Origin of the sequence: Anaeromusa sp. (assembly GCF_028691475.1) — a bacterium.
Lineage (GTDB): Bacteria > Bacillota > Negativicutes > Anaeromusales > Anaeromusaceae > Anaeromusa.
Genome location: NZ_JAQUZF010000007.1, coordinates 1 through 45709 on the forward strand (window position 1 = coordinate 1; position 45709 = coordinate 45709).

Consider the following 45709-nt stretch of genomic DNA (forward strand, 5'->3'; position numbering starts at 1 on the left):
CGGTCGCCCATTTAAGATGGCTAAGCCTTTAACGCTCTCTCCTCGGCGCAATTGTTCCTGTAGATCCGGAGAGGCCGCTAACCGCGTCTCCCAGTCTTCTTCAAAGCGCAGCCTCTCTTTTTCTTCCCAATCTCCCAGCAGCGAGCGGCTGTAGCGAATCTTATACGCCGGGTCTAAAAGCAGCATCCACTCTACGCGCAGATTGCTCATAGCGTCCTCGCTCAGGTTATCCCGCTCAAATTTCCGTTCCGACGGCTGCCGGGCGAACTCATACAACTCGTCCCACGGCGCCCAGTCCGCCACCGTAAGGGCCAGACGCTTTTCTTCCGCCGCCCATAAATGCTGGGTCCATTTCTCCTTATCCGCCGTCTGCCGCTCCTCCCAGCGTTCATATTCCGGCGCCCATACCCAATAAGCCGCCATATACATGGCAGCAACAATTAACGCCCCCATAGCCAATTGAGAAAAGGCAATTTTTGTGCCAATGCGCATACTCTCACCTACCTGCCTCAGTATCTTTTCGCCACTCGGCTAAGATCCCGTACCAGCCGGCGTTCTTTACGGTTTGCCGCTATCTTAAGCGCTTAGTAGAATTAAACGTTTTATGAAAATTAGAAAATTATGTTCCTCTTATGAGAATACGATTTTTTTGGGATTTTCCTCCTGTTTTGCGTGTATTCACTGGAAATAAAAGTTATAAATCAAGAAAAAGAAAAACACAGAGCAACCGGACCGCAAAGAGCAACAACGCTGGCTTTAAGCCCCTGCTGCCCTTTGGTCCCTCAGTTACTCTGTGTCAATTTTGCATTCTATTTTCAGCTCTTGCCGAACTGCTTCGGCAGTAGTTCTTTAGTATTCCAAATGGTCATCCACTTTGACCCGCTTCCGGAACACCCAATACGTCCAAGCCTGATAAACCAGCACGATAGGCACCAAGGTCAGCGCCACAACGGTCATGATTTTCAGCGTATACGGCGTCGAAGCCGCCTTGGTAATGGTAATGCTCCACTCCGGGTTCAAGCTGGATACCATCAAGCGCGGGAAGAGCCCTCCAAAAAAGCCAGCTGTCGTAAAAACGATAGCCAAAGAGCTCATTACGAAGGCCCAGCCAAAGCGGCTGCGCAGCGTCAGAACATAGGAAGTCACAAAGGTAAGCACCGCCAAAATCAGCCCGCCCGCTCCAATGGAGCTGCGGAACAAATCGGTGTTGGCGTAGGTCATGCCGACGCAAGCCAAATATACCACCGCCGCCAACAAGCCGCTCTTCAGCGCTGCGCCGCGGGCGCGCGCAATCATCTCGCCATCGGTTTTCAGCGTCAAAAACAGCGCGCCATGGTAAAGGAAAACCAGCAGGAATGCCGCGCCGCCTACCAGTGTATAGGGGCTGAGAAGATCAAAGAAAGTGCCTACATACTGCATTTTCGCATTTAACGGCACGCCTTGGATCAAATTGGTCACCGCTACGCCCCAGAGCAATGCCGGAATGGCGCTGCCGCAGAAAATAGCCCAATCCCAAGTCGCACGCCAAGCAGGCCGCTCGTCCTTGCTGCGAAATTCAAACGCCACGCCGCGGGCGATGAGCGCCATGAGCATCAGAAAAAGAGCCATATAAAAGCCGCTGAACAAGGTAGCGTACATATGGGGAAACGCCGCAAACATCGCGCCGCCGGCGGTAATCATCCAGACCTCATTGCCATCCCAAACAGGACCAATGGTGTTGATAATCACGCGGCGTTCTGCGTCATTTTTACCCAAGAAGGGCAACAGCATGCCCACGCCGTAATCAAATCCTTCCAGAAAGAAGAAGCCAGTGAAAAGCACCGCCACCAGAATGAACCAAAGAGTTGTCAGTTCCATACCGTCGCCTCCTCTGTCCGCCCTTCTTCATCGGGGCCTTTTTTGATGAATTTAAAGACCAGATAGACTGCCGCAGCCGCTAAGAGGCCGTAAATCACCGTAAAGCCAAACAAGGACAACCAGATTTCCGTAGAGGTCACATTCGTAGACACGCCGTCAGCCACTTTCTGCAAACCGATAACAAGCCACGGCTGCCGGCCCGCTTCCGCTACAAACCAGCCGCAGGAATTCGCTACATACGGCAACAGCATGCCTAGCATCGCTAGTTTCAAATACAGCCGCGACGATTCCAGCGCCTCTTTGCGATACAGCCATAAGCCCAGCGCGCCCAGCGCCATCATAGCTACGCCGGCGCCGGCCATAAAACGAAAGGCAAAGAAGAGCGGCGTAACCTGAGGAATGTAGTTGCCAGGTCCATATTTTTGCTCGGCTTCGCGCTGTAAATCTTTAATGCCTTTGACTTCCCCTTGGAACGAGTCGTACGCCAGCAGCGTCAACATGCCGGGCACGCCGATTTCCATGGTATTGCGTTGATTTTTCTCATCCGGAATCACCGCAATCGCGAACGGCGCCGGATCCGCGGACTCCCAAAGAGCTTCCACCGCCGCCAGCTTCATGGGCTGTACTTGCCCCATATACTGCGTCTGCACATGCCCGGTGCCCATAACCGCCAGAGAGCCTGCTAAAAGCACCGCCGTCCCCAGCTTGAAAGAGGGCCGGAAAATTTCCAGGTGCCGGTTGCGCAGCAAATACCAGGCGCTCACCGCTACCAAGAATGCGCCGCCCGTAGTCAAACCGGACAGCACCGTATGGGGAAACTGTTTCCATACATAGGGATTCATCAACAACGCCCCGAAATCGACCATTTCCGCCCGGCCATTCTGCAGGGCATAGCCGACAGGATGCTGCATAAACGAGTTAGCAACCAGAATCCAGAAGGCCGACAGATTGCTCGCAAAAGCCACTAAGGTAATACAAATCGCATGCACCTTCGGCGATAGGCGGTCCCAGCCAAAAATCCACAAGCCTAAAAACGTGGATTCCACAAAGAAGGCGGATAAGGCCTCCATCGCCAAGGGCGCGCCAAAAATATCACCCATAAAACGCGAGTATTCCGCCCAGTTCATCCCGAAGTGGAACTCCTGCACAATACCCGTCACCACGCCAACGGAAAAATTGACCAAAAATAGCTTACCCCAAAACTTCGTCATCCGCTTGTACTCGCTGCGTCCTGTGCGCACCCACTGCCATTCCATCCAGGCCAGCAGCACCGACAAGCCCAAGGTTAGCGGTACAAATAAAAAATGATACGTAGAAGTAATGCCGAACTGCCATCTTGCTAATAAAACCTCAATCATGACTCATCCTCCTGCCTTTCTTTTTTTTGAAATTCCCTCCGTCGCGCCGCCAATGAAGCGAACTCAATTGCATGCAAGGAATCCAGCAACGTTGCCTGCACCCCTTGGAGCGCTTCATGCACCGGACATACGCGACTACAGCCGATTTTACAGCCCTCCGCACTTACAAGGCAGCGAGAAAGCTCCACTGGCCCCTCCATAGCTTCTATTACCTGCAGAAGTGAAACCTCTTCCGGCTGTCGGTTCAAAACAAAACCGCCTTCCACGCCTCGATGAGAACGAACAATCCCAGCGCGATTCAAGAAGCGCATGACTTTGCGCAGAAACTGCACCGGCACTTGTTCCTGCTTGGCGATTTCCTGGCCGCTGACAATGGTTCCCGGCGGTTTTGCCGCCAAATGAAGCACAATGCGAAAGGCATAGTCCGTCGCCTGCGTAAAATGCATGCTTTTTCCTCCTTTGCAGTGTATGTATTCTTTATTCAATACCGTACCGGTACGGTACTATTTACTTGTATAGTATTCTCATTTTTTCTATTTGTCAATCATCATTATTAAATAGCAGGGCCTGTTTTCTATTAGTCAGTCGCCAGCTTAAAAAAGCTTCTTATATTAGATTTGTATTCTTTATAAAATTTTAATTTCTTGCAAGATTTATAGAATAAACATCGAATTATACTAACATCACTCTAAAAAAAGAGGTGTTGACTATGCAGGAAGATTTTCGCCTTCTTTTGCTTGCCGATACTACCCTGGATCGCAAACAGTTAGAACGTCTCCTGTCCAAATATGCGCCTCATATTTGTCTTTATGAACAGTCCTTCTTCGAAAAAAACTCGGATGTTTCTTTCCATGGCGCTCTTGTCGATTATACTTTCAGCACTGCCAGCGGCCTGCCCTTGTGGCAGCATTTTCAAGAACGCCATCCGTACATCCCTTTGATTTTGCTTACGGATGAGACCCTCTGGCCGCAGCAAGCCATCGACGCCGGCATTATCGATTTTGTTCCTAAAAGCGCCGTCTGCAACCCCCATGTACTGCTGCCGCTGCTTCTGAGGCTTCAACACATACACAACACCTGCTGGCGCAAATGCGCCACAGCGAAGCGCAGCGGCATTTGCTGATGGATCAGACCATCGGCGGCATTCTCCTCAGCGATCCTCAAGGCTATTACGTAGAAGCCAATTCTCGCATGTGCGCCATGCTGGGCTACGAAAAAGAGCAGCTCCTCGGTCTGCGGCTGGAAGATTTGACGCCGCCGGAATTGACGGCGCGCTTAGGAGAACTGCGCAGTCCTCTGCCGGCGGGTACGTCCTTGCTCATTGATTGGACGCTTCTGCGCAAGGACGGCACCCACATTCCGGTGGAAATGAAAATTTCCCGCAGCGGCAACCGCTATCTCAGCATCATCCGCGACATCACCCGCCGCCAACGCAAAGATGCCGTATCGGCCTTGCTGCACCGAGTCAATCAAGCCATCTTAAAGGATCAGCCGGTCAAACGCATTTTAAGTATGGTCTGCGAAGAGCTTTTATCAATTTACTCCCTAACGCTCAGCTTTGTCGGCGCCAAGAACGCAGACGGCAACGTCGAACTATGCCAAGCCGCCTGTACTAACCCCGAAGAAATACCCAAGTTGAACATTCGCTGGGATGACACGCCTCAAGGCCATGGCCCCAGCGGCGAAGCGCTGCGCACCGGCAAAACGCAGATGATCAGCTGCGACGACCCGCGTTTTTCGCCTTGGGCGGAACAAGTAAAGCGCTACAGCCTGGAAGGAGCCATTTCCGTCCCTATGTCTTTAGGCAATAACACGGATGGCGTTCTTTGCATTTACGGAAAAAAGGTTATATCTGGAACGAAGAACTAAAAACGGAATTGGAACGAGTCGCCCAAAAAATCACGAACGTCCTGCAGTTTACCCACCACCGCCAGGAAGCGAATCTTCTGCGCTCCGCCTTGCGAGCTACCGCCAACAGCGTCGTCATCACCGATGCCGAAGGAAAAATCTGTTGGCTCAACTCGGCTTTCAGCGCGCTTACGGGGTATTCGGAAGCGGAAGCCTTGGGAGAAAATCCGCGATTTTTACGCTCCTTATTGCAGGACGACTCTTTTTACCAGCATCTTTGGAGCACGATTACCTCCGGTCAGCCCTGGCATGGCGAGCTTATCAATAAGCGCAAGGACGGCAGCTTATATCACGAAGAAATGACCATTACGCCCATCTGGGACGCCGACGCCGCAATTACGCATTTCGTAGCGGTCAAGCAAGACATTACCGCCCGTAAAGAGGCGGAGCTGGCGCTGGAAACATACCGTATGTTTTTCCATAACGCCCGAGATAAAATGTTTCTACTGGATACGAACGGCATCATTATCGCCGCCAATCAGGCCGTTGCTCTTACCTATGGCTATACGGCCGAAGAATTGCAGGGTCTCAGCATCCGCGAGCTGCGCGCGCCGGAAACTCTTGGCGACTGGCCGGAGCAAATAGAGACCGCCCGAACTGCCGATATTCTTTTTGAGACCATGCACAAGAATAAAGACGGCACTACGTTTCCCGTGGAAGTTCGCTCTTGCCAAGCGGTTCTGGATGGCAAGAAGTACCTTTTAAGCATTGTTCGCGATATTAGCGTTCGCAGAAAAGCGGAACAAGAAGCCTGCGAAGCCCAGCAGCGCGCGGCGCAAGCGGAACGTATGGCCCTCATCGGCACTATGGCCGCCGCCATTTTCATAGGCAGCCCGCGGCATGCCAAAGACCACCGACGAAGCCTCGTTCTGCGCCAGCGTCCGTCCCCCGGCTCGCCGCATCTCCGCCATGCCGTCCGCTCCATCGGAGCCCATGCCGGTTAAGATAACGCCAAGGGCATTGCGTCCCACCTGCTGCGACACCGACTTAAAGAGCACATCCACGGACGGACAGTGACCGCTGACATTGGGCCCCTCATAGCACTCCACCAGGTACATGCCGCCGCTGCGGCGCACGCGCATGTGCTTGCCTCCTGGAGCCAAGAGCAACCGCCCGGGCATAACGCGCTCCCCGCCCTGAGCCTCCATAACCTCCATCAGCGCTACATCATTAAGACTAGACGCAAAGCTTTTAGTAAAGCCAGCCGGCATGTGCTGCACAATGACCACGCCCGGCATCGTCGGCGGCAGCATCTTCACAATACGCCGGATGGCTTCCGTACCGCCTGTAGAAGCGCCGATGGCGATGACCTTGTCTGTCGAGTTAGCCAGCGCCCGCTCTTCTTGTCCGGAAACAGGCCGCTGCGCAGGAAGTTGTTTTTTTTGCTGCGCCAGCCGTTTCCAGGCGTCCAGATTGGCCGCCGCCGCCATTTTTACCTTGGCGCGCAGCTCCTTCATCATGGCCCCCAGACCTCTGGCGATATCGGATTTCGGCTTATTCACGAAATCAATCGCCCCCGCCTCCAAGGCCTCCATGGTAATTTGCCCGCCCCGTTCCGTCAGGGCGCTGACCATGATCACCGGCAGCGGATACTGCGCCATAAGACGCCGCAAAAAAACCACGCCGTCCATACGGGGCATGGGAAGCCTGTTTAAGAATGCTGCCGGAACGCAGCATCCGGAAGGAAGGGTTGTTAAAAACCATGGCCTCGGCAATAACCAGCTCGCCCACATAGTCCAGGAGGTGATTCAATTTTTCCACATCCACCCGAATGGCCTGCATCAGCTGGCTGCTTGTTGGATGCTCGCCGCCATTTTTGGGCCCTTCCGCTGCAGCGAGAACCGGTTTGCTTTCCGCTTTGACGCTGCCTTCGCCGCTTGTTTCCGCCGCCTCCTTACCTTGCAAGCCTTGGAGCATCTTTATCAGCGCTCCTTTGGCAGGCAAGTACTCTTTTTCTCCGGAAGCCAGCTTCTCGACGCCTTCGCGCAAGGAATCCACTGTTTTCAACAGAAGAGAGCACTCCGCCGTCTGCGCCGTACGCCCCTGACGCAGCGCTTCCAGCACTGATTCCAATTCATGCCCCACCTCTTCGAGCGGCGCCAAGCCCATAAATCCGGCATTTCCTTTAAAAGTATGCATCACTCGGAACGCCTCGTCCAAGAAAGTCCGCTTGGCGGGCTGCTTCTCCCATTCAAGCAAAGCGGCCGCCGCTTCGCGCAAGTGCTCCAGCGCTTCCGTAGCAAAACGTTCCTGCATTCCCTCTGTCAAGCTTTCTTCATCGGCAATTGCTGCTTCTTCAGCCGCTTCTTGCGCTTCTTGCGGACGCTGCATCCACAAGGCGGTACACTTCACTTCCGCCATGCCGTCGGCATGCTCCACAAGCCCCTGCAGCTCTGTCTGCTCCAAATTGGTCCGATAGACAATCGCCATATCCTCGCTATCTACCTGCTCACAGTGATGCTCCAGCAGATACGGGTCGGGATGGCAATACAGGCTCGCTCCATGTTCTTGCAGCTTGCTTAACAGCATAAACTGCCGCACCTGAGGCATGCATTCCGACGGGTCCGCCTTGGCCCAAACCAAAAACACATGACCGTCGGCATAGGCTTCTGTAACCGCCGGCGGAGCAATGCTTTCGACTTCGACAAAGCAATTAGGCCCATCGGCCATACTCTTATTCCGCTTGAAATCCAGCGCTTCTTGATTATGCTCCTTGGCCATTTTCACCAAAGCCAGCAGATCAAATTGATGCTGCGCCAGTTCATCCATATTGTCATGAGCTACATAGGCCGCGATTTCTTGTTCCATCAAGTCAATGGCTTCTAGAATCAGACTGATGGCATGGCCATCGACGATATGCTCTCCTTTGCGGATCATATCCAGCAAGTCTTCCATCTTATGCGCCAGTTCCGCCAACAGCTCCAGCCCAATCGTCTGGGAGCCTCCCTTGATGGTATGGAAAGCGCGGAACACTTCCGGCACCGCCTCTACGGCGCATCCTTCTTTTTCGTTGCTGATTAGAGAGTCCGCGGCATTAGCCAACAGCTCACACGCCTCGGAAAAGAAAATCCCGTCCAATTCGCCAAATTCCCGATCTACTACCGGCGCTCTCGGCCGTACCGGTCCTTGGGGCACATGACCCTGTTCCAGTTTTTCCTGAATGGCGTCCAATAATTCATAGAGCTTGAACGCATTAAGCGGCTTATACAAGAACGCATAGGCGCCTCCCTTGCGAGAGGCCGCTGCCAGTTCTTCATTGCCGTAACCAGTAATAATAATGACTACCGCGTCTTCCCGCCGCTTCCGGATGGCCTCCAGCACCTCCAGCCCATTGAGCTGAGGCATGCTAAAATCCGTAAGCACCACGTCATGCACCGCCGGATCATAGGCGGCCAGGGCCTTAACCGGATCCTGAAAGGCATCGCATTCGCTGCCCCTCGTTTCAATGCAGTCTCTAAGCGACTCCAGACTGCCCTGATCGTCATCGATGATCATGACTCGCATCTTCATCCCCCCTTTGCACCGCTGAAACCAAACTGGTTCCTGCCTTAAAACAAAGCAAGGAGCATGCCAAAAGGCATACCCCTTGCTTTTCCTTGTTTAAATGAAATTGACCGCTTCGCTAAACAGCTTTCTGCGTCAATTTGACGCACTTGCCTGCCGCAAATTGACGCAGTGGCGCATTTTGGGGAAGATACGAAGAGAACAAGGATCAAAATTGAACAGGAGTAGAGGGAGTAAAGTGAGGGCTCGAAAAAGAGGGTACGTTTCACACAGAATAGAGAAAGAGTTTAGAGATTAGATCAAAACCTAAATCTAATCCCCGAAGAGATTGCCGCGCTGCGCTCGCAATGACATCCAAACCAGCCTATCCCGTCGTTGCGAGGAGCGTAGCGACGCGGCAATCTCCCTGCCAATATTCTCTATCATACCCTCCCTTTACTCACTCTACTCTTGTTAAAAACCGTATCCCGCAACCCTCCTGCGGCCCCTCTATGGATGTCGGTTGCCATGCCATCCATAGCGCAACCGACCCTAGGCGCATCCAGCGCCGTCGCCGATTCTCTTGTTCAATCTCCGTGCCTGTCCTTTGTTTCAGCTTCTCTTGAGCATGCGTGTTACCGTCGAGCGGCTAACCCCCAAAAGGCGCGCCGCCTCCTGCTGATTGCCCTTGGTGTCGCGCAGCATGCGCTCTAAAATCAGCTGCGCATATTGCTCTAGCTGCAGCCCCGCCGCTGGCGGCGGCAACGTCAGCCAGGCGGCTTCCGAAGGTCCTGCTGTGACTTCTTGCTGCGGCCGTTGGCTGGCCCTTAGCTGTTCCGGCGTCACGACCTCGCCGTCGAACATGAACACCACCCACTCAATTACATTGCGCAGCTCCCGGACATTACCCGGCCACTCCCTGCCCGCCAGCCAGGCGGCAGCCTCGGCGCTGAAGCCGCGAAAATGCTTGCCCCGCTGCCGCACGCTTTCCTGCAAAAACGTCAGGCTCAGCGGCAAAATATCTTCCCTCCGTTGACGCAGGGGAGGAATGTACAAATGCCCCAGCTGCAAACGATAATAAAAATCTTGCCGAAACTGACCGCTTTCCACCTGTTCCTTAATGCGGGCGTTCGTAGCACAAATCACGCGAGCGTCGCTGGTCAGCCGCTTGAGCCCTCCCACACGGTAGTATTCCCGTTCCTGCAGCAACCGCAGCAGCTTCGCCTGATGCTCCGGCGGAAGTTCCGCCACTTCATCTAAAAACAGCGTCCCCCCTGCAGCTGCATCTACCTTTCCTTTGCTCCCTTTAACACTGCTGCCGGTAAACGCGCCCGCCTCATACCCGAACAGTTCGCTTTCAAACAACGCTGGCGTCAGAGCCGCGCAGTTTACCGCCACAAAAGGCCCGCCGCCGTCTCCTTGCGAACCGTAATGAATCAGTCGCGCCAAAACTTCCTTACCGGTTCCGGTTTCTCCTTCAATGAGCACGGGCAACGAAGGGTCGGCATGATACTTTTCCGCCAAATCCGCCAAAAAGGCCATCGCCGGCGACACAAAGCAAGGACGATTGCCTTCGACCTGAGCCAGTTTTTTCTTCAATCGCTGCAGTTCCTGCCGAGTTTCGCCCGTCGCCTCCTGAACCGCCGCATCAAAGCGACTCGACAAATGGCGATTTTCCCGTCGCAACGCCTGATGCTCGCCTACCCGCTCGGCGATCGCCGCCAAATCCGCCGCCGCCAGCGGCTTAAGCAAGTAATCATACGCGCCGGCGCGCAAAGCCTCCAGAATCAATTCCGGCTGCCTGTCTCCAGTCATCAAGACCACATCGCTGCGCCACCCGTCCGCCAGCGCCTTCAAACGCCGCGTCATTTCCACGCCGCTCAGCCCCGGCATATGAATATCCGCCAATACCAAGGGGAAATCCGCTTGCTCCCATTTCCCCAATGCTTCTTGCGCTTCTGCGCATTGGACTACTTCATGCCCCAAATCTTGAAGAAACTGCGCCGCTGTATGGCGGCTGTCCTGATCGTCATCAAGCAGCAATATCCGCATGATTCGTCCTCCTGCCTTAGAACGACTTTTGTTGTTTAATTCTCCTTTTCCCGTCAAATCCCTTTATCTGCCAATCGCTTCTTGGCATCCTCTCTTCTTAATTCCTGGTGTCTTTACGTATTTGCGCAAAACTGCTATACTTTTCTTGTTAACCATTATTTATTTTTGGTTTACGAAGGAGTTGTCAGCTTATGCCGATTCGTTTTTTAACGGAAACCGCTCTTTTAGGAGCGCTGATTACCATCACTGGCGCTATCAAACTGCCCGGTCTGCTTCCTGGCACGGAGTTTCAGCTTTCCGCCCCGCTGGCGGTAGCCATCTGCGCCGCGTTCGGTTTTAAAAAATACATAATCGCCGGCGTCCTTTCCAGCGCCGTCGGTCTGCTCCTGGGTACCCAAACCTTGTTCAACGTCTACGTTGCTATGATCTTCCGACTGGTTGTCGGCGGCGTGCTCGCCTGCGGCGGCACGTCCTGGTTCGCGGTGCTTCTGGCAGGTCCCCTTGGCTCAGCAGCAGCTCGTCTTTCTTTGGCGCTTTTCCTGGGGCAGGCCGCCTGGCCGCTTTTGGCCGCCGCTCTGCCTGGCATGGTTTATACCGCCATCGCCGCTTGGCCGCTGACGCAGCTTTTACGCCGGGTCCGCAGCCAATGCGAAAGGAGCGTGCGCCATGCATTTCAGCGTTAGAATGCGCGCCGCCCAAGGAGGCGCCCATGAAAACGGCGGCCGCCATATTTCCGGCGCCGAACGGCTCATTCCGCGAGAACTCCTCCTCGAAACTACGCAGGCCATGGTGCAACGCGCCTTAGAACACAGCCGAGGCAACGCCGACTTCATCCGCCTCACCGTCGAAGCCGTCGCCCCCAACGCTTGCCTAGCCATCCCTCTTCTGCCTTGGCAAACCAATGAAAGCACCAGCGTGGCAAACAGCCGCCGCTTAGCACTGCAAGCCTTAAGCCAAGCCGGCGTCAGTGAAAAAGCGGCTGTCAAAGGTCTTTTCGCGTTAAGCGAACTGCCTGACAGCCTGCGGGGCGCCATGATTTTGTCAGCCGCCACCGGCGAACGCTTGGATACTACAGAAACCAGAGGCGTCCGTGTTTCCCGGATGGACCTAGACGCTCAATCTGACGCGCTGTCTTGGCTGCGCCAACAAGGCCTGGACGGCGAACACCCCCGAGAAGCTATGGTGTTGGCGGCCAAGGTAGCCGCCGCCCCTGGCATGGTGGCGGAACTTTGCTGGTCCGATGACCCGGAATATACCACAGGCTATGTAGCCTCGCCCCGCCACGGCTATATACGAATTCCCTGCTTAAAAGAAAAAAACAGCCCCAACGGCGGCCGGGCGTTCTTTGTCTCCCCCGACGCCGATCTTGCGGCCTTGCAGCATTTCTTAGAAGAACAACCTGTTTTAGTGCAAAATCGGCCACAGAAAGGACAAGCCTCATGAACCATCTTACCCAAGCTTTAGACGAACTGCGCGACGCGCATTTGCTGCGCCGACGCTCCACTTGCGAGGCCATTGACGCTACTCATGTCCTCTATAACAACCAACCATGCTTGCTGCTGGCCGGCAACAGCTACCTGGGTCTAACGCACCATCCGGCCGTCCAAAACGCGGCGGCGGCTGCTGCCCTGCAATACGGCACTGGTTCCGGCGGCTCTCGCCTGACCACTGGCAGCCACGCTCTCTACAGAGTTTTGGAAGCACAATTAGCCGCCTTTAAGCACAGCGAAGACGCACTCGTTTTTTCCAGCGGCTACGCCGCCAACGTAGGCGTCCTCTCCGCTTTAGGCCGCACGAAAGATGTCTTCTTCAGCGACGCCCTCAACCACGCCAGCCTCATTGATGGCTGCCGCCTGTCCAAAGCCGCTACTGTCATCTACCGTCACAACGATATGGCCCATCTTGAAGAACTCCTGGCCCAAACGCCCTGCGTCGGTCAGCGCTATCTGATCAGCGACGGCGTTTTCAGCATGGACGGCGACATAGCGCCCCTGCCGGAGCTGGTTGCCCTCGGAAAGCGCTACTCTGCGGAAATCATTCTTGATGACGCCCACGCTACTGGCGTTTTAGGCCCGGGAGGCGCCGGCACCGCCGCGCATTTCGGCCTAGAAGGAAGCGTCGCCATACAGCTTGGCACCTTGAGCAAAGCCTTAGCCAGCGAAGGAGGCTTTGTCTGCGGTAGTAAAACACTCATTTCTTACCTGCTCAACCAAGCCCGCTCGTTCATCTTTTCCACCGCCCTGGCGCCAGCCACCGTGGCCGCTACCACAGCTGCTTTGCAACAATTGCAGCAGCAGCCGGAGCTGGTAACACGCCTGCAAAGTCATGCGCATCTGCTGCGCCAGGAACTGCTGCAAAACGGTCTAGAAGTACTCCCCGGTGAGACGCCAATCATCCCCATTCTCACTTACGATGCTGCAGCCACGATGGCCTTGGCGGAAGCCTGCCTGCAAGCAGGCCTTTTGGTTTCCGGCATCCGTCCGCCCACAGTGCCTCATGGCGAAAGCCGCCTGCGCCTCACCGTCTGCGCCGCCCACAAGCCGGAGGAACTGCGCCAGGCCGCGCAAAAAATCGCCTTAGCTGCAAAAAAGGCAGGAACGAAACACCAAAAAATACGGAATTAGTAAACAAGAGTAGAGGGAGTAAAGGGAGGGCTACGAGGAACGGCATTATATTGGAGGAGATTGCCGCGCTAGCGCTCGCAATGACACTAAGCGTCAGCCCTGATACTTATACGCTCCGGCTTTTCTCTGTTACTTTTCCATGTCCCTTTTTCTCTCTTACATACCCTCCATCTACTCCCTTTACTCCTGTTCAAATGCCGTACTCCGTAACCCTCTGTCGCATCCTCCCTTGACTCCCGCGACTCTTGTTCAAAGCCCGTCTTTATCTCAAAATCTGCATCCAGGAGGTTTTACATATGAAAGGATTTTTTATTACCGCTACAGGCACCGATGTCGGCAAAACCGTAGTCACCGCAGCGCTGACTTGCGCGCTGCGTCAGCAAGGTTTTTCTGTAGGCGTAGCCAAGCCGGCCGCATCCGGCGCTGTCCGCCAAGACGATGGTTCGCTGCGCTCGGAAGACGCCAGCCTTTTAATGGCTGCCGCTGGCTTAGACGAAAGCTGGCGTGACACCGTCAACCCCTATTGTTTGGAAGCCGCCCTGGCGCCAGCCACCGCAGCAGAACTAGAAAATGTCACCATCGAGCCGTCGTTGCTGCTGGAACGAATTGGACAGATAGCTGACGCCCATGACCTGGTTTTGGTGGAAGGCGCTGGCGGTCTGACGACACCTCTTTGCGAAGAATATTTGATCTGCGATCTGGCAAAGGCCTTGCAGTTGCCCTTGCTGATCGTAGCGCAAGCCACTTTAGGCAGTGTAAATACAGCTCTCCTTACCGCCGCTTACGCTAAAAGCCAAGGCCTGCATACGGCGGCTCTGCTGCTAAACCGTTGGCCGGCTCAGCCAAGCGTCTTAGAAGAAAGCACCGTCGCCTACATGAAGCGCTTAACGGGCCTGCCTGTCTGGTCCTTCCTGCCGGACATTCCGAGCCTGAATATGACCGACGCCTCCTTAGGCGAGCTTCCCCGCCTAGCCCCAGCTGCCTTTGACATGGACGCCTTGCTTGCTTATTTGGAGTAGTTTGAACAAGAGAATCGGAGAACCTGAGGGTATGCAAGAGGACTATAAATTTATTTTTAAAATTTCCGTACCCTCTGACGTTCCCTCAGATTACTCTGGTCACTCTTGTTACGTTCCCAATTTATTATGGAAAATAAATTAATCCGCAGCAGGATTTGTTGTAACCTATAGAGAATTTTTGCTCAGTGAGAAAAAGAAGCTCAGGAGTGAATCCATGGAAAGCATGCTGTTTATGGTCCATCATACCGACGATCTGCCTCTTATCCGGCAGCAGTTGCAAAAATTACTGCAAAATTTACTAGGATTGCAAAGCGCGTTATTCGAAGTAGCAGTCAATGAAGCTTTGAAAAATGCTCTGCGCAGCAGCACCCAGACTTATGGCGAACCCCTGGTGCGCATTCGCGTATCCCTCTTAGGGCAAGCTTATATCTCCGTGCGAATTCTCGATTACGGCGATGGGTTTCCAGGAAACACCATTTTACGCAGTCTGCCCCCGAAAACTCCCTTTGAGAGCATTCCTGCGGATCTCCCCGAAGACAACATGAGCCTTCATTTAATGCGCGCCGCTACCGACCATTTAACCTTTAACCACCTAGGAAATGAAATATTAATGATCAAGCACTTGCCAAATTAGGCCATTTAACCGCTTTCTTTTCATAAGAGAAAGCGGTTTTTTTCGCAAAAAGCCATTTCGCGTATCCGTCTCGTCGTGATCTTGAATAAGGAGGCTTTCCAATGCGTCTATACTTGATTTTATCGCTTTTTCTTTGCTATCTTTTCGTTCTTCCCGCCACCGCCGCCGCGGAACAACGCATTTTGGTATTGCAATCCTATCATCCCGGCTTTGTCTGGTCGGATCGCATCAACCAGGGCATTTTAGATACAATCCCACACAATATCATTGTGCAAATCGAATACATGGACACCAAACGTCTCAATACGCCGGCTCATTTTGCCAATCTGAAACAATTCTGGAAGCAAAAATTCCAAGGGTTTCAGTATGACGCCGTGATTACAGTCGATGACGAAGCTCTTCTTTTCGCCAAAACCTATCGGCAATCGCTTTTCCCGGATGCGCCCATCGTCTTTTGCGGCGTCAACAACATTCTGCCGGAAAGTCATCTGCCTGCCGATAATGTCACTGGCATTATGGAAAGCGTGGATATTGCAGGTACGGTTGCCGTCGCTCAAAAATTGCAGCCTCAAGCCAAAGAATTGCTTGTCGTCAGCGACCAAAGCCTCTTCGGACAACAAGCGCGGCAGATGCTAGAACAATCTTCAGATATACGAAACAGCCGCTTAACCATTACGTACCTGCACGACCTGCCCTTGGCGGATATTTTAACACGCATTGCCGCCGCCTCTACTGACAGCATGGTTCTAAATCTTCCCTTCCATCGCGACGCGGCAGGAAAACAATACCAGTCTGATGAAGTCACCGCTCGCATCAGCGCCGCCAGCAATGCGCCTGTTTATACTCTTTGGGAACATGATATGGGACAAGGCGTTGTCGGCGGCCATGTGCTCAGCGCTTACGTCCAAGGACAAACAGCCGCGAATTTGGCTCTGAAAATTCTTCAAGGCGCCCGTGCGTCCGACTTACCCATCATTACCGATCCTCCACGCACCTATTTGTTTGATTACCGCCAGTTGCAACGCTTCCGCTTTGCCGAGTCTGCTTTGCCGCCGGAAAGCGAGTTTCTCTATAAGCCCTTGTCTTTCTATGAACAATATCAGTCACTGGTTTTGAGCACCTTGTCGGTTTTCGCCCTGCTGATTCTGGCAGTGCTCACGCTCTGGCACCTCAATGTCAGCCGTCGCCGTGAATTGGAAGCCGTACATAAGCTGGCTCTTGTCGTCGAAAGCAGCGACGATGCTATCATCAGCCGCAACCTTCAGGGCATGATTACCAGTTGGAACAGCGGCGCTACGCGCCTTTTCGGCTATACCGCCGAAGAAGCCATCGGCCAGTCCATGCGCATCATTATCCCCGATGAACTTTTGGAAGAATGGAAAAGCAGCGCTTCCCAACTAGATCAAGGCTTGAAGGAAGATCACAACAAAGGTCTGCGCCGCCATAAAGACGGCCATCTGCTAACCGTACTTAAGACCGCCTCTCCCTTGTATTCTCCAGAAGGCTATCCTATGGGCGCTTCTATTATCTACAAGGACATTTCGCAGCTAGAAACGGCCTACGAGGAAATCCGCACCTTAAATAGCGAGCTAGAAGATCGCGTTGCTAAACGCACCGCGGCGTTGGAAGCAGCCAATCAAGAATTAGAAGCCTTCAGCTACTCTGTCTCGCACGATCTGCGCTCTCCCTTGCGCAGCATCGACGGCTTCAGCCTGGCTCTTTTGGAGGACTACAGCGAACACCTGGACGATACGGGCCGCGATTATTTGCAGCGTCTGCGCGGCGCCAGCCAGCGCATGGGACAGCTGATTGACGACATGCTTCACCTGGCGCGCATCAGCCGCACCCAAATGAATCTGGAAAAAGTGAACTTAAGCGAATTAGCGTTTCAAGTATTGACGGAACTCCAGCAGCAGGAGCCGCAGCGGCAGGTGGAAATCCGCATTGAGCCGTCTTTGATGGTTTTGGGAGATATGCCGCTTTTGCGCATCGTCCTGGACAATCTTTTAGGAAACGCCTGGAAATTCACAGGTAAAACAACACAGCCAAGCATCGAATTCGGCTGCCGCCAGGATCAGGAGACCGGGGAGCTCGCTTTCTTTGTCCGTGATAACGGCGCTGGCTTTGATATGGCTTACGCCCATAAGCTTTTTGGCGTCTTCCAGCGTCTTCACCACGCCAAAGAGTTCAGCGGCACCGGCATCGGCCTGGCTACGGTCAACCGCATCATCCACCGCCATGGCGGACGTATCTGGGCGGACAGCCAAGTCAATCAAGGAGCCACATTCTTCTTCACCATAGACACGGAAAGCAAGTGACCACTCCTGACATACATGATATAATGAATACGATTACGAAAGAAAAGAGGGATATCTCCATGAAAAAAGCAACTATCGAAATGGATCGCGGCACCATTACTATTGAATTATTTGAAAAAGAGGCTCCCGGCACGGTAGCCAATTTCACCAAACTCATCAGCGAAGGCTTTTACGACGGCCTGAGCTTCCACCGGGTCATCCCCGGCTTTGTCGCCCAAGGCGGTTGCCCCAACGGCAACGGCACTGGCGGCCCTGGCTACACCATTCCCTGCGAAACCGCGGGCAATCCTAAAAAGCACGTACGCGGCGCATTATCCATGGCTCATCGCGGCCCCAACACCGGCGGCAGCCAATTCTTCATCGTTTACGAACCCCAGCCGCATCTGGACGGCTTGCATACCGTCTTCGGCCAAGTCATTGACGGCATGGACCTGGTAGATGACATCGTCCCCGGCGACCGTATGAATAAAGTCACCGTTATCGAAGAGTAAAACCCTACTTTACGACTATATATGTTCTTTCTGTTTTAAAAAAAGAAACCTATGCTTTCAGGAACACTTTAGCAAGGCATACTATTTTTTGTCAGTCTAGGAAGAAAGCCGCAGGCATAGCAGCGCTATGCCGAGGTTTTCAGAAGGCGTCTGACCAAAAAAGATACGCGTTGCCGTGAGTTGTGCCTAAAGCAGAGGTTTCTTTAATTAAGGAGGCGCTTTTATGGACTTCCCCAGCGGCGATCTCATCGCCTTGCTGGTTGTGGCCGGCTTCTTCTCTGCTTTCGTCGACTCCGTCGTCGGCGGCGGCGGCCTTATTTCCTTGCCGGCGCTGCTTTTAACCGGCCTTCCTCCGACTATGGCGCTGGGTACCAATAAGATGGCCAGTTGCATGGGCAGTTTGACCAGCAGCCTTTCTTTTTTGCGTTCCGGCAAAATCGATATGAAGTTGGTCAAGTATCTCTTCTGGCTTTCCCTTGTCGGCGCCGCCTGCGGCGTGGTCACGGTCCAGCAAATTCCCTCTCAGTTTCTGCGTCCGTTAGTGGTGGTGCTTCTGATCGGCGTCTCCATTTATACGATCTTTCGCAAAAATTGGGGCAGTGAAAACACCTACCGCGGCTTAACGCGACGCATGTTTATCCTGAGCTGCATCGTCGCTTTTAGCATCGGCTTTTATGACGGCTTTTTCGGACCTGGCGCTGGTTCGTTTTTCATGTTCGCCTTTTTGATGATCGGCTTTGATTTCGTCACCGCCGCCGGCAATGCCCGGGCGCTCAACTTTGCCAGCAACATCGCTTCGGTCATTATGTTTGCGCTGTACGGCTCTATTGCTTATGCGTATGCACTGCCAATGGGTATCGCGATGATCCTCGGCGCTCTGGCCGGTACGCGTTTGGCCATCCGCAAGGGCGCAGCCTATGTACGCCCGCTCTTTCTCAGTGTTGCTGCCGTCATGATCGGCAAACAGGTCTGGGACCTGCTGCATTGAGTACAGGGGACGAATATTGAACAGGAGTAAAGTGAGTAGAGTGAGGGTACGAAGGAGGACTTCGGAGCCGAATTTTGAACAAGAGAATCGGCGACGGCGCCGGATGCGCCTAGGGTCGGTTGCGCTATGGACGGCGTAGCAACCGACGTCCGCTAAAGGGTACGCAAGAGAAAGAATGCTGAAGCTATTGTCCCCCTTGCCAAAGGGGGACGGCCCGCAGGGCCAGAGGGATTTTTGCGAGGCGCGCGGAAATCTTGTCTCAAATACAGTTATGCCGCCGTTTACACTTTTGAAAGCCCCTTTCGCGTGTTTCGCGGTTCGTTCCCATCGTATCTCTGATTTATTATCCAACCGCGAAAATCGCGAAAAGCACGAAAAAAAAATAACCCCGGCAAGCCTCTTACCAGAGGTCTGCCGGGGTATTTTTATAGGTTCTTATTTAGCTGCGTGCGGGGTCATTTTATAGCGGTAAACTTCGGAGATTTCCCGGTCATAACCAGGGTAGAGGCCTTTGCCCATGCCCAGGACGATCCGAGCGCCGCGGTTGAAGTGCACCAGCAATTCGCCGGTTTTGGGGTCCATGGTCAGGCCTTCAATCTCGCCCTGTTTTTTCACTTCAGTGAAGGTTTTTTCCTGAACTACGCTGGCGTAGGACTTGTCGGTAATATTCACCCGGTAGAGATGATCCGGCTCTTCCAAGTCGGCAGTGCCATCATCGGCGGTCAGGTACAGATTTCCTTTCCAGTAGAAAACGCCCTGCACCCATTGGGGAACCGGCTGGAGATGCACCTTACGCAGGAATTTTCCGCTGTCCAGGCTGTACTCGTAGAGATAACGTCCGCTTTCTTCGCCCACCCAGGAGCACATCCAAACGCTGCGTTTATCCGGGTCTACGGTAATGCCGGATACTTCTTCCTGGCCGCTGGAAGGCTCAAAGCGGAAGGTCCGCTTCAACTTCAGCGTTTTGGCGTCATGAATGGCAATCTGAATGTCTTTGCCTACGCCGTCCATGAAGTTTTCAGCACTAACAAAGATTTCTCCGTCCAAAACATCGATATCGCCGATGTGATTAGACGGAATGGAATACCCTTCAAAGGGAGTTTCATTAGTCTGCAGCAAATTCCCCTTCTTGTCGTACTTGTAGAGAGCCTTGCTGCCGCTGACATAATAGAACTCGCCGTCCGTGCAAACGCCTTGGCGTCCTTTGACTTCAAAAGAACCAACCAGAGTATAGTCATACTTGGGCAAAAACTCAGCATCCTTCACAGGAGCTTCCTTGGCCATACCCACGTTGGCCAGCAGCGAGACGCCCAAAGCAAGCGCCGCAATCCATGCTTTCTTCATGCTTTTGCTCCTCCTTAGTGAGACGCGTCAGCGCCTCCTTTAGCTTTTTTCACTTCCACTTTGTTAATGGCCGTGCCAGTGGAATATTTCATGCCCTTAGGCGCCGGCGTCGGCTCCGGAACGGCAATGCCTTTTTTAATCAGCACATCCCGCAGCACCCAGGGCTGGTCGCTGATGATACCGTCAACGCCCATAGCCAGGAGCATTTCCATGTCCTTGGGCGAATTCACCGTCCAGGGAACCACTTTCATACCCAACGCATGCGCTTCATCAATCAAGTCCGGCGACAATTCTTTAAAGTATGGCGAAACTACGTCGGCGCCAATTTCTTTAGCCGCTTTTACATAGTCTCCTTTAAAGTCATTGATATTTAGCCCGCCTAAATGAGGCGAAGGCGCCTTTTCACCAATGCGCAGGTACATGCCTCCCTTGCCCCAGCTTGGCTGCTCGGAAGACAGCGCCACCAGCGTCAACTCCGGCGCAATCGCTTTCATAGCCTTCAGCGTACGCCAGTCAAAGGACTGAATGGTTACGCGGTTTTGCATATTATATTTTTTGACTACTTCATATACTTTTTCCACAAATACATCTGGATCCGGGCTGTTTGCATAGTACGGATCTTCCGGATCGGCGTAGGATTTAGTTTCAATGTTGAAAATCACTTTTTTATTGCCGTAGGCGTTTGCCAGCTCAAAAACCTGCTCTAACGTAGGCATTTGAGCGCCAGGCGTAGCAATCTGCGTCTTGCCGTGCAAGTCGTAATAACCGCCCGCAGCGGGATTCATGACGCCCAAATCGTACTGCTGCACTTCCACCAAGGTCATTGTACGAATATCAGGCGCGCCTTGCTTGGGCGCATACTGTCCGTCCGGACCTTTAGCCAGCATCCAATTCATCACCGGATTGTGGCTGATGACCAGGCGGCCGTCTTTGGTCAGCTGCATATCCATTTCTAAGGTTGTAACACCCAATTCCATGGCATACGCAAAAGCATAGAGAGTATTTTCCGCCCGTGCGTCCCGTCCGCCGCGGTGAGCCTGCAGATCAAAGCCGTTGACGACCGCTTTGGCCGCTACATCGGTTGCCGGCAACCCCGCCACCATAAATGCCGCCAGTGCTCCAGTCAGTAAAAAACGTTTCCAACCTTTTCCCATCATTTCTTTTGTCACACTCCTTAGGTTATTTTAGTATGTACAGAAAAGAGTTGTTTTAATTATCTCACTGTTGCGACGATGCCACCAGAAGAAGACTTCTGGCAGTTTTATCAGAATAATTCCTACTTTCTTGCGATAACATAAAAGCGACTGCTTTCAGTATAACAAAAGCAGTCGCTTACTTTGTAAAAACAATGTTACGTTTTCGTTAGAATTCTTTTGCCGCTTGACGATATTCATCCTTCAAAGTCCTCGGTCAGCTCTTGGCGCAGCTTGCGCCGCGCATCCCTCCGCCTAGCCAGATGCTGCTCCAGCCGCTCCCACGAAGTATTAAGCACTTGCTCTTCCGGCACGCCGCAGCTATGCAGCAACTCTAAGGCGCCTGCAAATTCTCCCACCGACGCGGCAAAATGGCTGTCCGTCCCTACTACTAAAGGCACCCCTCGCTCTTTGGCTAAGGAAACCAATCTCTTGCAAAATGGTTTGCTTCCTTGGCGAATGTAGCTCAAAGAAGCGTTGTTTACTTCCAAGGCGCAGCCGTAGCGTACCGCTCCCTCTATGACCGCCTCGGGGTTGATGAGAAATTCGTCATTTCCCGGATGCACAATAATATCCACCCAGGGATTCGCCATCGCCGCCAGCATGGCCCTAGTATTGTCCGCCGTTGTCCCAGCGCGAATACAGCCGCCATGCAAGCCTGCCAAAACAATATCCAAGCGGTCCAAAATATCTGCAGGCACGTCCAGCCCGCCCCGACTATCAATAATATTGGCCTCCACGCCGCGCAACACCCGTACGCCAGCGATCTGCTGCGGCAGCGCCGTTAGGTTCCAAAAATGATAGAGGTGAGCGCCGCCGGGCATTGCCGGCCCGTGGTCGGTCATGGCGATCCCTTCTAATCCTTTTTCCGCCGCTGCTTTAGCGTTCTCCATGATCGTACTATATGCATGGCCGCTGGCCACCGTATGCGTATGCAAATCCATCAAAATGCGCATAACCATCCTCCTTTTCATTGCTTCTTACTTCATTTCCACAGCCGCCAGCAAGCCTCCTGCTATAGTATGTTAAGATTCGGCGAAGAGAAACGTATAGTATAAACAGGAGTAAAGGGAGTACTCGGAGGGTACGAAGCAGAAGTTCAATAAATAATGATAGGAAAGACTCTTACCTTTCAGCTAGAATCTCTCCTATCACAAGAATTATACATTATTAAATCAAACGACTTTCGCCGCAAACCTCCTGCGTCCCCTCCGGTTCTCGCAGCAACTCCTGTTCAATCCAACCCCGTCGAACCCTCCCTCTACTCCCTCTACTCTTGTTCAAAATTCGTATTCTCTTTAGCGAATCTCAATTTGCTTGTTCGTCGGCGTCGGCGACAGTTTGGGCAAGGTAACCTTCAAAACGCCTTCTTCAAAGGCCGCTTCAATCTTCGTGGCATCCACATCGCGGATAAAGAAGCTTCGCTGCACTTGCCCCGCATGGCGTTCGCGGCGGACGTAATTTTCTTCTTTTGTTTCCTTTTCCTCGCCGCGGCGAGCGCTGATGGTCAAATAGTGCTCATCATAAGTGAGGCTGATTTCATCTTTTTTGACGCCCGGCAAATCCGCCTCTAACAAATAGGCGGCATCGGTTTCCTTCACATCCACCCGGAACCCGGAACGTATGCCTTGCAACGGCCCCCAAGGCTCATCGAAAAACTGATCCACCATCCGATCCAGACTATCGAGACGTTTGCCAACTTCTCCTCCAGCGCGTCGAAACGGTACCAATCCAAACATACTTCCTTCCCCCTTCGTGTAACATGTAGTAAAGACGCCAAATGTCTTTCTAACTATTATTATACTCTTTAAGGTCAAAAGGTCAATATGGAAATCAGCAGAATATTCCTTTTGAAAAAGCGTCTTTTATTTAGGTCTTTGTTTTATCTAGATCCGCTATGGTTACGCCAAAAGCAGCAGGATATCTTCTAAAAGACAGAGAAATTCTGCCTGTAATAACGTTGCGCTATGCAAAAAGGATGGATGTACATGAAACAAATCTCCCAACGCCTTCTGCCTTGGCTGGCTCTTTGCCTCTTGACTCTGCTGCTGCTCACCGGCTGCGTCTCGGCCGCACCGGATAAAGCACCGCCGCTCCTTGTCAGCATCGAAAGCGACGCCAATATTACACCGGAAGAAACCGCCGACTTTCAGCAGGCGGCGCTCGCGACAACAGTATATTATCAAGAACAAGGCTTGCAGTTAAAAAAACCAGTCACCCTCGTTCTAACCCGCAACCGCCAGGCATTTTTAACTGAATCTGTTTCTCGTTTCAAGGTTAGCGAACTAGAAGTCCATAAGGCGGCCAAAGCCGTCGATGCCTTAGCCGGAGACCATTTGATTGTTTTTAATGTAAATGGTACGCCCACCACAAGACAGCGCGTCTTCATTCTAGCTCATGAATTGACTCATCAGTATCAGCGCGAACTGGCTGGCGCTAACGCTGGCGCCGTCAAGTGGATGCTAGAGGGCATGGCGGAAGCCGTCGGCGCGCAACTAGTCGCCAGAGCCGGTTTTTTCTCCGTTCCTCAGTACAAAGCTAATTGGCAAACAGGCATTACCTTAGCACCGCAGAAACCGGCCCTAAGCGAGCTGCGAACCAGCAGCGGCTGGTCCAATTCTCTTTCCACCTACGGCGGCCCGCTCACCTATAAGACAGCAGGACTCGCCAACCTTGTTCTCTTGGAACGACACGGCACTCCTAAAATTCTCGCATATTTCCGGGAACTAAGCCGGGGCGCTACGCCGGAAAGCGCGTTCCGCCAGGCTTTCGGTCAGGAAATGGACCAGTTTGAAAACGAAATCGCAGTCCTGTGCCGTAAGGCTTCTTAGATACGCACTCTCGAGAAGGGAACGAACACAGAGTAACTGAGTAACAGAGGGTACGCAGAGGAATATGCTGTATTGTATTTCGCGTTTATCAAAAAAGCCGCCGAGCGCTTGCTCGACGGCTTTTCGTTAAATATTTCCGTTCCAAAGGAAACTGCTGATTTAGTGAACGCTCCGCCAAAAGGAGAGATTTTTTTGCCAAGCGCGAAAGAAAACGCAGGCATAGCGGCGCTCTGCCGAGGCTTTCTGACAAAGCTTGACGAAAAAAGATCCCTTTTAGCGTGAGATGTGAACAAATTTGCAGTTTCCTTAGTAAGTTTTCGCCTGCTCCTTGCCGGTCAAGACGCGGTAGGCGCCCTCGGCCAGCGCTTGCAGCTCGTCTTCGCCAGGCAGTACTTCCACCGGTGCAATGAACTGCACTTTTTCAATGAGACGCGCTGTGAGATATTTGGAGTAAGCAATGCCGCCGGTAAGCAGAATGTAGTCTATTTTGCCGTTGACCGCTACGGAGTTAGCGGCGATATAGCGAGCAATCTGATAAATCAACGCGTCATAGACCAGTTCCGCCTGTTTGTCGCCTTCGTGAATACGGCGCTCCACTTCGCGGGCGTCGTTAGTGCCCAAATGCGCCACAAGACCGCCCTTGCCAGCCAGCAGTTTTTTGATGTCGTCCAGACTGCGCTCTTTAACCATTTTAGCAAACTGCATCGCTTGCACCGTGCCAGCCCGTTCCGGCGAAAAAGGCCCGTCGCCGTTCAGCGCGTTGTTTACTTCCACAACCTGGCCTTTCGCATGGCAGCCTACGGAAATGCCGCCGCCCAAGTGCGCTACAATCAGGTTCAGCTCTTCATACGCCTTGCCCTTCTCGGCGGCAAAACGCTTGGCTACCGCTTTTTGGTTAAGGGCATGGAAAATACACTGCCGCGGCATCTCCGGCAAACCAGTAAGGCGCGCCACCGGCGTCAGCTCGTCAACAACCACTGGGTCTACAATGAAAGCCGGACAGCAGGCTTCCTTCGCCAAAAGATTGGCCAGCACGCCGCCCAAATTGGAAGCGTGAATGCCGTACTCGCCGCTCTTCAAATCCGTGAGCATCGCTTCATTCACGGCATAAGTACCGCTGACAACTGGTTTCAAAAGACCGCCCCGACCAACGATAGCGGCAAAATCTGCAGCCTTCAAGCCTTCTTCTTTTAAGACCGCCTGAATAGCTTCCAACCGATAAGAAAGCTGATCATTGATCTGGGGAAAACGAGCAATTTCTTCCGCACTATGGCTGAGATTGATGGTGCGAACTTCTTTTGTTCCTTCAAAAATACCAATTTTCGTAGACGTTGAACCAGGGTTGATGGCAAGAATCCGTTCGGACATAAAGCACTCCTCCTGAAATTAACGTTGAATTCAGCTATTTATAGTATACACTAACACCTATAAAAGCAAAACCGTACTTTTTGTATTCTTTTGAAGATACGATTCACGCAGAGTAACAGAGAAAAGCCAGAGGAAAGCAGAGATATGTTTTAAATTCATAAAACCTTTTCGCGTGTTTCGTGTATTTCGCGGTTCATTACCAACTTCCTTCTAAATTTATTACCCACCGCGAAACGATATGTTTTCTCTGCTATCTGTTTGGCCTGTAGTCCTACTAGAGCAACTTCACAAAATATGGTATAATGAGTTGTTAAGATCACACCTGCGCTTCGGCGCAGCGGTTCGAGGTGAGAGAGTGGATTTCGGATTAGGTAAAGTTCTCCCTATTCGCATCGATGAGGAAATGAAGAATTCCTATATCGATTACGCGATGAGTGTCATCGTCATGCGCGCTCTCCCGGATGTCCGGGATGGTCTCAAACCGGTGCACCGGCGCATTTTATACGCCATGCATGAAGCCGGCATGACCCCGACCAAGCCCTATAAAAAATCGGCGCGTATCGTCGGTGAAGTGCTTGGTAAGTATCACCCTCATGGTGACAGTTCTGTATATGACGCAGCAGTCCGTCTGGCTCAAGATTTTTCCACCCGTTATCTCTTGGTGGACGGCCACGGCAACTTCGGCTCCGTCGACGGCGACTCCGCAGCCGCCATGCGTTACACAGAAGTACGCATGTCTCGTCTAGCGGAAGAAATGCTGGCGGACATTGAAAAAGACACCGTAGATTTTACGCCCAACTATGACGAATCTTTAAAAGAACCTACCGTATTGCCAGCTAAAGTGCCCAATCTTTTAATCAACGGCTCCTCTGGCATTGCCGTTGGCATGGCTACCAACATTCCGCCGCATAATCTCGGCGAGGTTGTCGACGCCTTAATCATGATGATTGACAATCCCGAAGTAACCCTGCCGGATTTGATGACAGCCATCAAAGGGCCTGACTTTCCTACAGGCGGTTTGATCCTTGGCCGGGAAGGCATCTACAACGCCTATTCCACTGGCCGCGGCGTCGTACGTATGCGGGCCCAGGCTCATATCGAAAAAATGTCCAACGGCAAGCATCGCATTGTCGTCACCGAGCTTCCCTACCAGGTCAACAAGGCGCGCCTCATTGAGCGCATCGCCGATCTAGTGCGGGACAAGGCGATTGACGGCATCACCGATCTACGAGACGAAAGTGACCGCAAAGGCATGTCCGTGGTGATCGAGCTGCGGCGCGACGCCACGCCGGACGTAGTCCTGAATCAGTTGTACAAGCACACCCAGCTTCAGGAAACTTTTGGCGTCATCATGCTGGCGCTTGTTAACCGCAAGCCGCAGGTATTGACTCTGCCGCAAGTGCTCTTCCACTATTTGGAGCATCAAAAAGAAGTTATTACCCGGCGCACTCGCTTCGAGCTGGCCAAAGCCAAAGCGCGCGCGCATATCTTGGAAGGTCTCAAAATCGCGCTGGATCATTTGGACGAAGTCATCAAAACCATTCGCGCCTCCCGTACGGCGGATATCGCCAGGGAAGCCTTGATGACCAAATTCGCCCTCTCGGAAAAACAATCCCAAGCTATTTTGGACCTGCGTTTGCAGCGCCTTACCGGCTTGGAACGCGATAAGATCGAACAAGAATACAAGGATGTGCTGGAAACCATCTCTTACTTAGAAAGTGTCCTAGCCAACGAACATTTGGTTATGGGCATCATCAAAGAAGAATTGCTGGATGCAAGAAAGCGCTTCGCCGATCCGCGACGCACGGTGATTACCAGCGATACCTCCAATCTGGAGATCGAAGATCTCATTGCTGAAGAGGAAATCGTCATCACCATGACCCACAACGGCTACATCAAGCGCCTTCCTCTTGACACCTACCGCAAACAAAATCGCGGTGGCAAGGGCGTTACCGCCATGGGCACCAAAGAAGATGACTTCGTGGAGCACATGTTTGTCACCACGACCCATAATAACATCCTCTTCTTTACCAACCGCGGCCGCATGTACCGCCTCAAGGGCTACGAAATTCCCGAATCCGGCCGCACCGCTAAAGGCGTCAACAACATCAACCTGCTGGCTCTCGAAGCCCAGGAGAAGATTACTGCCGTCATTCCAGTGCGTGAGTTCAACGAGGACTACTACCTCTTCATGTCAACCCAATTGGGTACGGTCAAGAAGAGCGAGTTGATGGACTTTGACACCAACCGCAAAGGCGGCCTCATCGCCATCACCCTCAGCGACAACGAAGACCTGATCGATGTGAAGCTGACCAACGGCCAGCAGGACATCATCATGGGCACTCGTCGCGGCCAAGCCATTGTCTTCTCGGAAAAAGACGTCCGCGTCATGGGCCGTAACGCTCACGGCGTTCGCGGCATCAATTTGGAAGAAGGCGACGTCGTTGTCGGCATGGATACCTTGCGCAGCAATGGCGACGTGTTGACCGTTACCGAAGAAGGCTTCGGCAAGCGCACCACCGCCGATGATTACCGCCACCAAACTCGCGGCGGCAAAGGCGTCATCAACATGCGGGTTACGGAAAAAACCGGCGAAGTCGTGGGCATCAAAGTGGTCCGCCCCGATCTCGATCTCATGCTGATCACCGCCGGCGGCACCATCATCCGCACCAACGTCTCGCAAATTTCCTTGATCAGCCGCAATACCCAAGGCGTTAAGATCATGGACATGACCAATGACGACAAAGTTACGGCCATGGCTACAGCTAATCGTCAGGAACAAGAAGAAGAAGCATAGCAAACAAAAGAATTACTAACACCCTATAGCGCAGACTCTAAAAAGTATGCACTATAGGGTGTTTTCTTTCACAACGAGCTATTCTTTTGGGTAAATTTTTTTCATAAATATCGTATCGTATATCTCCCCACTATCCAGGCATACGCGATACCATCCGACTGTTGCTGAATGACCACTGCCATCCCCATATTCAATCATGTCATACACATGAAAATCAACCGCATTGCCTTCCTCTACCCATTTTCCAGCAATAATAAAAGTTACCAAAACTTCCTTGCCCGACTTTAAGCGAACCGAATGCTTTCCTTGCGCTTCTCGCTCTCGCCATGACGGTTCAAACTCAAATAATACTTCCCTGGCTTCCTGCAGCTTATCTTGCGGCATTTCCGCCGCAGAAACGCTCCCCTCTGCCAGCATCATACTTCCAACCAGAAGTATCCCCATGAGTATCCGGCAAATTACTTTTTGGACAAACACATTTCCATCCCCTTTCAGGATACATTCTGCCAATCTAAGAGCATGCCCTCTTTGATCCAGTCCCGACATTCATCTTCAAACTGCGTATGCAGCAAAGAAAGATATAGCAAATTCTCATTGCCAAAGATGCCCAAAAGAGCCTGGTAAATGGATTTCTGCTGCAAAGAAATTACTTTCTTCACAACATGGCTTTTCATAAACTCACTACATTCATCCTCAACATAACAAACATACCCCTCGCGCAGAACACCTTCGCCCGTTTCGCCTAGCTCATCGCCATAGATTTCCTTTTCAAAGTAATCTTGGGTCAGCGGCTCATTTAATGCCGCCTCTAGCCGATTCACCTCAAATCCCAATTCATCAAACCAGCCGTCATAATGAATGAGAATTCTGCGGCCAAACGCAAGATCCATAAACCTACAAAACAGAGCTGCAATTGTTCCCAGCTGCCCTTGAACCAGCATTTTCTCGCTTTCGTTCTCATAGAGGGTCATGCCTCGTTTCGTTAGGCCGCTCCACACCTGCTCGATCCACTGCAGCTCTTGTTTTGTTTCCCACACAAAATAATACTGATTATCTTGTTCATAAGAAAGCGAATTGGCAATGTCACGGATTTCAACCCAGGTACATTCTCTGCCCAAATACATAGCGCCGCACCTCCATATTTAAATGGAAATAGGTTTTCCTCGTAAAGGCAGAACCGTCTTTACGTCATACTGACAAAATTCCGCTTCGCAATCCGTATGCACCGGAATCACCATTCCCGGATTGCAATGCTTTATTACTTTTAGCAGGGTGTCGATATCTGCATGGCCCGAAGTATGCTTATCAACAACTGGAACACGCTTTTTTTCGCAAAAACCGAGAAGCTTCGCCATCTCCGGCTGCTCCTTATACCCCCGCCACATTGAATAAACCAGACAACTAGAGTCGTCCAATTCAAGTTCTTCCAGTTCTTGAAGCATAGATGATCGTACCAAAAGCACGTACTTATGAGGATTTTGCTTCAGGTCCGCTTTAGCCAACTTGTAATTCTTATAGCGATAAAGAATCTTTTTATGGCCAGAGTCAGCCAACGCCTTGCTGGTACGATACGAATATAGCACCTTGACCCGCCCCTGCTTCATGGCTTCCTTCGTTTCCGAACCGGCAATATCCAACATATGCGCTTGATAAGGATCAATGACCAGGGTTCGTCCGGTGTTTAGCGCGGCATGGAAAAACGATAGAATCCGGTCAAAATGCTGCGTAGAAACAAGCCCCATTACCAATCCCTTTGTTTTCTCGCACTGATTGCAGACCGCAGCTTCGATTTGTTCTTCTTCTACACTCACAACCGTCCGACCCAAATTAGTCCCTTCCATGATTACTGCGTCAACAGAAGACGGCAGCTTTGTCAGCATCACCTCCGTCCATTGCGCATTCCGTCCATGTCCCCGAAAATCTCCTGTATATAAAATGTTCTTGCCTTCCCCTTGAATCAGAAATGCATGCGCATCTAACGCCGAATGGTCCACGCGATACGGTGTTATTTTTATCCCACCGATTTCCACAGGCTTCGCATCGGAAAAGCACTGCACATTAAGAGCGGACTCCTTACTTTTCCTCAACTCCTCCAGTCTCCCTACAAGCAAATCCCGCGAAAGACGGCTCATCCGTATGGGAATATCCGGATGCACCCAGGAAGCCAAGCCAACATGATCCACATGGGTATGGGAAATGAAAACAGCTTTAAATTCCGGCTCTTCCCATGCATATAGACCTTGGAGCTCAGGCAGCAAGCCTTCCTCGAACCAACTTTGCCATTGTTCCTTAGCAGGCTTCTCTTCAAACTTTGGCAAGTCTCTTCCCAGGGGAGCCCCTATGTCAAAAAGCAAGCGGGCTTTTTCGCCCGCTATCTCAATGCAATTGCCTCCAATTTGGTTGTTCCCTCCGTGCACAATGATGTTCATATTGATGAACCGAACTTCGTTAAAAAGTCAGGCAATATATAAACGCAAGGCATATATAATCCATATCCCATGAAATTACTTGTGGCTACCTTGATTGTAAAATTTGGGGGTGCGTTTGCACTGCACCAAGCAAGCGCCTTGCTAAATTCGACCTTAAGCTTAGAAGACTCTGGATCATGATTTGCAAAAACAAAAACAAACTCGGGCTCCTCATTATTGAAACCTTTAATTTTGTTTTTGTTGTCAATTAATCCCAAATCAATCTTTTGGTTAAATACAGTAATGATTTCCTGCTTTAAACACTGTAATCTTTGATGATCTGACAAATACCCATGAAGACTAGTTATGTGGTCCATAATTCCAGATGGACCTGCCAAAGCTCCATCTCCATACTTCATTTCTATAAATGTTAAACCGACATTATCGTCTTTTTTACGTTCCGCACTTATTGACGGCCATCGAATGGCAATCATGTCAAATCTTCCTTCATTATTAGCATATTCAATGTCGACAATAAAATAATCTGTTCCTTTTGCAATTCCTTTAAAGTTATTTTCCCTAACCATTAGCTGTTGAAACTCTCGTTCATTATGAGGGTGCCTTCCAAAATAAGAATCCATTGCGTGTTTTAGATAAGGAGCAATTTCCAGCCAATCACTGATATCAAGCGCATTTATACTTGGTTTGGCGACAATTTCACTTGCTAGCGTGCGGACAGCAACGCCCCTGCGCAATTTACTATACTGAGGAGAATTAAAATACTTGCTGTCAAAATAAATCGAATAGCTGCCGTTGGTTTCAGTCAGTTTCATGATATTCCCGCCGCGATAGTAAATATTGATATAGTTTTCCCGGATTTCAAGACAGAGTGAGGAATCTTCTTTTACCCAGTTCAAAACACCACTTAAATCTAACCCGCCCTGCCCCGTAACTCCCTGAAGATTTCCCATAAAAAGTTCTGATAAGCCTCTCATACTTTCATTCCCCTTTCACGTCTTCAAATTTTCCCAGCACTACTTCTATTTCCTGCGGACAATCAAAAAAATACGTTGCGCTCTTTAAATTATTGTCTGCAACCCGAACAGAAACACTTTTTTGGTTTTTGTACCCAAAAACAAATTTAAAAACAAAGCCCCAAAACGCGCCTATGGATTTCTTTTCTTCATCAGCAAGCTGGCCGCCTATAGTTGCGTTTGCCAGCAAAAACACCTTTACTGGCGGTATCTGCAGCACATCATTGCAAAAAACAAGATTGTTCATCAGCTTCGCATCCTGCGCAGCGGCAAGACATTCGTCCCATACCTTGCCGCTCTGGGGAAAATTGGAGAATGCCTTATATTTCTGAGCAAATCCCTCTTCAATACGTTGTGTAATTTCTGCTGTTGAAAAAACTTGCTTGTTCCCAGTCTGCTTCATAGTTTCTTCCTCCATGCCTTCGTCAAATATCGTCATAGCTTTCCATCTTATTTTGATATGCTTCTTCCGTTAACTGTTTCATCGTCGGATATTGGCTGGCCTTTTGACTATACTCCGCAGGCCATGCGAAGTCTTGTTTTGTTCGCGACCACCTTTTCATATACCGCTGAAACAAAGCTTCATCAACTGCATCATCTAGCCTCCCGTTTTTCACAAAGGAAAATTCCGACGGCAGATTTGAAATATCATAGTAATCTTCCTCACCCCGATAGGATGTCGTAACCAACTTTTCGCCGTTAGCATCAATGCTTTCTTTAGTCCCGACTAACACTCTACGATTAGCAAACACACACATCGTTTTGCCGTCTTCCTCAATATGCCAGCGATCAAAAAGATCAATTGTTAAGCATAGAAAATCAATCCCCTCCAGCATAGCCGCCGCTGCGCGGTGATGCCCGTCTAACAGAAAACTTAAGTGATTGATGTATTTATACGCAATCCCGCCGACTTGCTCACCTTTTTGTATTCTCCTGCGATATTCCTCCACCCTTGCCGGGTTAAACGCGGTAACCGATTGCGTTGGCGCTAAAAACCGCGCCGGGCCACGATATATATGATTGTACGACGCACAGTCATATACTCGCTGCCGATTTAAGGGCATCCAGAAAAATTCACCCTCTCCATCGGTAGGATAATACCTTTCCAATTTAAAGTGATACATCCCTTTAGCAAGAATGTTAATTAAAGGCAAGGCTTTTTGAATTACTCCCAGTTCGCCACCTTCAACATTGTCAGTTGCGTGCCGCAAACTCTCTAAAGCTTCCATGGAAGGCAGATGTGCAGGCCCTGCTTTTACAAAGTAGCGATAACAAGTAAAACAAGCTCCCTCCTTAACACCCGTCAAAAGGGCTGGCTCATCGCCAATCATTAGCATGCGGGGTTCCCAACAGCCAACCTTAACCTCACTAACCGACTCCAATCGAATCAAGTCCTGTTCAGAAGCAACAAGCGCCATAAATCCCCCATACCTTGAAGCCCACCAGTTATCCGGCAAAAAGTAAAGCAACTGACGATTATTATAATTCATTAGGCTCCCTCCCTTTCTACCAAGCGATATATTTCACCTTACCGCATTGGTTACCCGTCTTCGGTGAATACAAGGTTCCAGCTTTCACAGCCTTGGTACTCGGACAAAATTCAGGGATGTAAAACATATTGCGATACACCATGATTTGATGAGCCTGATGACACATCGGCTCATCTTTCTCCCCTTTTCCCAAGATGGCACCACACTCATAGACTTTCCCTCCATTAGTCAGGATGCGTGTAGCATGCAAACAAGAAAAACAATTTACTGCGTCAGTAGAAAGCATCTTTTTCGCCATGATTACCCCTCCTATACTTTGGAAGCAGTTTACTTAGTCATCTAGTTCTTTAGACTGTATTTATAACCCTTATATATTTAAGATAATACTTTTAAGTCTATAAATCAAGCGCATTTTTAATAAAATTTGAAAATATTAGTGATTGTCCTCCGTACACCATCAACAGGATAAGAAAAACCGCTACGCGGCCCTTAAAGAGAACGTCACATAGAACAGTAAAAATATTGAACAAGAGAACCGGAGTCGCGACGCTGCGCTAGATGCGCCTAGTGCCGGATGCAGCATGGATGGCGTAGCATACGGTTTCCACTAGAAAAAGAGGTTTACTGAATTTAAGAGTAAAGCGAAGGCAGGACTAAAACTGCGGCGGCCGTGACTGTATTTGAGACTTTTTTGGAGCAAGACGGTCCGCAGGACGCAAAAACAGGAGGCGACGGAGAAAAGTTCCGTATGTCTGAGCGCCAGCGAGTTCGCGGAACTGCCGTCGACTCCTATTTTTGCGAGTCGCGCGCAAATCTTGTCTCAAATACAGTTATGCCGCCGTTTATACAGAAGCTCCGAACCCTTAATAACTCTAGGTTTTTAAGCCGTAAAAACTTATAAATTGTAGTATACGTACTAAAAGGCCCTTCAAAACGGTTTCACACCGTCTTGAAGGGCCTCTTTTCGTAACCACTATTATTGATAGTTCCAGGAAGCTGCTGCTTTCATGAGTGCTCCGACAAAACTAGGAATTTTTTCGTCAGACGCGAAAGAAAACGCAGGCAGAGCGGCGCTCTGTCGAGGCTTTCTGACAAAGTCTGGCGTAAAAAGAACTGTTTTGACGCGTGGTGCGAATAAAGCAGCAGTTTCCCTACACAATCCCCTGCCGCAAAAGGTCGGTAACATGCACCAATCCCACGGAGCGGCCTTCTTTGTCCACTACAGGCAGGACGGTAATCGGCTTGGGCCGATGCTGCTCCATCATGCGCAGCGCTTCAGCAGCCAGCTTCTCTGCCGTAATGGTCTGCGGCTGCTTGGTCATCAGCTCGCCCACGTTATGAGTCAGGAAATCCAGGCCCTTTTCCAGACCGCGGCGGATGTCGCCGTCCGTAATCAGCCCTACCAGCTTACCCTCTGCATCCACTACCGAAGTAGCCCCAAGACCCTTGTCGGTAATGACAAACAACGCTTCTTTGACGCTTTGAGCCAAGGTTACCGTCGGATTTTCTTCTTCACCGTGCATGACGTTGGCCACCTTCATCAGCAGCTTGCGTCCCAACGCGCCGCCAGGGTGAAAAACGGCAAAATCATTCGCCGTAAACTTGCGCGCCGACATGAGTACTACCGCTAAAGCATCGCCCATAGCCAACTCCGCCGTCGTGCTTGTGGTCGGCGCCAGTCCCAAAGGACAAGCTTCCTGCTCCACCGAGGCGTCCAGCACCACATCCGCGTTTTGCGCCAGCGTTGACTGAGCATTACCGCAAATGGCAATAATCTTAGCGCCAATACGACGAATCGAGGGCAGAATATTAATAACCTCCGACGTTTCCCCGCTATTGGAGATCGCTAAAACGATATCATCTTCCGTCACCATGCCCAAGTCGCCATGAATGCCTTCCGCCGGATGCAGAAAAAACGAGGGCGTACCTGTACTCAGCATGGTTGCCGTGATCTTCTGCCCTACATGGCCCGGCTTGCCCATGCCGGTAACAATGAGCCGGCCCTTAGTTTCCAAAATCAGCTGCGCCGCCAACACAAACTGTTCGTCAATACGCGGAATAAGCGCTTCAATCGCAGCCGCCTCCATACGCAGTACCTGTCTTGCCTGTTCAATCATGCCCTATATCCTCCGTTACAAAGTTTCTTCTTCTATATTATAAAAAGAAGCCGCAAAACACAAGTCAACAAGAAACACCTGCCGACATCAGCAGGTGTTTCTTGAACAATATCGGCCATTTTCTCTAAATCTCTCAGGCCGGCCTTCTTATGAAATTCAGCCGACAACGGCCGCCAAAATCAACGTGCCTGCAAGGCCGACAACAGCGGCAATGGTGGTCGATCCGGTATAAATGGTAAACATTTTGTTCATCGGAATTCCCAGCGACTCCTTTACAAACCAGAAGCCGGGGTCAGTTACATGAGACGCCCCGATAGCGCCGGCGCCAATGGCGATCGCCACCAAAGCCGGATCCAACGAAGGATAGGCCGCCAAAACCGGCGTAATAAAACCGGCGGAGGTCATCATCGCCACAGTAGCGCTGCCGATGGCAAAACGCATGACAATGGCAATAACCCAAGCCATGATCAACGGGCTGATCTGAATGGTTGTCAGCACGGTTTTGAGGACTTCGCCGATGCCGCTGTCCAGGATGACGCGGTTGAACGCGCCGGCAGCGCCGATAACCAAAATAATCGTAGCCATCGGGCCCATGGCGGATTCGGTTTTCTTAGCCAAATCGCCCAAAGAGAAACCGCGTTTCAGACCCATGACATAGTAGGAAAGAATCGCCGCCAAAAAGAGAGCCGTAATCGGGCTGCCCAGGAAATTAACGATAGGCATGTAAGCGGCATTCTTATCGCCTACGAGTTCAATGATGGTTTTACCAATCATCATCAAGAGCGGCAGCAAAATGGTAAAGAGAGTAATACCGAAAGCCGGCAGTTTTTCATCCGGGGTCGGCTCCACGCAACGATACTGCTCCGGCACTTCCAGATCATTGGTTTTCGACAGGAAGTGACCGTAAATGGGGCCTGCCAAAGCGGTAGCCGGCAAACCAACCAAAAGACCATAGAAAATCACTTTACCCACATCAGCTTTAAGAGCCAAAGCAATGGCCATGGCTGCCGGATGGGGCGGTACGATGCAGTGAACAACCGTCAAAGCGGTAGTCATCGCCAGCGCGATTTTTACCAGAGGCTGCTTCGATTCTTTAACAACGCAGAAGAGAATCGGAGTCAGAAGTACGATACCTACCTGCAGGAAAACCGGAATACCGCAGATATAGGCAACAATCATCATCGCCCAAGCGGCGCGGCTTTTGCCAATAATATTGATCAGCGTCCGAGACAGCTTTTCAGCGCCCCCGGAAATTTCCATCATCTTGCCGATGATAGCGCCCAGCGCCAGGATCGGCGCCAAGAAACCCAAGGTACCGCCCATCCCGACTTCAATGGACTTGCCAATTTTATCGAGAGGCATGCCCGTAGCAAAGGCAATGAGAAAACAAGCGGCCAACAGAGAGATAAAGGCATGAATGCGGAATTTGATGCTTAAAACAATAATCATTAAAATAGCAATACCAAGAACGGAAAGCATGCTTACTGTCGGATCCATCATTAACCCTTCTTTCTTAATCGTACTAATAGAATATCCGATTTATAAAAAGGCTTTCGCGGCGAATGCTTCATACCCCAAAACATTGCGCCGCAAACAGCCAACAAGCGCTTATTGCTTGTTGAAATTGGGTGCGTATTGCGCCGCCAGCTTAATGGCTTCTACCATGCTGACTTCGCTGACCTTCCCAGTGCCGGCAATGTCCAGCGCTGTGCCGTGGTCAACGGAGGTACGCAGGAAGGGCATATTGTTGGTAATGGAAATGGTGCGTTCAAAGTCTACCATCTTGGTCGCAATATGGCCTTGGTCATGATACAGGGAGAGAACGGCGTCATATCTGCCTTTCAAGGCAAAATGGAACACCGAGTCCGCCGCTACCGGGCCTACGACATTCAAACCGTCTGCTTGGGCTTTGGCAATAGCCGGTTCGATTTCACGCACTTCCTCGTCACCGAAGAGGCCATGCTCGCCGCTGTGCGGGTTAAGACCGGCCACAGCCAAGCGAGGATTTTTCACGCCTAGCACCTCAAGAGCCTTGGCGCAGCGGTGAATGAACTCATACATGCTTTCCGTCGTTACCAGCTCGCAAGCGCGGCGCAGCGACACATGGCGAGTCAGGAAGAACACGCGCAGGTCAAATACCTGGAACATCGTCAAGGGGTTCTTGGTGTTGGAGAGGTCTTCCAAAATTTCCGTATGGCCGATATAGTTAACGTGAGCGGCTTTCAGTGATTCCTTGTTGATCGGCGTTGTCGCCAGGGCGTCCACTTCCTTAGCCATGGCCAAATCAATGGATTTTTTGATGTATTCAAAGGCGGCGCGGCCAGACAGCGCCTGCACTTTACCGATTTGCAGCTCTTTGACATCTACATTGTTCAAGTCGATAACGTCGATAGAGCCAAATTCATACTTGCCATCTTGCGGATTTTCCACACGATGAATGCCCAGCTTGATACCGCAGAAGGTCATAGCCTGCTCCAACACGGACACATCGCCAATCACCAGCGGGCGGCAGGTTTCGTAGATTTCGGGAAGGTTCAAGGATTTCACGATAATTTCAGGACCCACGCCGGCGGGATCGCCCATAGGCATGGCAATAATCGGTTTTTGCATAGTAAACAGCTCCTTAAAATAAAGTAGTTAAAAGACGACTAACAAGAGAACCAGAGTAACCGGAGGGCACGAAAGAGGGTTGCGAAAGATTTTTCAACAGGAGTAGAGGGAGTAAATGGAGGGTACGCAAAGAGTTACGGATTTTTTCAAAAGAATAGCAAGTAGAACACGCTAGCGAAGAGATTGCCGCAAACGTCATTGCGAGCGAAGCGAAGCAATCTCTCTTAGCTCGTAATCCTCCTGCGGTCCCTCCCGCGACTCCGGTCACTCCTGTTCAAAGCCTGGTGCTTTACTAGTTCTTTTTGGCGTAGCTTTCGTTAGAAAGTTTAATCAGCAGATAGTCCACGCATTTGCTGATGGCCGTATCGTCGCCAATCAGGCCGCCCTTGGTCACGATGGGATGCTTGTCAAAAATGCCTTTGTGCAAACGGCCATACACCGCCAGCGGCAAGATTTCATCTTTGACTTCAATGCAGATGGCCTGCAGCGCATCGCACACCGCCACCGTCACGTCGCCGCCGCTGGTGAAGAGGCCGCCAATGCAGTCGCCCAGTTCTTCAATAACCCGCACGGTAATGCGCGCCAACCCTTTAGAAATGCGCTGAGAAATCTCATCCTGCGTTGTGCCCTGCTCTGCGGCCACTTTGCCCAGATCGATAACATCGCATTCCCAGCAGGTGGTGGTGACGCCCAGCACTTCATACGCGTCCGGGTTTACGCAGATCTCTTGAACTACCCGCTCGATTTCCGCTTCCCGCTTGGCGTCGTCTATCAAGTCCAATACCGATACATTCACAAGATGATGCGCATACTTAAGGCGAATGTCTTCCATCTGACGCCGCGTGTTATCGCTAACGCTGCCGACAGTCAAGAATACCTTCTGTCCCCGGGCTTCTTCCATCTCCACCACTTCCGCCGTCATAGCGCTGGTGAACGGACCGGGGTCCACCGCCACAATAGGCAGACCTGTCGCCTTGGCGGCTTTGGCTATATCCGCCACCGTTTCATTGGTCGTAGCGTCAATAACTACGACGCGCACGCCTTCGTCATTGTACTGCAGAATGGCTTTTTTCACCGCCTCCGAACCCTGCAGCACCGTACTGAGCTCGATGAAACCAACCGGCTCATCCAGCTGTTGAGCGACTAACGGCACCACTTTCGACGTAGTAATCGGGTTTTTGGGGTCCTTAGCCACGATCGTCTGTTCCAAGGGAACCTGGTTAACCATCAGATAGCCGCCGATACAGACGCGTCCCGAAGTAGGAAATACCGGCACCATCAGCGCCATGGTTCCTTTGGGTACATTGTCGAGAATGGCTTTAAGCTCCGGGCCGATATTGCCGCGCAGCGTGCTGTCCATGCGCTTATTTACCAATTGCACACTGCTGTCATAGAGCTTTTTCATGGCTTTATCTACCCGGTCATAAGCTTCCTGCGCTGCAATGCTGCGGCTGTCTGTGCTGACAACCACCACGTCCAAATTCTTGCCTTCTTCCGGCGTGTACAGGTCCAGGTCAAAAAAGGTCGCGCACCGCAAACCCTGGCGGGACAGCAGCACTGCGCTGGAATTGACTCCAGTCATGTCGTCTCCCACAATTAACACCTTTGGCATCTGTCTCTCTCCTTACGCTAAGCTCAAGCTAACTTTCTATCTATACCAGCTGCAAGGCCACGCCTTTTTCTTGCAAACGCTGCACCGTTTCTGCGGCTACGCCTTTGTCGCTGATAATCAACGAAAAATCCTGCAGACTGCAGATTTTATTGATGCTGCGCCGGTTGAACTTGCTGCTGTCGGCCACCAGAATCACTTTTTCCGCGGAAAGAATGATCTCTTTTTTCAGCTCCGCTTTTTCAAAAGTCGGCCCGCTCATGCCCAGCTCCACGTCTAACGAACTGGCGCCTACAAAGGCGATGTCCGCGTAAATTTCCTTTAAAAAGGCAATCGCCCGGGACCCCATGCAGGAACCAGTTACATTCTGTACCCGGTCGCCTGTGCAATAGATGGCGAAAGAACTGTTTTGCACTAAAAAGGCCGCAATCAGCACGTCCGTCGTCACAATGGTCAAGTTTTTCTTCTTAAGCAACTCTTTAGCAATCGCCATCGCCGTCGTTCCGGAATCCAGCAATACGGTCTGCTCCTCTTCCACCAACGCCGCTGCCGCCTGCCCGATACGCTCTTTTTCCGCCTGGTGCTGCATCTCTTTTTCCTGTCGCGGCAGCTCTAAGGTCAGCTTGGATTTCAGCACCGCGCCGCCAAAGGTCCGGCTCACAATCTGCACGCTCTCCAGGTATTTCAAATCTCTACGGATGGTCATGGCGGTGACGCCGAGCTGTTTCGCCAGCTCCTCGACGGTCACCCGCGGACGCTCTTCCAAGATTTGTACAATTTTTTCCTGACGCTCTACTTGGAACAAGGCCTTATCACCTCTTTCGTTTGTGTTTATTTTCAATGTTCGAATATGTTCGTTTCGGTTTGATTATATTCTTTCGTTTGTCAAAAAGCAAGCTCCTTTTTAAAGAAACACAAAAGAAAAAGGCCGCCTAAGCGACCTTCGGAAGGCACCGAACACAGGGCAGGGAACGAAACGCAGAGTAACAGAGAAAAGCCAGAGGAAACAGAGAAAATTTGTGAAGAGAAAAAAGAATTTTTTACCAAGAATTTTTTACGTCAGGCAAGAAAGAAAATGCAGGCATAGTGGAGCTCTGCCGAGGCTTTCTGACAAAGCCTGATGCAAAAAGGGCGGCTTTAGCGTGAGATGCACATACAGCAAAGGCTCCCTCCCTAGACATTAAGCATATCCTCACGCAAGCGCGAACGCTTCATTATATATAGGTACACTGCGGTAGCACAGGCTGCGCCGAAAACCAACGACGCCAAAAGCAAGAAGAAGTGAAAGCGGCTCAGCACTTCCCAAAAGCCGCCAATATAGCCCGCCAACAGATTGCCGGCAAACTGCGACAGATACCAGATGCCCATGCACATCGACACCGCTCGCGCCGGCGCCAGCTTGGTCACCATGGACATACCGATGGGCGAAAGATACAGCTCCCCTAACGTCATCACCAGCGTACTGGCCACCAGCCACCACATGCTCACCGGCGTTCCATTCACATCGTACCAAATTCCGGCAGGAACCAGAACCAAAAAAGACGCGCCCAGCAGCAGACAGCCCCGGACCATCTTGGCTATCGCTCCAGGCTGTGCGCCCCGCCCGGCCTGCCAAGCCCAAAAAGCGGTAATCACGGGAGTCAATGTAAAAATGAACATAGGATTAAGCGACTGAAACCAGGTCTGCGGCACTTCCCACTCGCCGATCTGCCGATCCGTATCGCTGTCAAACCAAAGCGCCAACGTATTTCCCTGCTGCTCAAAGGCCGCCCAAAAGGGTATGGTCAGCAAGCACAGCAGCACTAAGGCGGCGATTTTTTGTTTTTCCCGCAGCGTCAGCGGCGCTTCCGCCTCTGCGGAGGCTTCCTTGCGCGCCGTCAAACGGTCTGGTTTCAAATAACGCTGACCATACAGATAAATTAAAAGCCCTACCATCATGCCCACGCCAGCCAAGCCGAAGCCATAATGCCAGCCGACCACAACTCCCAGCGTACCGCAGGTCAACGGCGCTAAAAATGCGCCTAGGTTAACGCCCACATAAAAAATGCTGAAGGCGCTGTCTCGTCGCTTATCGCCTGCCGGATACAAACTGCCTACCTGAGTCGATATATTGGGCTTGAAGAGACCATTACCAGCAATCAAAAAGCCCAGCGCTGGAAAAAACAGCGATTCAAAGGCCATTAAAAAATGCCCTACCGCCATGAGAGACCCGCCAATATATACCGCCCGCCGCTGCCCTAAAAAACGATCCGCCAAAAGGCCGCCAAAAAGGGGCGTCATATACACCAGACCCGTATAGAGACCGTAAACATGGGAAGCATCTTCCTGGGAAAAGAGCAACTGCTTCGTCATGTAAAACACAAGCAAAGCTCTCATACCATAGTAGGAAAAGCGCTCCCACATCTCTACCAGAAATAGCACAAACAAGCCTCTAGGATGGCCCAGCCAGGTTTTTTCCATGTCTTGCTGCATTGTTTAACCTCCTCCTATCTTCAGCTTTCCTTATCAGCCGCTGTTTCGCTTGCAAATTCTACAGGTCCAACTGAATCTAGAGTAAGTTTCTTCCTATGGAAAAAGGATTCCCTTAAACGGTATTTTTTTCCTGCCAGCCACTTTTATTTTTTGGCATCCTTTACATTTTTACATATGTATTTTGTATTTTTCCGCATAATGTATAATCAATTTGCATTTGTCCAGCAAGAACGTACATTGTAGTTGACATTCTGCTTTCTATATTCTATAATTACCTCATACTTTTTTTAGTTATTTTAATAGTTTCTATTTTCACATACTACCGTTCATGCACTGCATGGCGCAAGAAAGGATGAGTCTTCATGAAGATCATCGGTCTCATTGGCAGCCCGCGCCAACAAGGAAATACCTCTCATCTCGTCAATACGATGCTGCAGCAAGCCGCTGCCCTCGGCGCTGAAACCAAGCTGTATCAGTTAGGCCAGCTTGACATCCAGCCTTGCAAAAGCTGCTATGCCTGTAATACGCAGGAAAACTGCACCTTAGACGATGATGCCCAAAGCATTCTCCGGGAAATTGTCGCTGCCGACGCGATCGTCCTGGGTACGCCCATCTACATGTGGCAAATGAGCGGTCAGCTCAAACTCTTAGTAGACCGTATGTTCTCCTTTCTTAAGCCCGATTTTTCCAGCAAACTGACGCCCGGCAAAAAGGTAGCTCTCGCTGTTACCCAAGGCCAGGAAGCGCCCACCGTATTCCAGGCTTATTTCGATTCCGTAGGACAGGTTTTAGATCTCCTCGGTTTCGGCGAGCACCGCATGGTCACAGCGATTGGCGTCTACGAACCAGACGATGTGCTGCAACAGACCGATACCCTGGAAGAAGCCCGCGCTCTCGGCGTCTGGCTCAGTCAAAAAAGCGATAAGCAATCTCTGCATCAAGCAGTTTGATATTTCCACATTCTGTCCATACTCTTTTTGAGCCGGCTAAGCCGGTTCTTTTTTTATGTTCAAATTGCTCACCGCCATTAAGAGGATTTCCTTAGCCAGCCTCGAAAGTAATCCATGTATCGTTTCTGGAAAACTATGGTTTTTCTGTTCTTTTACTTAAAGAAAGGACGTGCCGCCATGAAGTTCCCTGCTTGTAGGATCCTTGCCGCTAGCCTGCTTAGTTTTTCCCTGTTTATTGGCGGCTGCAGCGACTCTAAACCCTCGCAAAGTCTTTCCAAAAGCCAGGCGCCAGAAGTTTCCTGGCAAAGCGACGGCAGTATTAATCCCAAAGAATATAGCCAGCAACAATCTTTCGGAGATCTTGTTGTATATAGCCGCCTTGTCGGAGACCATGCCTGCCTGGGCCTGCAAGCTCCAGCCAAAGGCTGGAGCGCTCTAGGATTCGGCTCAGAAGGAAAAATGAAAAACGCCGACATCCTCCTCTTTACCCTTCGCAATGGCAAGGTGGAAGGCGAAGATTCCTTTAGTTCCTCGCCAAGAGGCCCCCATCCGGCCGACCTCTCCCAGGGAGGGACGAACGATATTCTCGAACTGACCGGCAGTGAAAAAGACGGCGTTATGACGGTAGAATTTAAACGCAAACTGCGTACAGGCGATCCGTATGATAAAGACTTGCAGCCCGGCAACAATACTATTATTTGGGCCTTAGGCAGCAATTTCAAAATTGCTTCTCGCCATTTGCAACAAGGAACCGGCACTCTGGTATTGGAGTAAAGTAGTAGTGTGGCCTTTGGGCTCACAATAAAAAGAGGAGGTTATTGCCAATGAAATCAAAGTACTATGCCTCTATTTTCACTTTGTTTTTTTCAATCGCCCTAACCTTGCCCGCCTGGGCCTGCACCACCACGATCGTAGGCAAAAGTGCATCGATGGACGGCTCCGTGCTGGTCTCGCATTCTGAAGACGGCTTAAGCGACCCCAGCGTGGTCTATGTTCCGGCTAAAGATCACCCGGACGGCTCTCTTCGTCCTGTGTTCTACTCTACTGTCGCCCTTGACTACAAACCGCAATGGGGCGCAAGCGAAACCCATCGTCTCAATACAAAAGACCGCGGCCCCACTTACGATGTAAAAAGCATCCCAGCCAGCGTTCCTTTGGGCTATATTCCGCAGGTCTCTCATACCTACGCCTATTTCGACGGTAATTACGGCATTATGAACGAGCATCAACTCTCCATCGGCGAATGCACGGACAAAGCCAAAGTGCACCCGGAACCGGAACCTGGCAAGCGCATTTTCTATTCCTCCGAATTGTCCCGAGTGGCCTTGGAACGCTGCAAAACCGCGCGCGAGGCCGTTTTACTCATGGGCCAGCTCATTGAAACTTACGGCTACTACGGTACCGGCGAAACGCTGTTGATAGGCGATCCAAACGAAGGTTGGGTCATGGAAATGGCAGGCTACGACAAAAATGGCACTAGCGGCGTCTGGGTGGCGCAGCGCGTGCCGGATGATTCCTTCTTTGTCGCCGCCAACCAGTTCCGCATCCGCGACATCCGCCCCGACGCCAACGATATGCTTTACTCCAAAAACATCTTCTCTATCGCTCAAGAAAAAGGCTGGTGGCAGCCGGAGCAAGGACTGCTCGACTTTACCAGCGTGTATGGCGACGGAGAATTTCATCACCCTTACTACTCCTTGCGCCGCGTTTGGCGCGCCCAGATGCTGGCGGCTCCATCGTTAGAGCTTTCTCCCTGGACGGAAGGCCCTTACACAAGAGCGTATGCCTTCGCTGTAAAGCCGGATAAAAAGCTCTCCCCTCGCGACGTATTCGCCATTCATCGCGACAACTACGAAGGAACCGAATTCGATCTTACCAAAGGCCTTGCGGCCGGTCCTTTTGGCGATCCCAACCGCTTTGAAGGCAACGCCGAGTCAGTGGCCGACAAGGAAGGCCGCTTAACGCCTCTCAACGGCGAATTCGAACGCCCCCTCAATATCTACCGCTGCGTCTATTCCTATGTCAATCAATCCCGCAGCGATCTCCCTGACGCCATCGGCGGCGTAATGTGGATCGGCCTGGATCGCCCCGGCACAACGACCTTTATGCCCTTTTATGCTGGCGCTACCACCTTGCCAGCGTCACTGCAGCATGCGGATATCCTCAAGTTCGACAAAAACAGCCTTTGGATGTCCTTCAACTATGTCGCCAACTACGCCATGTTGAAGTATTCCTATATGATCCAAGACATCCAAGCCGTACGGGACAAGTATGAAACCACTGCTTTCCGTAAGCAGCCGAACTTAGAAAAAGAAGCCCTTGCCCTGTGGAACAATGGCAAACGCCAAGAAGCGCGGGAACTCCTCACTCAATACAGCCAAGACAATGCCCAGTCGCTTCTCTCTGATTGGTGGAAGCTGTCCGAAGACCTGTATCTCAAATACAACGACGGCTATATCAACGACCAGAAAGCCTTAGCTCAACCAGTCTTCTATCCTTCCTGGTGGCTGAAGCAGGTAGGATATGAAAACGGCCCTACAAGTTATGAAAAACCGGCTGCGGAAACAAAGAATTGAACACGAGAACCAGAGTCGCGATGAGGTTTCGACAGAGGGTTACGATGAGCATAAAAAAGCAGAAGGCGCTTGGCGTTAACCAGGCTCCTTCTGCTTTTCAGTTCACATACAACCACGACTTCTATTTAAACACTTCGGGATTAAGGCAGGTCGGCATAGGCTGTCCGTGCAACGCCGC

40 protein-coding genes and 1 pseudogene are annotated in these 45709 nt (G+C 51.3%); 16 read left to right on the plus strand and 25 right to left on the minus strand.

Annotated features, from left to right (window positions below):
• The 4 genes from PHF27_RS02095 to PHF27_RS02110 all read right to left on the minus strand — a co-directional run.
• The coding region (locus PHF27_RS02095) for a CHASE4 domain-containing protein (protein WP_300065423.1) at positions 1-492 on the minus strand (492 nt) is incomplete at its 3' end.
• Positions 493-849: 357 nt separating this feature from the next.
• Entirely contained in the window at positions 850-1857 is a 1008-nt protein-coding gene (cydB, locus tag PHF27_RS02100) for a cytochrome d ubiquinol oxidase subunit II (RefSeq protein ID WP_300065425.1), read from the minus strand.
• Positions 1848-3215 (minus strand): cytochrome ubiquinol oxidase subunit I, encoded by a 1368-nt coding sequence (locus PHF27_RS02105; protein WP_300065427.1) that lies wholly within the window; start codon positions 3213-3215, stop codon positions 1848-1850. Before PHF27_RS02105 ends, cydB begins: the two co-directional genes overlap by 10 nt.
• Positions 3212-3661 carry an Rrf2 family transcriptional regulator gene (locus tag PHF27_RS02110; protein WP_300065429.1) on the minus strand — a complete coding sequence of 150 codons (450 nt, stop codon included), beginning with the start codon at positions 3659-3661 and terminating at the stop codon, positions 3212-3214. Before PHF27_RS02110 ends, PHF27_RS02105 begins: the two co-directional genes overlap by 4 nt.
• 263 nt (positions 3662-3924) lie before the next feature.
• Here PHF27_RS02110 and PHF27_RS02115 point away from each other — a divergent pair, with 263 nt between their 5' ends.
• The 3 genes and pseudogenes from PHF27_RS02115 to PHF27_RS02125 all read left to right on the plus strand — a co-directional run.
• Positions 3925-4338, plus strand: coding sequence for a hypothetical protein (locus tag PHF27_RS02115; protein ID WP_300065432.1), 414 nt, complete (start codon positions 3925-3927; stop codon positions 4336-4338).
• On the plus strand, positions 4305-5084 hold the full coding sequence (locus tag PHF27_RS02120; protein ID WP_300065434.1) for a PAS domain S-box protein: 780 nt from the start codon (positions 4305-4307) through the stop codon (positions 5082-5084). The genes PHF27_RS02115 and PHF27_RS02120 overlap by 34 nt, the downstream gene beginning before the upstream one ends.
• An 8-nt stretch (positions 5085-5092) precedes the next feature.
• Positions 5093-5812: pseudogene (locus PHF27_RS02125) on the plus strand (PAS domain S-box protein); the annotation flags it as partial.
• Between the two features lie 12 nt (positions 5813-5824).
• Here the strand turns inward: PHF27_RS02125 and cheB are convergent.
• From cheB to PHF27_RS02140, 3 genes are all read right to left on the minus strand, one after another.
• Complete coding sequence (gene cheB, locus PHF27_RS02130; protein ID WP_300065436.1) at positions 5825-6724, minus strand: chemotaxis-specific protein-glutamate methyltransferase CheB; 900 nt, start codon at positions 6722-6724, stop codon at positions 5825-5827.
• Positions 6630-8627 carry an Hpt domain-containing protein gene (locus PHF27_RS02135; RefSeq protein ID WP_300065438.1) on the minus strand — a complete coding sequence of 666 codons (1998 nt, stop codon included), beginning with the start codon at positions 8625-8627 and terminating at the stop codon, positions 6630-6632. The genes cheB and PHF27_RS02135 overlap by 95 nt, the downstream gene beginning before the upstream one ends.
• Positions 8628-9218: 591 nt before the next feature.
• The gene (locus PHF27_RS02140) at positions 9219-10658 is read right to left on the minus strand and encodes a sigma-54 dependent transcriptional regulator (protein WP_300065440.1); all 1440 of its coding nucleotides are present in this window, start codon (positions 10656-10658) and stop codon (positions 9219-9221) included.
• A 191-nt stretch (positions 10659-10849) separates the two neighbouring features.
• Between PHF27_RS02140 and PHF27_RS02145 the strand changes: the two genes are divergently transcribed.
• The 8 genes from PHF27_RS02145 (at position 10850) to PHF27_RS02180 (ending at position 18732) form a co-directional block, all read left to right on the plus strand.
• On the plus strand, positions 10850-11341 hold the full coding sequence (locus tag PHF27_RS02145; RefSeq protein ID WP_300065442.1) for a hypothetical protein: 492 nt from the start codon (positions 10850-10852) through the stop codon (positions 11339-11341).
• Positions 11325-12101 (plus strand): 6-carboxyhexanoate--CoA ligase, encoded by a 777-nt coding sequence (locus PHF27_RS02150; protein ID WP_300065444.1) that lies wholly within the window; start codon positions 11325-11327, stop codon positions 12099-12101. Before PHF27_RS02145 ends, PHF27_RS02150 begins: the two co-directional genes overlap by 17 nt.
• Positions 12098-13282, plus strand: a complete 1185-nt coding sequence (gene bioF / locus PHF27_RS02155) for an 8-amino-7-oxononanoate synthase (protein WP_300065446.1) — start codon at positions 12098-12100, stop codon at positions 13280-13282. The genes PHF27_RS02150 and bioF overlap by 4 nt, the downstream gene beginning before the upstream one ends.
• A gap of 296 nt (positions 13283-13578) precedes the next feature.
• Complete coding sequence (gene bioD / locus PHF27_RS02160; RefSeq protein ID WP_300065448.1) at positions 13579-14301, plus strand: dethiobiotin synthase; 723 nt, start codon at positions 13579-13581, stop codon at positions 14299-14301.
• Positions 14302-14515: 214 nt separating this feature from the next.
• Positions 14516-14935, plus strand: a complete 420-nt coding sequence (locus tag PHF27_RS02165; protein ID WP_300065451.1) for an ATP-binding protein — start codon at positions 14516-14518, stop codon at positions 14933-14935.
• 101 nt (positions 14936-15036) lie between these two features.
• Positions 15037-17253, plus strand: a complete 2217-nt coding sequence (locus PHF27_RS02170; protein ID WP_300065453.1) for an ABC transporter substrate binding protein — start codon at positions 15037-15039, stop codon at positions 17251-17253.
• A 59-nt stretch (positions 17254-17312) separates the two neighbouring features.
• Positions 17313-17744, plus strand: a complete 432-nt coding sequence (locus PHF27_RS02175; protein ID WP_300065455.1) for a peptidylprolyl isomerase — start codon at positions 17313-17315, stop codon at positions 17742-17744.
• A 223-nt stretch (positions 17745-17967) separates the two neighbouring features.
• Positions 17968-18732, plus strand: a complete 765-nt coding sequence (locus PHF27_RS02180; protein ID WP_300065457.1) for a TSUP family transporter — start codon at positions 17968-17970, stop codon at positions 18730-18732.
• 435 nt (positions 18733-19167) lie between these two features.
• Here PHF27_RS02180 and PHF27_RS02185 read toward each other — a convergent pair whose 3' ends face one another.
• The 4 genes from PHF27_RS02185 to PHF27_RS02200 form a co-directional block, all read right to left on the minus strand.
• Positions 19168-20076: a hypothetical protein gene (locus tag PHF27_RS02185; protein WP_300065459.1), complete on the minus strand. Its 909-nt coding sequence runs from the start codon at positions 20074-20076 to the stop codon at positions 19168-19170.
• 14 nt (positions 20077-20090) lie between these two features.
• Positions 20091-21233 carry a glycerophosphodiester phosphodiesterase gene (locus PHF27_RS02190; protein WP_018703950.1) on the minus strand — a complete coding sequence of 381 codons (1143 nt, stop codon included), beginning with the start codon at positions 21231-21233 and terminating at the stop codon, positions 20091-20093.
• Positions 21234-21466: 233 nt separating this feature from the next.
• Positions 21467-22225 carry a phosphatase gene (locus PHF27_RS02195; RefSeq protein WP_018703951.1) on the minus strand — a complete coding sequence of 253 codons (759 nt, stop codon included), beginning with the start codon at positions 22223-22225 and terminating at the stop codon, positions 21467-21469.
• A 342-nt stretch (positions 22226-22567) separates the two neighbouring features.
• A complete protein-coding gene (locus PHF27_RS02200) occupies positions 22568-23008 on the minus strand; it encodes an Hsp20/alpha crystallin family protein (RefSeq protein WP_300065463.1) in 441 nt (146 codons plus the stop codon).
• Positions 23009-23257: 249 nt separating this feature from the next.
• Here PHF27_RS02200 and PHF27_RS02205 point away from each other — a divergent pair, with 249 nt between their 5' ends.
• The gene (locus PHF27_RS02205) at positions 23258-24100 is read left to right on the plus strand and encodes a hypothetical protein (RefSeq protein ID WP_300065465.1); all 843 of its coding nucleotides are present in this window, start codon (positions 23258-23260) and stop codon (positions 24098-24100) included.
• Between the two features lie 306 nt (positions 24101-24406).
• On the opposite strand, the gene buk is transcribed toward PHF27_RS02205, so the two are convergent.
• A complete protein-coding gene (gene buk / locus PHF27_RS02210) occupies positions 24407-25468 on the minus strand; it encodes a butyrate kinase (protein WP_300065467.1) in 1062 nt (353 codons plus the stop codon).
• 355 nt (positions 25469-25823) lie between these two features.
• Between buk and gyrA the strand changes: the two genes are divergently transcribed.
• A complete protein-coding gene (gene gyrA / locus PHF27_RS02215; RefSeq protein WP_300065469.1) occupies positions 25824-28265 on the plus strand; it encodes a DNA gyrase subunit A in 2442 nt (813 codons plus the stop codon).
• Positions 28266-28343: 78 nt separating this feature from the next.
• Here the strand turns inward: gyrA and PHF27_RS02220 are convergent, their stop codons facing one another.
• The 13 genes from PHF27_RS02220 to PHF27_RS02280 form a co-directional block, all read right to left on the minus strand.
• The gene (locus PHF27_RS02220; RefSeq protein ID WP_300065471.1) at positions 28344-28742 is read right to left on the minus strand and encodes a hypothetical protein; all 399 of its coding nucleotides are present in this window, start codon (positions 28740-28742) and stop codon (positions 28344-28346) included.
• Positions 28743-28756: 14 nt separating this feature from the next.
• Positions 28757-29389 carry a hypothetical protein gene (locus tag PHF27_RS02225; protein ID WP_300065473.1) on the minus strand — a complete coding sequence of 211 codons (633 nt, stop codon included), beginning with the start codon at positions 29387-29389 and terminating at the stop codon, positions 28757-28759.
• Between the two features lie 18 nt (positions 29390-29407).
• The gene (locus PHF27_RS02230) at positions 29408-30583 is read right to left on the minus strand and encodes an MBL fold metallo-hydrolase (RefSeq protein ID WP_300065475.1); all 1176 of its coding nucleotides are present in this window, start codon (positions 30581-30583) and stop codon (positions 29408-29410) included.
• Between the two features lie 107 nt (positions 30584-30690).
• Positions 30691-31668: a hypothetical protein gene (locus tag PHF27_RS02235; RefSeq protein WP_300065477.1), complete on the minus strand. Its 978-nt coding sequence runs from the start codon at positions 31666-31668 to the stop codon at positions 30691-30693.
• A 4-nt stretch (positions 31669-31672) separates the two neighbouring features.
• Positions 31673-32110: a hypothetical protein gene (locus PHF27_RS02240; protein WP_300065479.1), complete on the minus strand. Its 438-nt coding sequence runs from the start codon at positions 32108-32110 to the stop codon at positions 31673-31675.
• Between the two features lie 22 nt (positions 32111-32132).
• Positions 32133-33197: a hypothetical protein gene (locus tag PHF27_RS02245; protein WP_300065481.1), complete on the minus strand. Its 1065-nt coding sequence runs from the start codon at positions 33195-33197 to the stop codon at positions 32133-32135.
• A gap of 16 nt (positions 33198-33213) precedes the next feature.
• Entirely contained in the window at positions 33214-33495 is a 282-nt protein-coding gene (locus PHF27_RS02250; RefSeq protein ID WP_300065483.1) for a hypothetical protein, read from the minus strand.
• A gap of 853 nt (positions 33496-34348) precedes the next feature.
• Positions 34349-35314: a KpsF/GutQ family sugar-phosphate isomerase gene (locus tag PHF27_RS02255; protein ID WP_300065485.1), complete on the minus strand. Its 966-nt coding sequence runs from the start codon at positions 35312-35314 to the stop codon at positions 34349-34351.
• 156 nt (positions 35315-35470) lie between these two features.
• Positions 35471-36811 carry a gluconate:H+ symporter gene (locus PHF27_RS02260; protein WP_363320030.1) on the minus strand — a complete coding sequence of 447 codons (1341 nt, stop codon included), beginning with the start codon at positions 36809-36811 and terminating at the stop codon, positions 35471-35473.
• 111 nt (positions 36812-36922) lie between these two features.
• Complete coding sequence (gene pdxA, locus PHF27_RS02265) at positions 36923-37924, minus strand: 4-hydroxythreonine-4-phosphate dehydrogenase PdxA (protein WP_300065489.1); 1002 nt, start codon at positions 37922-37924, stop codon at positions 36923-36925.
• 292 nt (positions 37925-38216) lie between these two features.
• A complete protein-coding gene (locus PHF27_RS02270) occupies positions 38217-39536 on the minus strand; it encodes a four-carbon acid sugar kinase family protein (protein ID WP_300065491.1) in 1320 nt (439 codons plus the stop codon).
• A 40-nt stretch (positions 39537-39576) separates the two neighbouring features.
• A complete protein-coding gene (locus tag PHF27_RS02275; RefSeq protein WP_300065493.1) occupies positions 39577-40338 on the minus strand; it encodes a DeoR/GlpR family DNA-binding transcription regulator in 762 nt (253 codons plus the stop codon).
• A gap of 368 nt (positions 40339-40706) precedes the next feature.
• Positions 40707-42005 (minus strand): peptide MFS transporter, encoded by a 1299-nt coding sequence (locus tag PHF27_RS02280; protein ID WP_300065495.1) that lies wholly within the window; start codon positions 42003-42005, stop codon positions 40707-40709.
• A gap of 362 nt (positions 42006-42367) precedes the next feature.
• Here PHF27_RS02280 and PHF27_RS02285 point away from each other — a divergent pair, with 362 nt between their 5' ends.
• The 3 genes from PHF27_RS02285 to PHF27_RS02295 all read left to right on the plus strand — a co-directional run bounded on the left by PHF27_RS02285 (position 42368) and on the right by PHF27_RS02295 (position 45531).
• Positions 42368-42955, plus strand: coding sequence for a flavodoxin family protein (locus tag PHF27_RS02285; RefSeq protein WP_300065497.1), 588 nt, complete (start codon positions 42368-42370; stop codon positions 42953-42955).
• 177 nt (positions 42956-43132) lie between these two features.
• Positions 43133-43729 carry a DOMON domain-containing protein gene (locus PHF27_RS02290; RefSeq protein ID WP_300065499.1) on the plus strand — a complete coding sequence of 199 codons (597 nt, stop codon included), beginning with the start codon at positions 43133-43135 and terminating at the stop codon, positions 43727-43729.
• A 50-nt stretch (positions 43730-43779) separates the two neighbouring features.
• Positions 43780-45531 carry a C69 family dipeptidase gene (locus tag PHF27_RS02295; RefSeq protein ID WP_300065501.1) on the plus strand — a complete coding sequence of 584 codons (1752 nt, stop codon included), beginning with the start codon at positions 43780-43782 and terminating at the stop codon, positions 45529-45531.
• Positions 45532-45709: the final 178 nt, after the last annotated feature.

What these genes read in the sequence shown, in the direction of transcription:
- PHF27_RS02200 (WP_300065463.1), bottom strand. Translation starts at nt 23,008, where the DNA reads ATGTTTGGATTGGTACCGTTTCGACGCGCTGGAGGAGAAGTTGGCAAA.
- PHF27_RS02270 (WP_300065491.1), bottom strand. Translation starts at nt 39,536, where the DNA reads ATGCCAAAGGTGTTAATTGTGGGAGACGACATGACTGGAGTCAATTCC.
- PHF27_RS02250 (WP_300065483.1), bottom strand. Translation starts at nt 33,495, where the DNA reads ATGGCGAAAAAGATGCTTTCTACTGACGCAGTAAATTGTTTTTCTTGT.
- PHF27_RS02225 (WP_300065473.1), bottom strand. Translation starts at nt 29,389, where the DNA reads ATGTATTTGGGCAGAGAATGTACCTGGGTTGAAATCCGTGACATTGCC.
- PHF27_RS02135 (WP_300065438.1), bottom strand. Translation starts at nt 8,627, where the DNA reads ATGCGAGTCATGATCATCGATGACGATCAGGGCAGTCTGGAGTCGCTT.
- PHF27_RS02285 (WP_300065497.1), top strand. Translation starts at nt 42,368, where the DNA reads ATGAAGATCATCGGTCTCATTGGCAGCCCGCGCCAACAAGGAAATACC.
- PHF27_RS02115 (WP_300065432.1), top strand. Translation starts at nt 3,925, where the DNA reads ATGCAGGAAGATTTTCGCCTTCTTTTGCTTGCCGATACTACCCTGGAT.
- PHF27_RS02280 (WP_300065495.1), bottom strand. Translation starts at nt 42,005, where the DNA reads ATGCAGCAAGACATGGAAAAAACCTGGCTGGGCCATCCTAGAGGCTTG.
- PHF27_RS02185 (WP_300065459.1), bottom strand. Translation starts at nt 20,076, where the DNA reads ATGAAGAAAGCATGGATTGCGGCGCTTGCTTTGGGCGTCTCGCTGCTG.
- PHF27_RS02105 (WP_300065427.1), bottom strand. Translation starts at nt 3,215, where the DNA reads ATGATTGAGGTTTTATTAGCAAGATGGCAGTTCGGCATTACTTCTACG.
- PHF27_RS02145 (WP_300065442.1), top strand. Translation starts at nt 10,850, where the DNA reads ATGCCGATTCGTTTTTTAACGGAAACCGCTCTTTTAGGAGCGCTGATT.
- PHF27_RS02190 (WP_018703950.1), bottom strand. Translation starts at nt 21,233, where the DNA reads ATGATGGGAAAAGGTTGGAAACGTTTTTTACTGACTGGAGCACTGGCG.
- PHF27_RS02180 (WP_300065457.1), top strand. Translation starts at nt 17,968, where the DNA reads ATGGACTTCCCCAGCGGCGATCTCATCGCCTTGCTGGTTGTGGCCGGC.
- PHF27_RS02170 (WP_300065453.1), top strand. Translation starts at nt 15,037, where the DNA reads ATGCGTCTATACTTGATTTTATCGCTTTTTCTTTGCTATCTTTTCGTT.
- PHF27_RS02195 (WP_018703951.1), bottom strand. Translation starts at nt 22,225, where the DNA reads ATGCGCATTTTGATGGATTTGCATACGCATACGGTGGCCAGCGGCCAT.
- PHF27_RS02150 (WP_300065444.1), top strand. Translation starts at nt 11,325, where the DNA reads ATGCATTTCAGCGTTAGAATGCGCGCCGCCCAAGGAGGCGCCCATGAA.
- PHF27_RS02120 (WP_300065434.1), top strand. Translation starts at nt 4,305, where the DNA reads ATGCGCCACAGCGAAGCGCAGCGGCATTTGCTGATGGATCAGACCATC.
- PHF27_RS02255 (WP_300065485.1), bottom strand. Translation starts at nt 35,314, where the DNA reads ATGATTGAACAGGCAAGACAGGTACTGCGTATGGAGGCGGCTGCGATT.
- PHF27_RS02290 (WP_300065499.1), top strand. Translation starts at nt 43,133, where the DNA reads ATGAAGTTCCCTGCTTGTAGGATCCTTGCCGCTAGCCTGCTTAGTTTT.
- pdxA (WP_300065489.1), bottom strand. Translation starts at nt 37,924, where the DNA reads ATGCAAAAACCGATTATTGCCATGCCTATGGGCGATCCCGCCGGCGTG.
- PHF27_RS02245 (WP_300065481.1), bottom strand. Translation starts at nt 33,197, where the DNA reads ATGAATTATAATAATCGTCAGTTGCTTTACTTTTTGCCGGATAACTGG.
- cheB (WP_300065436.1), bottom strand. Translation starts at nt 6,724, where the DNA reads ATGGCGCAGTATCCGCTGCCGGTGATCATGGTCAGCGCCCTGACGGAA.
- PHF27_RS02240 (WP_300065479.1), bottom strand. Translation starts at nt 32,110, where the DNA reads ATGAAGCAGACTGGGAACAAGCAAGTTTTTTCAACAGCAGAAATTACA.
- PHF27_RS02175 (WP_300065455.1), top strand. Translation starts at nt 17,313, where the DNA reads ATGAAAAAAGCAACTATCGAAATGGATCGCGGCACCATTACTATTGAA.
- PHF27_RS02165 (WP_300065451.1), top strand. Translation starts at nt 14,516, where the DNA reads ATGGAAAGCATGCTGTTTATGGTCCATCATACCGACGATCTGCCTCTT.
- cydB (WP_300065425.1), bottom strand. Translation starts at nt 1,857, where the DNA reads ATGGAACTGACAACTCTTTGGTTCATTCTGGTGGCGGTGCTTTTCACT.
- bioD (WP_300065448.1), top strand. Translation starts at nt 13,579, where the DNA reads ATGAAAGGATTTTTTATTACCGCTACAGGCACCGATGTCGGCAAAACC.
- PHF27_RS02260 (WP_363320030.1), bottom strand. Translation starts at nt 36,811, where the DNA reads ATGGATCCGACAGTAAGCATGCTTTCCGTTCTTGGTATTGCTATTTTA.
- PHF27_RS02295 (WP_300065501.1), top strand. Translation starts at nt 43,780, where the DNA reads ATGAAATCAAAGTACTATGCCTCTATTTTCACTTTGTTTTTTTCAATC.
- PHF27_RS02235 (WP_300065477.1), bottom strand. Translation starts at nt 31,668, where the DNA reads ATGAGAGGCTTATCAGAACTTTTTATGGGAAATCTTCAGGGAGTTACG.
- PHF27_RS02205 (WP_300065465.1), top strand. Translation starts at nt 23,258, where the DNA reads ATGAAACAAATCTCCCAACGCCTTCTGCCTTGGCTGGCTCTTTGCCTC.
- PHF27_RS02110 (WP_300065429.1), bottom strand. Translation starts at nt 3,661, where the DNA reads ATGCATTTTACGCAGGCGACGGACTATGCCTTTCGCATTGTGCTTCAT.
- buk (WP_300065467.1), bottom strand. Translation starts at nt 25,468, where the DNA reads ATGTCCGAACGGATTCTTGCCATCAACCCTGGTTCAACGTCTACGAAA.
- bioF (WP_300065446.1), top strand. Translation starts at nt 12,098, where the DNA reads ATGAACCATCTTACCCAAGCTTTAGACGAACTGCGCGACGCGCATTTG.
- PHF27_RS02140 (WP_300065440.1), bottom strand. Translation starts at nt 10,658, where the DNA reads ATGCGGATATTGCTGCTTGATGACGATCAGGACAGCCGCCATACAGCG.